Here is a 57,671-nt window from a genome sequence, read left to right on the forward strand (position 1 = left end):
GGTGCAGTATTTGTTATCGTAATGGTTTCAATTGCTTGACTAGTACCGCCATGACCATCGCTGATGGTGTATGGGAAGCTAACTTGACCCACAAATCCTGTATTTGGAGTAAAGGTGATGGTGCCATCAGCAGCAACAGTCACAACGCCATTGGTTACAGGAATGCTCTGTGCTGTACCTGGTGTCAGGGTGACGCCGTTAATGCTGGTAATGCTTAAGGCGTCATTTTCTGGATCGGTATCACCTTGTAGTGGATTGAGAACCACTGGGGTGTTGTGCGGCGTGGTGTAGTTATCATTCACCGCAGCAGGTGCAGTATTTGTTATCGTAATGGTTTCAATTGCTTGACTAGTACCGCCATGACCATCGCTGATGGTGTATGGGAAGCTAACTTGACCCACAAATCCTGTATTTGGAGTAAAGGTGATGGTGCCATCAGCAGCAACAGTCACAACGCCATTGGTTACAGGAATGCTCTGTGCTGTACCTGGTGTCAGGGTGACGCCGTTAATGCTGGTAATGCTTAAGGCGTCATTTTCTGGATCGGTATCACCTTGTAGTGGATTGAGAACCACTGGGGTGTTGTGCGGCGTGGTGTAGCTATCATTCACTGCAACAGGGGGGGTATTTCCTGTTAGTGTAGATACAGACAATGGCATCCAACTTCCACCGCCCAAACCATGTTCAAAAGGCTTAATAACTGATAAGGATGCTGGATATTCAATCCCTAAAGGTGGAATATTATCGACCACCCTATTCAGCATCAAAGGGTTAATGCCATCAGCTATAGAAGTTTCACCCACTCTAGCAATCTGGACAAAACGGTGGCCGCCTTGTGTTGCCTCAGGATCACCCTCAAAAGACTCTCCTGCAATTTCAACGTAATCTTTACCCTCTTTTTTGAATACGCGACCGTCGTCTAAGCGAACAACATCATTTTGTTGTTCAGATTCATTCATTTGCTGAAATGATTTTGCAAAATTTACAATTTTGTCGATATCTGAATTTGACTCGACCAGTAAGGAATTAAGACTGAAATTACCATCGTTATTGATTAAATCTTTGCCGTGTATTTCGACTACACGACCATTTGAAAGCTGCAATACGACATTGCTTTCTTCAGAAAGATGCAATACATCCTTTGCCTGAAGTTTCGCCCCTTTTTTTAGAATTAATTTTTTATTTGTATTGGAAAAGCGCCAAACATCACCGTCAACCGAGATTACTTTTACTGTTGTATTCATTTATAACTTTACCTCAATTTAAATGTTTAGCCATATCAATTATTTATGCCTATATGGCTAAATTTATTTAGCGCGGACACGAAATTATCCTAGTTTAGTTAATTAATATACAATATTAGTGTTACAGTCCATATACATTTACCTTCTTAAGTTGGCATTTTTTTAACTAAAATTATTACAAAGGCGCATTTATTTAACTTTATTTAAACTATTGGTTTTGTCATTTTGATAAATCGTTTTACCTTGGGATTAGCTACTATGTTGAGTCGTTTCTTAATTATTTGCTTGAGTAATATCTGTATTTTTTCAACTTATGCAAACGCACGAGAACCGCACAGTCTACTTAGTATTTCAACTAATGATCAGAACAATTTGGCATTGTTAAATCAACCCAGCACATGGTCTTTAGATAATCTAAATAAAGCTGAATGGTCAGACAATCTTGAAAAAGGCTATCTTCCTGTTTACGCAAAATTACAAGTGCTGTTAAGTCGTCATTATTCATCTCCAGGGGCAATTGATGGCACATTGGGATTAAATACCGTTAAAGCCATTTCGGCTTTTCAGATCATGAAGGGTTTAAGTGGTGACGGAGTGTTAGATGCAAATACTTGGCGGCTTTTAAATGAAGATACGACTCATCCGACGTTTATTGAGTACACCATTACCGCACAAGACTTGAAGGGGCCTTATGCTCAATCTATTCCTGTAGATTATGCTGAACAATCAAAGATGCGAGGTTTGTATTACACTCGCGTGACTGAAATGCTCGGTGAAAAATTTCACATGGATGAATTGTTTTTACAAAAAATAAATTCAGGCGCAAGTTTTAATAAAGTCGGTGAAAAGATTATTGTGGCAAATGTGAAAAACACGTTGCCAAAAAATATAAAAATGATTATCGCGCACAAAGGCTCAAAACAATTATATTTGCTTGATCAACAAAATAAGATGATTGCTTCTTTTCCTGCAACCATTGGTAGTGAAGATAATCCCTCACCATCTGGCACTCATGTGATTGGGAGCATTGTGCCAAATCCACACTACAGCTATAACCCTAAGAATTTTATTCAAGGCAAAAATCTTAAACCTCTTAGTTTACCGCCCGGACCGAATAATCCAGTTGGAAATATTTGGATTGGTTTATCTCGACCTTCTTTTGGAATTCATGGTACGCCAAACCCTGCTTTAATTTCTAAAACAGCTTCGCATGGGTGTATTCGATTGACCAATTGGGACGCAAATAATTTGTCTAAAATTGTTCGCAAAGGCATGACTGTCAGATTTTTGGAGTAGAAGCGGCTTTGTTGCACAAAGATTTTAAATGCAAAGCGCCCCTAATTGAGCCAAATTTAAGGCGTAACTTGGGTAAGTGGTCGACCTAATTCCGTAAATCTGTTAAGGACGACTACACGTGCATGGATCTCATTCACTTGGCTATCAAAACTCCTTGCACTGAGCTTATCTCCTAATAATTTGATGCAATGCATCTTAGTTTCAACCAAACTTCGCCGATGATAGCCTGACCATTTTTTCCAGAGTGTCCTGCCTAAACGTGTAACTGTTCGAAGTCATTCGTTTCGCTCTAGCGAGCTATTCTTTGTATCTTTCCATAGTTTCGCATTTTTTCTAGGTGGAATCACCGCATGCGCTTGCCGATCTGCAATGACCTGACGGCATTGCTTGGTGTCATAAGCTCCATCGGTATAAACAGAATCAATCCGCTCATCTTGTGGAATCTGATTAAGTAAATCACCAAGCACCTGTGAATCACTGACATTATTGGTTGTGAGCTGAATAGCGCGTATTTGTAGGGTTTTAGCATCTATACCAATATGTAGTTTACGCCATTGGCGACGATATTCAGGTCCATGTTTCTTTCGTTTCCATTCGCCCTCACCTAGAAAGTTCATGCCTGTAGAGTCCATGAGTAGATGCAGCCCATCGCTACTTTTTTGGTAGCTGATTACAATATCAATATGCTTTTGTCTTCTACAAAGCGTGGTGTAAGAATATCACTGATATTCGGGGCTGCTCATCCGCAAAGTTTAATCAGACTTTGCACAAAGCCAGTGACCATACGTAAAGACAGACGGAATAAGGATTTAATCATTAAGCAGCATTGGATGGCTGCGTCGGAGTAGGTTTGATTTCGCCCTTGTTTGCCTTTTGATGGCGCATACCATTGCGTAGCAGGATCAAACCAAATGGCAATATTTCCGCGACTCATGAGTGCTCGGTTGTATGCGGGCCAATTGGTTGTGCGGTAGATTTTGTGTGTAGGCTTCTTCATTTGAAAATTATATCGCTGAAAAAGCCTTTACAGATAGGTTTGTGCAACAAAGCCCTAAAAAGATTAAAAACACTATATATAGTGAAATTTACAATTTAATAACACAATATAGGGCGCACAACCCTTGACTCTCCTATAAAAAATACGTGAATATTATAGCTTATTTTTCAGCCACTTGGCATAAATATGGGGAGACATCAGCATATGTCTATAAAAAAAAAGCTATTGAAAGTCATCGTGTATCTTCAAAAAACTTACAATTAATGTGTTATCCAAAATGTATGCATGCCTACCAAATCTGGATTGCTCTATTTTTTCAGCTTAATGAGAAACAGCAAAACTATCATTTGGATTTTACTTTTCAACAAAAAGTCGACATTCCTGTTCTGACAACAGACAAACCTGATCACTATTTTTTTAGTAGTCATTTCAGCTGGATCTATGCCTATTCTTACAACAAGAATAAAAATGAATTTAAGTTCAGAGCTTATGAAAAAAATAATTCCTACGAATTCACCATCCAGGCTTTAAGCGAAGTAAAGGCCTTACTGTGTTCCGGATTACACCACTCCATTCATGGCTTAGACATCATTGCAAATTGGCTAAATGAAGAATACTTAGCTGCACATCTTCAGGAAGTTTTCGGTCAGAAAGTTTTAACTATCAATTATCTACGAGAATTATCAGGACTGTCTAAATCCAAAAGTCCAGTAAGTTCTATTTCAAATTATGCTGGTCCACTTTCATTAGAAAAAATTCTGGCTGGAATATCATCATGAACGGATATAGTTACTTAGAAGATACTCAAGAATTAAAGCTTGAGCCGTTTCGATACTTCTATCAAGCACTGGCGAAAGCAAAGCTGGAAAATTATCAGGATTCTATCAAACTCAATGACTTCATTAAACCTACTGAAATCGTTGAAATCAACAATATTATAAATCAAAAACTTGCAGACAAATCAATCAGTGACTACCCTCTGGTTCATTATCTTGTTGCAGTTATTAACACCCCATCAGCATATCAATCAACTGCACTGAAATGGGCTATTTTCAATACTCAATGTATCGAGTTACTGAATAGTAAAGAACATACAGCAACTGTAGCTAATCTATGTAGGCGTTTTCGTTTAGCAAGTACAAAGAAAGAATACTATTGGCTTTACAATTTTTTACCGTCTCTTCCAATTGAATTAGAAGAGCTAGTTAAATTTCTAAAAAATACTGAGACTGAAAATGGGGAATTATTTGACGAATCTAAAGAGAGTTTAGAGAAAAGGGAAATGGGCCAACTGGCAGAAATCCGCGTTATTTATACGTATACCCATACTCAATCAGAACGTCAAAAAAGAAATCGTCAAAGTAATCCAAACATCCCAAAACCGTCTCAAACTGACGTTAAAAAGACATTAAGAATTTCACTTGATGGAGAAAAAACATATCAAACTCATTTTGAGCGAGGTGTGGCAAAACAGCCCCTTGAGGATAAAACTGTAGAAAAAGTTGAAGATCATAACTTTGAATTTACTGGATTAGAGCAACATTCTGTCACTGCCCAAATCGTAAATCTGAAAAGTAAAATTCTGCATCAAAACAAGAATGAGCTAATGAGCAAGCCGAATCCTCGGGTCTTCGATTTGCCTACCGCACAGTACATTATGCAAATTTTATTAGAACAGGCAGAAAACTCTCCAATTCATACCCTGCTTTTATTTTCAGTCCTCAGTCTTACTCATTATAAAGATCTGCCGGTATTTCAAAAAAATTTACGAGTCAGTACAAAAAACAAAGAAGTATCACTGCAACCCCAAAAATGTTTCTTTAAGCAAAGCTTTGAAGTCTCTAAATTCAAGGATTTTGTTTTAAGAAAACATCGGTTGAATACCGTGAATTCTTTTACGATTCCTCTGCCTCAATATTATCTGGAAAATCTAAGTCAGTTGAAAAAAATGGATGGTGTTGAGATTGATTCCAAGATACAGGAGTATTTACAAAAAATTAATAAAGGGCTGACCTTCCAGTTAACAACACAAAATCTTCCGCGCTTACTCAGTGATATTGCATTGAATGAACTTGAGTATGAACTGGAAAGCAAATTGCTTAATGGAGAAAGTGTTCAGCACTATATTCCATGCCATTACTCTTCAACACAAATCGTGGATATTATTAATATTTATACTCAAATTCTAACTTTGACTGTTCCTCAGCTGGAAACTGAATATCTTGAAGAATTCAGTAACCCGCATTCTTTTGGTAGTCAGCAGACACCTAATCTACCATTTGTTAAATCATTTTTTCACCAGCTTGACCAACGAGTGCGGGAACATCCGAATCCATTTCAGACGTTAAATCATTATTCAATCTGGCTGTGGCATATTTGCATGCTGATAACGTCAGCACGACCAAGTGAGTCTTTCCCACCCAATCTAGATTATCTTGACCTCGACAATCAATTGATGGCTGTTGCAGATAAAGAGCAGCGTTATTCGGGCACCATTGGACGATATCTACCATTTAACGATTATCTTCGTGATGAAATACAGCATTACCTAAAATATTTAAAATACTTTCTCCACCTCACAAAGGCCTATCTGTCCAATGAACAAGTACAAGCAATCCATGAGGTCTTCGAGGGTGAACGCCCCTTTCTATTATTTTACGATCCACAAGGAGATATCCGAAATTTAGAACTTTCTGATATTCAAAAATTCTGTACAGAAATAGCCCTTCAGCGCAATTGGACCCGCCACTTTGCTCGTTATTTTTTTGCCCAATACTGCAATGAAGATATAGTTAAGGGCATCTTTGGTCATGACGAAGCAATGCAAGGACTGTTTGACCGCTATTCAGCTTTTCAGGCGACTGATTACGATCAAATCAGAACAGCACAAGATAAGCTAATTGAAATATTAGAGCTTAAAAGTATGTCGACATTCAACGGGTTCATGATTAAATGAGCAGACATCCACACTCGCTAAAACGATTAAAAAAGCATAGAGAGAGAAAAGTGTTTCTTTTGCAATTATTTAGCGAAAAATTCACAAAACTGACACCCGAAAACTATCCAGAAATTTTTCGACAAGTTGACGATCGACTTTTAGAGCACTATAAGTCAAATATCCGAAGCTACCAGATAGCACGTATAGAATTTGCTAAATATATTAAGCGCTTTAATCGTTCATCGAATCAAAACTATCCGGTGCCCGCCGCTCCCATTAAGCACGAAAGAACTCCTCCCGAGCAAAATATTGAAACCTTAAAACATGGTAAAAAAGTTACTCAATTTGCCCAAAATATGATTGCTTACTGGACAAAACATAATGACTTCAGTCTAACTCAATCACTTGGCTTCTGTTTGATCAGTTCAATATTATTTAATGGCATTTATAATGAGAACGAACTACAAAAGTTTTTAAAAATCATTTTAAAAACAAAGAAATTTCAAAGTTTTTTAAACCTGAATCATATTGTTTCACTTGATATCCCGAACCGGAATTTCGGTAATCAGCGTATATATGACCCTGATTTTTCAGTCAGCTATACCAAAACGTTTGTGCTACACGACATTGTGAAATGCTGGATCTACAGACTAAAACATCAAAAATTTGATTTATTTTCGGATATTGAAGATGCAGAACATCTGATTAACGCTTGTATTATTGAATGCTTCCCTGAGGAAAAGGTGCGTTGTAAAGACCTGTTAAAATACGGTTTTTACTATACACAGTTCCTGAAAAACAGCGGGCTGGATCAAATGTCCATTTGTATCTTAAAAAATGAAATTTATAGTTCCAGTCCTCTCGAAAAACAATTAGCAGCTTATTTTAGTCAGCCTGAACCCACGCCTACCCATACGATTCAGGAAGTTTATGAAAACCCTCAAGACCAGTCTAAAGTCACTATTGCATTAGATGTTGCCGATATTTTAGTAGAAATACGTCAAGCTATTCGTGCAAAAAACTATAGCGATCAACTCATAGAATTATATGCTAAAGAACAATCTCCAGCCTTGGAACGTTTGCTGCTGTGGAGCATACTACGCTCAAAATTAACGGAACCTCAACTGGACCTTCTAAATCATATTATTCAGCAGCAGCAACGATTTAAGCGCAAGCTTATACGTGCAGATTTTCAGCCGCTCAAGCAAAGTTCTCTGAAGACCATGTTTTCACAGTTTGCAGTCCATTGGCTGCAGGCAACGCAAGACAAAGATATTTCATCATTTTCAGATGCTGATTTTGAAGATCTGTATGGAGAAATGCTTCTATTAAAGAAAGAAACAACTAGAGCAACTCTACAAAAACGTCTACAGGAGTTTCATCACAAACAGACCTTATTTTTTAACGCACCCACTGTTGATCTGGATAATTTAATCCAGGTAAAAATCTGCAGAACCGCATTGATCTCGCCCCATATTTTTCACCACATGCTAGAGCAGCTCGAAAATACTCAAAATATTTCGATTCAGGATAAAAATATATTTAAACTGATTTTTATTTTGGGGTTCAGAGTCGGACTACGGATCAATGAAACATTGAATATCTTCGTACGTGATCTATTTATTAGTGAAGATGCTATGATAATCACTATTCGCAACAATCGCAATAAAAATCAAAAAAGCTACTCAGCTTACCGCAAGATTCCCCTGCATCATCTACTTAAAGCCGACGAATTACATGCATTTAAAACATATAGTCTGAATAGAAAACGTCTGCTAAAAGAACAAGGAAAATCAGTTGCACAACCGCTGTTTTTAAAACAGTCCTTAGAAGAAACTCATGAAAATGAAGTGAATTCCCTATTGAAACAATTGATCCAGCCAGTTTTTGGAGAACACAATTTTACTTACCATAGTCTGCGCCATTCTGCATTTAATCATCTTTACCTGATTTTAAAAAACTCAACACTTTCAGATGCATTTACTGACTATAGCCCACATGAGCAATTACGTATCCGTTATGCATTGTTGCGAAACAGAAATACTCAGCAAACCTGGTATGCACTTTCTCATTTTGCCGGGCACCTAACCCCTGACACGACCTGTTCAAGCTATCTGCATTTAATGCATCTGGCAATTAGCTACCAGCTGAATCAAATGCACAGCCCACTTCCTAAAGAAGCCTATTTTAATATTCTGAAACATGATGATGCTATTAAATATCCTGTTCAGCAACGGGCGATCAAACAGTTTTTATTTGATCAACTCACTAAAGACCGTTACAGGCAACATGATCATCAATATAAACCAGAACAACAGAAATCGCCTGATTCACTGATGCTAGGAGCTCATGACTCAGAGATGACTTTTGAATTATTGCATCACATTCTTGCAGTAGAAAAAGAGCAAGATCTTCTGTTACCTGAAGCCATTCCTTTGCAAATCGCGCAAAAATTACGTGCCAGAGCCCTACATTTGAAAACCTCCTGTGTAAACCAAAAAAAATCATCGAGGTTATTTACCACAGATTTTTTAAGGAAAACTCCGAATGCATTGGTCACCATGTTGCCAACCAATCAGGAGGAAAAAAAAGTCATTCAACATGTTCAGGAGCGTTATGCAAATGTACAAAGTAAATACAAAAAACAGCTTCATACGATCTACTCAATTTATCTTGAAAAAGTTCAGCCCAATTCAGCCCAGTTAATTTTTGAACTGAATGAAAAACGGCAACTGAAGAAACTTCTTTCTTTTATTCATAGTTTATTTCCGAAAAAATATCTTCATTTAGAACTCTCTCAACAGAGCAAGACAGAGCTCAAAAAGACATTACAGGATTTAACATTACGGGCAGAAAACTTCAGCTTGAATGAAAATGAAAGGCGAATTAAATTCTGCTTCAAAAGTAAAGATGCAAAAGTACTTGGGGTATTCAAGTTACTGATGTATCTCATGATAGTTTCTCATCTTTAAGCTGCTTGTAATAAAAATTTGAACTCTGAGCAACGATAATCAAATAGTATAAACTCTAGGGGCTTTGTTGCACAAAGATTTCCTAACTATATGATTTTATAGGATTTGATTGTTTTTCAGTCAGGATTTTAATTTAATAAAATCAATGGCTTATATATTTATGCAAGGCTTTGTTGCATAAATATTTTGCAAGATGCTGATTTTTAAGGGTTTTCCTAAAATTTTAATAAAAATAAATATAATAAAATCATAGTGTTAGCTATTTGTGCAACAAAGCCCTATGAAATTATTAGTTCGATTTGTAAGGTTGTAATCCGATTCAGGAATATCGCTCATGATCTATTACCTAGACAAATTCAAGCAGAGACTCTCCAAATGATCCAAAATAGGATTGAGCATAATATTCATTTATTGAATTGAATATAAAACATTTTCATGAGGATTAACAATCATTATATTAAATCATATACTGTTGTTATTTTTCATGAAAATCAGTATTAAAACATAGGTGACTTTTATAGACAAAAATTTCCAATATAAAGTGACCAAAATACCCTTAAATGATCTAAATTGCTAAAAATTTTGCCCCACTAAAAACTAATCACATTCAATTAAATCATATACTTAAAATTAACATCATTTAATGGTATAAATCTCGGTGACCTTGCCAAGGTTGGGGTCGCGAGTTCGAGTCTCGTTTCCCGCTCCAGATTCTAAAAGCCTCAGTTGAATGACTGGGGCTTTTTTATTGTTGTTTTATTCAATATTTTACTTCATAAGAAATTTTTATACTTAAAAAGTATGTTTACAAAAGTGCTCTTTCAAAACTGTGAACAAAAAACCGTGTAGATGATGCTCCAGAGTATCAATCATACAAGATAAAAAAAACTCCAAAACAAAAGATAGTATTAGCTACTACTAAGTGGCTTATGTTAAACAAGATCAGCTTGCCTAGATCCTAAATATTGATGCCGCGGAGCCTGTTAATAATTTCTGTCATTGCTTCTTAATAAAAAAGCAACTAATATGCTTCTTATACCACCAAAAAGCAATAAATATGTCTACACTAAATAAGTCTTTACTACAGCAAGTCAAAAAAAGACGAACCCTATTGGGTTTAAAGCAAGTTGATATGCAATCACGTACAGGCATTTCAAGACAGCAGTACCAAAAACTGGAAAGTCAAGGCAATCCTCGATTAGATACCTTAGAAATTATTGCGGCAGGACTAAATGCTCAACTGATGCTCATCCCAGATGATAAGGTTCATTTGATTAGACAATTATTGAATGATGAAATTAAAGTCACTATTGAAGATCAAGATGACTTAATGTCTAACCCATGGAAAGGTCTTCTCGGAGGAGAGGAACCATGAATACTGTTGCAGTCCTGAAATTAACATTACATCACGTTGTCGTTGGATACTTGGCAGGATTTCAGAGCGGAAAAAATATTCTGGTTTTCACAGATTCTTTTCACTTGGATCAGCAACGTTCGACCTTGAGCCTGCTGACTTCCCCTTTATATCCTCAAGCGGATAAGATTTTAGAAAAGACCTATGTTACACATCAGCGCTTACACCCCTTGCTATCAAATCTGCTACCAGAAGGTGCATTACGCGAACTCATAGCACAAAGCCTCAAAATACATATAGACAATGAATTTCAGTTATTGGCAGCTTTAGGTCATGACTTACCTGGGGCACTGATTGCAACCCCAGTAGATCCAGAAGAAATCCCAGATGGAATAAAATTTAAGCTTCAGATCTCGAATCCAGATCAGATATTAAAACAAGAGATTCGGACAAATAATAAGTTTTCCTTGGCTGGCGTCCAAATGAAGTTTTCCATGAAAGCCAAAGATGGGCGTTTTACATTAGCACAGGCAACGGAATCCAACCTACTCGGTGATTGGATTGTCAAAACTCCTTCTACCAGACATGCTTTTGTTCCGCTGAATGAATACTCTATGATGATCCTTGCCAAAATGGTCGGAATAGATATCCCAGAGATTCGTTTGGTAGATATGGCACTCTTACAAGACCTTCCACCATTAAATCTACCCCAAGAGCAATATGCTTTTGCAATTAAGAGATTCGATAGGCAGAGTACTGCTAATACTACAGAGCTTATTCATATTGAAGATTTTGCTCAGATCTTTGGTTCATATCCACACCAGAAATACAGCACCACAAATTATGAGCAGATCGGTAAGATCATTTATCACTATTCAGATAACAAAATTTTTGATATTCAGCAATTTGCCAGCCGTTTACTCGTCAATATTTTACTCGCCAATGGAGATGCACACTTAAAGAACTGGAGTATGATTTATCACGATAAAACAACGCCAAGATTATCCCCTGCATACGATATATTGATGACAAGTGTATATATTGAAAATGAGCGTCATTTCGCCTTAAATCTTGCCAAAAATAAAGATTGGTATTTAGCTGAGATGAAACACTTTGAACAATGGGCTGAAAAAGTCGGTGTTCCATGGCGTGTTATTGAAAAACAACTTCACGCGATCATGGACAAAGCACGGTCGGTATGGCCAGTGCTATTACTAGACTTACCTATGATTTCTGTTCATAAAGAAAAATTAAGAGAACATTGGAAAAAATTGCATCCAGACTTTCAGATACTTACAGATGATTAGGGTAATCTGAAACCAAACTAAAATTTCTCAAACAAGTTCATCACGTCATTTTCCGTCAGTTTCGCTTCGCCTTCATGATCTGTACTTAGAATAGAGTGTGCCAGTTCTGCTTTATTTTGCTGTAAGGCAAGAATTTTTTCTTCTATGCTTTTATTAGTAATCAGCTTATAGACAAATACCGGCTTGTCCTGTCCAATCCGCCATGCACGATCTGAAGCTTGATCTTCAGCAGCAGGGTTCCACCATGGATCATAGTGAATGACCGTATCTGCGGCAGTTAGATTCAAACCGACCCCTCCTGCTTTCAGACTGATTAAAAATACCGGCACTTGTCCAGACTGAAACGCTGTAATGACTTCATCTCGCTTTTTGGTCTTTCCAGTCAGCTTCACATAGCCAATTTCTGCGTGATGGAACTGTTGTTCAATCAGTTCCAACATTGAGGTAAACTGAGAGAAGATAAGAATTTTTCGCCCCTCTTCCACCATTGGAACGACCATATCCATCAACTGTTCAAGTTTGGCAGAATGCGCCTGCCCAATTTTCACTGAATCCAGCTTTAGTAAGCTAGGATGGCAGCACACCTGACGTAGCTTCAGTAAGGCATCTAAAATTTGAATTTGACTACGTTTAAAGCCTTTTTCTGCCACAATTTTCTGAATGCTTGCCTGCATCGTGGCACGAACAGCCTCATATAACTTGGATTGCTGGTCATTCATATCAATATTGACTTCAATCGTGGTTTTTTCTGGCAACTCTTTGGCTACGTCAGTTTTCAAGCGACGTAAAATGAAGGGCTTAATCCGGTTGACCAACTTTTGTCTTAACTGCTCATCACCGCGCTTTTCAATTGGATGACGGTACTTTTTATTAAAAATTTCTTGTGAATATAAAAATCCTGGCATCAGGAAATAAAATAGTGCCCACAGCTCACCCAAATGATTTTCCATAGGTGTACCGGTTAGACATAGACGATGTCGCGCTGTTAATTGCCGTACTACCTGTGCAGCTTTGGCGCGCGGATTTTTGATATTCTGCGCCTCATCCAAAATGAGTTGATGATATTCATATTGCTTTAGTTGCTCTTCATCTCTCGCCAGAAGCGGATAGGTGGTTAACACAATATCATAGTGCGGAATCTGCTCAAAATACTGATGGCGGTCGGGGCCTTGTAGCAGCAGTACCTTGAGCTCAGGAGTAAATTTTTCCGCTTCTTTGAACCAGTTATGCATCAGCGATGTGGGTGCAACAATTAAGGCGGGACTATCCTGCAAATATCCAGCCTGCTTTTCCATGAGTAAATGGGCTAAAGTTTGTGCTGTTTTCCCCAAGCCCATATCATCTGCCAGAATCCCGCCATGCTGGGTTTCCCTTAAAAACTGTAACCAGCCTAAGCCCTGCTGCTGGTATAGACGCAACTCCCCCTGAAAACCTTGTGGTGTCGGCAGTTGTTGCTGATAGCCTTGTTTGAATTTATGTACAAATTTCTGCAGGCGATCACTGACCTGCCATGTCATCCCAAGATTATGCTGCAATTCTAATAATTGACTCGCATCATAGCGATCAATACTGCGCTCTTCTTGCTGTAAAATGCTCTGCAGATGCAATAATACCGGCTTAATATCCCTAGCGGATAGCGCCAAATCAGGTTGATCAACTGCAGTTTTCACGGTGAAAATTTGACTGTCATGCAGATGAATAAAAGTCCGCGGATCAAGTAAATCAGGATTTACTCGCACCAAAGCTACGAGCGCATCAAGTAAATTATAAGAATTGCCTGCACTGTCTTGAACCGTCGCCCCGATATTGAACCAGTCCTGCTGGCCTTCAGATTCAGTGATAGAAATATTTAAATTTTCAACATATTGCAGGTTAAAGGGGCTGTTTTCCAGATGCTCTATCTGCCAGCCCATCAACTCAATTTGATTGATGGGCATCAGCTGTTTGATCCAGTCTCCATAGAAAGCAAAAACCATAGAATCGAGACGTTGTTTATCCAGTTTTAATTGCTGGTCATAACTAAGATCTTTCACCCACTTCAGTGATTCGACCAATAGCTGTAAACGCTGGATTGACTGTTGTTCCTGAACTAAGTCCCGAAGCTGTCGCACCATTTTGTCATGCTGCTCACCAATGAAACTGTCACCTGATGTACCTGCTTTAATTCGCCCGCCTGCATAGGAGAATTCAATTTCAGCACAAACAGACTCTTCCCATTTCCAATCAAATTTATCTAAAACACCGAAGCGTAAAATTGGCTGGGGACTACCCTCAAGGACATCAATATGCTGAATAGACTCGGGCTGAGGCAGATTTTTCACGTCTGAATATTGATGAGTCAGTTTCTCAAACTCTGGCAAGAGCATAGATGGAAGATCAGGCATCTGTAAAAAATGGTACAGAAGATTTGCCGTATATTCACCATATAACTGGCCCACCGTGTTCTGTTGAATATCCACATAACACGGTGGCTGGCTAGCGAGAATTTGGATATGTGGATTTGATTTTAAATCGAGTCGAATATCACCATTGACCAATTCAATATTTAAATGCTCTGTCTGTTTGTTTACACCTTGTTGCCAGATCAGTTCGATGTGATAGCCTTGTTCTGACCATTGAAGTGCAGTATGGCTCTTTTTTTGCCAGTACACATCGCCACTTTGAATAAAAGATTTGAAATGCTCCAATAAAATTCCGGAGATATCAAGATTGCTTTGATAAAAACGTTCGTCACTGTTTATTTTGGCATAATAATAAATCTGGTTAAATAATTGTCGTTTTTGTTCAGGTAAAGTCAGATGCTTTCTGGTGATATTTTCATATTGGGTATAATAACTTTCCCCCGCAATTGAGCCGTTTTTATTGCGTCTGGCCTTCTGAACATCAACTGTCAATTTCTTTAAGCTGACAGACTGATCTAACAGGTAAATTAAATAATTGTTTGTTTTGACAGATTGCTCTGGTTCAGTCTGTTGTAAATACCGTTTAAAATCATTCAACCAGCGCTGTGCCTGATCATCCCCCCGTAGGCGTTTTGCGATTCCCTGCGGGGATTGAGAGTCAGCATAACGCTGCTGAAATTCCTGGCGATATTCCTGAAAGAATAACCGCGCTAAAGCAGCAGCATGTTTACAGTTATATCCAACCGGACAAGTGCAGTCGTCATCAATTAAACGGTCCTTTTTAAGATTATAGGTAATTGCAGTATCGTAATAATCTGTCCCTTCAATTTGGGCATACATCGTAACCCCGTCTTTTTCCTCAAAGAACTCAATCGTTTCCCTATCAATGCGTTTAGCATAGCTAAGACTGCGCTGAAGAGTTGCTGTACTAAAGCGAGATAGAAAATTGATCAATGAGGACATAATTACCAGACACTAAAAATGTTTATACAATTATAACGGACAAAGGTGTCAATTCAGAATAGTAGCCGAACGGCCCAACCTGAGCATAACTTGGATTCACTCAAAAGGAATATTGTAAATAAAGACTACTTTTTGCATAAACATTCAAAGCCAAACCTCAATATGTCTACATCATCACAGCATGCATTTCCCACACATATTGACTGCGCATCAATTGCTTTAATTGTTTAAGGTCTTGATATTTTTCCAGTATCTCTTGCGCTCGAGCTAATTTTTGTTGAACATGTCGATAGTCTTGCTCATATTTTCGATACAAATCCTGCACTTTAATTTTACGGTTAGAATATAAAAACTGACTCCAATTAAAAGAGTAAATAATGTCATCTACTTGCATTTGCAAAGTTTCTAACTGTTCTTCTAAAAGCAGGTTATACGCTTTTAATTGTTGATTGGCGAAAGACAAATTATGCTGCTGACCCAACTGAATTTGCAAATTTAACAATGTCAATAAATCATTGGCTTCATAAGCCTGATTGGCTTGCTGCATCAATACGGTTTTTTCTTGTTTTTTCTGCTCATCTTGCTCACGATCTGGGTGAATCCACGCTGTAATTTTTAAGTAAATCGCTTTAATGGACTGATTTGCTAGTTTCTTGGCTTCTTCACGCTGTTGCTGTTTTTTTGCTGCTTTGGCTTTTTCACGGGCAATTTGCTGTTCGGCAAAAGCTTTTTGCGCACTACTCAACTGACTTAAAAAATCCAGCTCATCTTGTTCTTGCATTTTTTGTTCAAATTTTTTTATAAAGTCATCTAAATCTAATGGATCATGCTGAAAATCAAAAAAATCTAGATCTAGGTCATATTCTTCACAAAGAAAATGCTTCAAACTTTCTAGCTTGAGCTGTGCCAAGCGCTCTTGTTCAGACTCATCATGTTCAAAACTATTTTGTTCACATTGTTCAACATTTTCGTCTTCTGACTCTGTTGCTGTTTTAGCTTCAGATCTTAAATCCACATCATCTGTGTCTAGCAATTCAATATGATGCCCATAACTGTTCAGCAATTCTGTTAAAAACTGAACTTGTTCGGTAGACATCTGCTGCGAATCTAAGAGCTGTAAACTGAGTTGCTCAATTTTTTGAGCAAGTTTAGTTTGTTGGGCTGCCGTCATTTTTTGTTGTTTTTGCTGAAGCAATTGTTGAATTTGCTGAAATATAATTTCACGCAATTGCGTATAGGTTGGTAAAATTTCTCGGCTGGCTCGTGCCTGAATATCGGCTTGTGCGGTCTGCCATTCATTCAAACGTACTTGTTCCTGCTCAATTTTTTGACATAATTTCTGAAATTTTTTCTGTGGCGCAGAAAGTTTCTGCTCTGGCTCTAAAGTACTTTTCTGTAATTCCATCTTCAATCATATCGAACACATAAGTCTGAGCCGTATTTTAACCAACTTCTTACTCATTAAAAACACCTTTGCCCATCACCACGTCTTTTCTCATCCATAGTCTTTGACCTGAAACATCTTCAAGCAATTGATCTTCCATTCTATACAGCACATTACACACAGTTCGATTATCATAGGCAGCAATACGATTTTTCCAAATATTTAGGACAATACATGAGCACATTAACCTGTTTTAAAGCCTATGACATTCGCGGAAAATTGGGCACAGAACTCAATGAAGAGATTGCCTATAAAATTGGTCGTGCTTACGGACAAATTTACCAACCTAAAACCGTTGTAATTGGCTGCGATATTCGCCTTAGCAGCGAAGGCTTAAAGCAGGCCACCATTCGTGGTTTAAATGATGCAGGGGTCAATGTGCTCGACTTGGGAATGACAGGCACAGAAGAAGTCTATTTCGCAGCCTTTCATTTAGACGTGCAAGGTGGCATTGAAGTAACTGCCAGCCATAACCCCATGGACTACAACGGCATGAAACTGGTACGTGAAAATGCGCGCCCGATTAGTGCCGATACCGGCCTAAAAGACATTCAGGCTTTGGCAGAATCGGGCGAATTTACCCCAGTTGAGCACAAAGGTAGCACTCAAAGCTACAATATTTTGCCTCAATTTATTGACCATTTAATGACGTATATCGAGCCTAGCAAAATTCGCCCAATGAAACTGGTCATGAATGCAGGCAATGGCGCTGCAGGGCATGTGGTCGATGCAATTGAGCAAAAATTCAAAGCCCTGAATATCCCTGTTGAGTTTGTCAAAATTCATAATGATGCCGATGGCACCTTCCCAAATGGTATCCCCAACCCAATTTTAGTGGAAAACCGTGACAGTACCCGTAATGCCGTATTAGAACATCAAGCCGACATGGGCATTGCATGGGATGGTGACTTTGACCGCTGCTTCCTATTCGATGAAAAAGGTCAATTCATTGAAGGTTATTATATTGTTGGCTTATTGGCACAGGCATTTTTACTCAAACAAGCAGGCGAGAAAATCGTGCATGACCCACGTTTAGTCTGGAATACCTTTGATGTGGTCGCTCAATATCAGGGTGAAGCGATTCAATCTAAATCTGGGCATGCCTTTATTAAAGATGTGATGCGTGAACACAATGCTGTTTACGGCGGTGAAATGAGTGCACACCACTATTTTCGTGATTTTGCCTATTGTGACAGCGGCATGATTCCTTGGTTATTGGTGCTTTCTGTGTTGTCTGAAACAGGAGAATCGCTATCGAGTCTGGTCGAAGAAATGATTGCCAAGTTCCCATGTTCGGGCGAAATTAACTTTAAAGTAGCCGACACTCAAGCCACCATCAAAAAAATCTTTGAGCATTATGCCAGCCAAAACCCAGCGATTGATCAAACCGATGGCGTGAGTCTTGACTTTAGGGCATGGCGTTTGAATGTACGTGCGTCAAATACTGAGCCATTATTGCGCTTAAATATTGAAAGCCGTCGTGATCAAAACCCGCGCCCAATGCAGGACTATGTGGATGAGTTGACACAATTGATTCAAGCATAATCTGAAAATCAAAGCAATATAAAAAAGGGAGTCAAAACTGACTCCCGTTTTTATGCTCTAAACCTTGTGGCTGAGTGTATAGCTAGAATCATCCATCTTAACGATAACCATTCGGATTCTGCTTTTGCCAGTTCCAACTATCGGCCAACATATCTTCTAAGCCATATTGTGGAGTCCAACCCAGTTCTTGCACGGCACGACTGTTATCTGCAAAAGAGGTCGCCACATCACCTTCACGACGTGGTGCAAACTCAAATGGAATCTGCACACCATTGACCTGTTCAAAAGTATTCTTCACTTGCAGCACTGAAATTCCATTACCCGTACCAATATTCCAAGCACGGCAACCCTGGGCAGTCAAACGGTTATTCAAGGCACATAAATGCGCATTGGCCAAATCGACCACATGAATATAATCGCGCACGCCAGTGCCATCTGGCGTAGCATAATCCTGCCCAAAAATCGACAGTTTTTCACGACGTCCCACCGCCACTTGGGTGACATAAGGCATTAAATTATTTGGAATACCTTGTGGGTCTTCACCTATGCAGCCACTTTTATGCGCCCCCACAGGGTTAAAATAACGCAATAGCGCAATCGACCAACGTGCATCGGCAAGGGCTGCTTTTTGTAAAAGCTGTTCCACAATCAGTTTGGTATAACCATAGTTATTGCTTGGCATGCCCGTTGGCATCTCTTCATGTAACGGCGAAATATTGGCTTCGTCATATACTGTAGCCGACGAACTAAACACCAGTTTAAACACATGCGCGCGTTGCATCGCCTGCATCAAGCTAATTGAACCCGCAATATTGTTATCAAAATAACTCAGTGGAATTTGTTGGCTTTCTCCCACTGCTTTGAGTCCGGCAAAATGAATCACCGCATCAATTTGATGTTGCGCAAACACAGCATCCAAAGCAGCAGCATCACGAATATCACCCTGAATAAACTGTAAGGTTTTGCCAGTCAATTGTTGCACCCGCGCCAATGACTCGGCCGAGCTATTGGATAAATTATCCAGCACCACCACGCTGTGCCCTGCATTCAGCAACTCGACACAGGTATGTGAACCGATATAGCCGGCACCGCCTGTTACTAAAACATTAGCCATCTATTTTTCCTAATAAAATTTTTAATAAACCTTGGGTCGATGCATCGAGTGCCGATAAATCCTGTTGCTGCCCATTTAAAATCGGCAAGAGCTGATTGGCAATTTCCTTGCCTTTTTCTACGCCCCATTGGTCAAAGGGATTGATATTCCACAGCACCGATTGTACAAAGACTTTGTGTTCATACAAAGCAATCAACATGCCCAAACTATACGGATTGAGTTCTTGCAATAAAATACTGCTACTTGGCTGATTACCACTGTACTGCTTATACGCCGCTAAGCCATCTAATTCCTGCTGATCTAGAGCCTGATTGCCAAAGGCCAAAAGCCGCGACTGTGCCAAGCAGTTGGACAAGGCCAAATGGTGCTGCTCTACTAAAGCCTCAGCATTTTCCGCATAGGTAAATTGATTGGCATTATAACGCTGCACAGGGGCAATAAAATCGCAGCTAACCGCATGCGTCCCTTGATGCAACAATTGATAGAACGCATGCTGTGCATTCGGCCCAACCTCACCCCAAACAATCGGACAGGTATCCAAGTTAACCGCCTCACCATTGCGCTGAATGGATTTACCATTAGATTCCATCTCCAACTGCTGTAAATAAGAGGCGAAGTATTTTAAGCGTCCATCATAAGGCAAGACCGCATGAGTCTGAATATTCAGGAAGTTATTATTCCACACCCCCAGCAAACCCATCAGCACCGGGATGTTCTGATCAAATGCAGCAGTTTGAAAATGCTGATCAACCGCATGTGCACCTGCTAAAAACCGTTGAAAACCCGCAACGCCAATGGTCAGGGCAATCGGTAAGCCAATACACGACCATAACGAATAACGACCACCGACCCAATCCCAAAGCAAGAGCTGATTTTCAGGGCAAATGCCCCAATCGGTCATTTTATCGGCTTTGGTCGACACCCCAATAAAATGATGCTTTAGAATTTGGGTATGCACACCCAGCGCTTTTTCTAGCCACTGTTTAACAGTTTGTGCATTAGATAAGGTATCAATGGTGCCAAAAGACTTGGACGAAATAATAAATAAAGTGGTCTCAGGACGCAGACGATGCAGCAATTCAGATAGCTGGCTGCCATCCATGGTGGACACAAAATGTACATTCAGTGGTTTTTCAGTTGCCACTTTAAAATCAGATAAGGCTTGGGTCACCATCAACGGGCCTAAATCTGAGCCACCGACACCAATATTGACCACATCCTGAATCACTTCACCCGTGGCACCACGGTATTGGCCTGCATGAATTTTTTCCACCAAGGCATACATACGCTCAAGCTGGGTATGGACTTGCTCAGTCAATGCAGCGTAGGCATCAGTCTGATCGGAAGCACTTGCTGCTGTGCTGGTCGCAGGCAAACGTAAGGCCCAATGCATCGCATCGCGCTGTTCGGTATAGTTAATTTTCTCTGAGCCAGTTGCCGTTGAAAATAAACGTCCAATCCACTCAGCAAGCTGACTCTGCTGTGCAAACTGAACCAGAGTCTGCAACACCTTGGCGTCAATCCGATGCTTGCTATAGTCAAACAGCACACTGTCCAAAGCCACCGAGAAACGCTGAAAACGCTGCGGATCTTGAGCAAACAGCTGATTTAAATGCAGCTGCTGAAACTGCTGCTGCAATTGTTTTAACTGCGACAAGGCATTGTCATTTGGAGAAATCGAGCTTTGCGTCTGTGGCATTGTGCTACGAATCATTAGCGACCGACTCCCATATAAGCAAAACCTTGTGCCTTCACAAATTCAGGATCATAAATATTGCGACCATCCAAAATCAGCGGATGCTGCATCTGCTGCAACAAAGTTGGATAGTCCAGACTCCAATATTGTTTCCACGCGGTCAGCACACATAATGCCGATGCCCCCTCTACCGCTTGATATTGGTCTGTACATAAAATCAGATCATCGCGCTGACCATACTGGGCCACAATTTCAGGCAAGGCTTGTGGGTCATGCAATTTGACCGTCACACCCTGCGCCCACAACGCAGGCAACATCGCATGAATGGGAGAATGTTGCACCCGTGCAGTATTTTCTTTAAAAGCCGCGCCCCAAATCGCCACGGTTTTGCCGTTTAAATCGCCCTGATAATAATTCCACAACTTTCTAAACAAGAGTTCTTTTTGTTGTTCGTTAATGTCCCAGACCTGCGCCAACAGCTGACTTTTCACCCCTGTGGTGGAGACGGTACTGGCCAGAGTCTGAATATCATGGCTAAAGTTTTCACCGCCAAACCCCGCACCAGGATACATATATGATGCACCAATACGGCTATCTGCCGCCATACCCTGCCGCACATGCTCAATATCAATCCCGAGTTTTTCTGCCACCACCGCCAAATCGTTGATATAACTAATACGGGTCGCCAACATGCCGGAAATACTCAGTTTGGTAAATTCTGCATCCAACACGGGCATAAACAGATATTGCTGTGCACGTGGAAATAAAGGGCGGAGTAATTCTTTGAGTTTGATTTGCGCACGTTCATTTTCACAACCCACCGTGAGTTGCTGTGCACGGGTCAGACTTTGAATGGCATTGCCCTCTTGAATCATGTCAGGCAAATAAATCCAGTCATCTTGTGGCAAGATTTTTTGTAGGCGCTGTGTGCCATTTAAACCCAAAGTCGAGGCATTGATCATCAATTTAGGGTGAATGATCGGACGTTGTTGCAACTGCCCCAAAACGGTTAAGGCGTGTGCTTCTTCAGTCGGGTTCAAACTGAGTAGATAGACATCCACATCTAAAGGCAATGCAGCAAACTCACAATAGTGTAAAAAGCCCTTGCTGCATTGTTGTTGTAATAACAGGCTCAAGGCTTGGTCTTGAAAGCTGAGATGTTGCTGTTCTAGTGGATGGGCAGCATCCTGAAAGATATCGCACCAATAGACTTGATGCCCACATTCTGCCAAGAGTGCAGACATCACGCCTGCATAGAGGGTTTTCCCAAAGACTGCGACTTTCAAAATGTGGTTCCTGTGTATTGGTTGATGCTGTTTATTTCATGGGGTTACTCTCTTGATTCAAGAGAGATTAGGAAAGATTTTTACATTTCATCCTTTCCTACTGTTCCTCCCTTTTTAAAGGGAGGCTAGGAGGGATTTTCAACATTGAAAGTTTTCACCATATTTGGCTCTCCTTTTTTTAATCCCCCTCAATCCCCCTTTGAAAAGGGGGAAGTTCGCACAAGCAAGGGCTTTATAATGGATGTTCCACCATGAGCAAGAATTTAAGCACTGCTTTAAATTTTCGCACATAAAATCAATTTTATAATGAGCACCCCTCTCTTTTTTAAAGAGAGGTTGGGAGAGATTTTCAACATTGGAAGTTTTCACCATATTTGGCTCTCCTTTTTTTAATCCCCCTCAATCCCCCTTTTTCAAAGGGGGAAGTTCGCACTAGCAAAAGCTTTATAATAGATGTTCCTCCCTGAGCCAGAGTTTAAGCACTGCTTTAAATTCTTGCGTAAGAAGGGAGGCTAGGAGAGATTTTCTAATCTCCCCCCTTAATCACCTTTAAGATTCAATCTTTAATTCTTGAATCAAGGCTTTAAAATCATCGCCTAATTTTGGATGATCGAGTCCATAATGCAACACCGCCTTTAAGTAACCCAACTTACTGCCACAGTCAAAAGTCTGACCTTGCATACGGTAAGCTTCCACCACACTATTTTGCTGCAACATGGCAATGGCATCGGTCAATTGAATTTCATTACCCGCCCCTTTAGGGGTGTTTTCGAGCAAAGTCATAATTTCTGCAGGCAAAACGTAACGCCCCACCACCGATAAATTAGAAGGTGCAGTGCCTACTGCAGGTTTTTCGACAATGCCCTGCATCACGGTACTTTCACCTTCAGCAGGTGCTGTGGCTACATCCACAATACCGTATTGATCGACCAAATGATCTGGCACAGCTTCAACCATAATTTGTGCAGCCTGAGATTGCTCAAAACGCTGAATCATACGCGCCAAGTCATTTTGTGCAGCATCATCTTTAACCAATACATCGGGTAACAGCACTGCAAAGGCATCATTGCCCACTACAGATTTAGCACATAAAACCGCATGCCCTAAGCCTAAAGGTTGTGGTTGACGTACACTCACGACACTGACATGGGCAGGTAAAATTTCGGTAATTTCTTTGAGCAAATCCAATTTTTGTTTTTGTGCTAACGTGGTTTCTAGCTCAAAGTTACGGTCAAAGTAGTTTTCAATGGAGGCCTTGGATGAATGGGTCACCAATATAATTTGCTCAATCCCTGCTGCAACTGCCTCGCGCACCACATATTCAATCGCAGGACGATCGACCACGGTCACCATTTCTTTAGGGATAGATTTACTGGCAGGTAAAAAGCGGGTGCCTAAACCAGCAACGGGTAAAATGGCTTTTTTAATCATCTCAGATACCTAAATTTACACAAATTTTTTAGTTAAATTTTACTCATCAACAAGTTGAACTGACTTACTTCAACTTAGTTTTTGAAATTTAGTTCACCTTAATTTCTGTCCCACGGACATAACCATCCACATAGTGTTCAAGCTGTGCTAAAGCCCAGTCGATATCACTTTGAATTGCGGTTAAGTCATGCATACGCTCAAACACCATCAGCAATTCATCCAACGGATACATTTTTTCATAAGAACGCAAAATACGACTATGCTGGGTCACTTCGGTATTATCGGCATCAATCAACAATTCTTCGTAAAGTTTTTCGCCTGGGCGTAAGCCTGAATATTGAATTTCAATATCACCTTCCTGGCTGCCTGTTTCTCGTACTTTTAAACCACTCAGTGCAATCATTTGACGGGCCAAGTCCTGAATGCGTACAGGTTCCCCCATATCCAGCAGGAATACATCGCCCCCCTGACCTAAAGCACCCGCCTGAATCACCAATTGTGAGGCTTCTGGAATGGTCATAAAGTAACGGGTGACTTCAGGATGAGTCACGGTAATAGGCCCACCTTTGGCAATTTGCTGTTTAAACAACGGCACCACCGAACCCGATGAACCCAAGACATTCCCAAAGCGGACAATGCTAATTTGGGTCTGATCTTGCGCTTCTGCCATCGCCTGACAATACAATTCTGCCATACGTTTAGACGCCCCCATGACATTGGTTGGACGCACGGCTTTATCGGTAGAAATGAGTACAAAGGTTTCTACGCCTGTTTTGACCGCTGCATTTAAGCTAAATGCTGTACCAATGGCGTTGTTTTTCAAACCTGCCAATGGGTTACATTCTACCAAGGGCACGTGTTTGTAAGCAGCCGCATGGTACACGGTTTGAACCCTATACTGTTCCATCACCCGTTCCAGTTTGGCCTGATCTAGCACTGAACCTAAAATCGGGATAATCGTGACATCGCTATTTAAGCGTAATTCTTTGTCAATGCTATACAACGCAAATTCGGTCAGTTCATAAATTACCAAAGCTTTGGGTTTATTTTTGATAATTTGGCGACACAGTTCAGAACCAATTGAACCACCCGCACCTGTGACCAAGACCATTTTCTCTTGAATATTTTTAGCCAACAGTTCGGGTACAGGCGGCACAGGGTCACGCCCGAGCAAGTCAATAATATCGACTTCCTGAATATCCGATACGCGAATTTCACCATCGACCAGTTTGGTTAATCCTGGAATTTCGGTAATTTTAATATGTGCAGGTTCTAAAAATTTGACGATCTCGCTTTTACGCATACGTCCGACCGAAGGCAGCGCAATCAGAATTTCATCAATATGCTTTTTCGGCATGACTTTTAATGCTGTTTCTGCATCATAGACTTTTAAACGGCCCAACTGTTGCCCAGTGAGTGACGGATCATCATCAATAAACATCACGGGTAAGTGTTCATCGGAATTGTATAGTGCTGCTGCAATTTGCTGTCCTGCATTGCCTGCACCATAAATCGCCACACGTTTTTTTTGTACATCTGCCTGTAAATAAGAACGCACAATAAAGCGAATAAAGCCACGGCTAAACCAAACCCATGCGAACATGAGAAATCCGAACATGAGCGGAATAGAAGTGGGAATAAAGGCGTCGGTAAAGTAAGCCAACGCATACAACCCTGCCACAGTCAAAGAGGTACCTAACCCCAGTTTAACCATAAACAGTTCGCTGTAGGTGCGCACAATAAAGCGATATACCCCAAAAATAAACAGTGATACAACTGCAATCACACTTGCCCATACCGAACCAAAAGCCAAGTTGGGCACCACTTCTGCGCCTAAATCAAACTGGCGGATGGCATAACATAGCCAAAGCAAGACAGGAAATACACAGAAATCCAGCACAACTAAAAAGGCAAGTTTGACTAAGCGGGGGGATTCTACAGCAGGTTCGATAATGAATTTCACGGGATGAGGCTTCTCAATATTTTTTTTACTGAAAATTGTCTATAAACATTAAATAGACAATTTTCAGTTCACACTATTTTTATCAATGTAAAATATATCATTTGGCATATTTTACTCTATTTTCAGTTTAAAGATTAGATGACTCTATCGCACTTCAATAGCCGAATGATGTAAAGCTACAACAACCAACCTAATGCAGCCCTTTGCGCCCTATCGCAAGATGAAGATCATCACTTGAAGGCTGCATCATAAGTATGGCTTAGCCTGCCATCTTTTGTATCACCTGCTGAATTGCCGCAATGGTTTTTGTGATACTGTCATCGCTTAAGTTTGGATGTACCAAGAACATTAAACTGGTTTCGCCCAATTGCTGTGCATGCGCTAAACGCTGTGCAGGACGCCATGCTGTACCATCAAAAGCATGTTCTAAATACACTTCTGAACATGAGCCGCTAAAACAAGGTACATTCAGCGCATTGATTTCCTGCATGATACGATCACGTGACCAACCTGTAGGTAACTGTTCGCTATTGACCTGCACATAGCACTTGTAGTTGGCATGTACATAGTCACTGTCTGGGTAATGCACAGTAAAATATGGACTGTCCTGAAACGCTGCTAAAATGCGCTGTGCATGCTCGGTACGTTTTTGTGTCCATTCAGGCATGCGCTGTAATTGAATACGTCCAATCACGGCTTGCATTTCCATCATGCGCCAGTTGGTGCCAAAAGAGTCGTGTAACCAGCGAAACCCTGGTGGATGCTGTTTGTTATAAATGCTGTCGTAATTTTTACCATGGTCTTTGTAGGACCACATTTTTTTCCATAGCTGTTCATCATTGGTGGTGACCATACCGCCTTCGCCACCTGTGGTCATAATTTTGTCCTGACAGAACGACCATGCACCAATATGTCCAATGGAACCTGCAGATTTACCTTTGTACATCGCACCATGTGCCTGTGCACAGTCTTCAATCACATACAGACCCTTTTCTTTTGCCAGTTGCATAATCGGATCCATATCACACATCCACCCGGCTAGATGGACACAAATAATCGCTTTGGTATTTGGAGTGAGTACCGCTTCAATGGTACGAGCAGATATGTTTTGTGAATCGAGTTCTACATCTGCAAAAATGGGGTTGGCACCTGCTGTCACAATGGAGCTTGCCGATGCTAAAAAGGTGCGTGAAGTGACAATCACGTCATCACCCGTGCCAATGTTCAAGGCTTTGAGTGCAACATCCAAAGCGACAGTACCGTTGGCAAGTGCCACGGCATATTGGGTTTGCGCAAATTGCGCAAATTCTTTTTCAAATTCGCGGCATTCTTGCCCTGTCCAGTAGTTGACTTTGTTGGACAGTAGAACTTGAGATACGGCATCTGCCTCTTGTTGAGTAAAGCTTGGCCATGGTTCAAATGCTGTGTTTAGCATGCTTTATCCTAGAATATTAATTCGTATTCGTCTTAAAAATTAGTTTTTTTCAGCAGTCGCGCAGGGTTGCCGACAACAGTCACATCTGCAGGTACACTTTTAGTCACCACAGCACCCATACCAACCACCGCACCCCGACCAATAATTAAAGGTTGGTCTGGCGTACCTTGTTTTATCATCGCACCCGCACCAATGTAAGCATGGTCATGAATATGAATATTGCCATTACACTGAACACCTGGGGCAAAAGTCACAAAGTCACCAATCACACAATCATGTTCTACATAGCTATATAAGTTGGCATGAAAGCATTTACCAATTTTTATATTTGAGGTAATGCTCACAAAAGGGCTGAGTGCTGCGCCTGCGGCAATTTCAACCTCATCCATCAGTACGACATTATCTGCCTGAACACTCCAGAGCTCAATTGCATCTTGTTCAAGTTGTATTGAAATTTTTTCACGTACTTGACTATTGGCAATCGCAATCAGCACCTGTTTTTGAGTCGCTGGGTGTGCTTTAAATGCCGCATAATTCATAGCACGATGTGAATTGATTATGGTTTCTGCAACTAAGCTATCATCTATAAATACGATTTCAGCAGGATTTCCCAAACGTTTTAATTGGGCTCTTGCTACAGGCATCAAACCACGCCCACAACCTGAAGCACCATAGATACCAAATAATACAGACATTTTAGGCACCTATTTATAGCTTGTTACTTAATACTTTTTTTAAAGAAGTTTCCATTACTTCTAAACGTTCACTCAAGTCTGCTACTTTTTTTCTTAGCAGATTAATTTCGAGAGAATTTATATATCCTAATCTCATCCCTACTTTAGGTAACCAAGAATTATCTGTAGACCAACTAGTTACTCTAATACAATGATCAAGACATTGAATAATAAAATCATTTTGATTAACTTTTTGAATCGTCCCAACAACGCCATTATAAGGCGAATTAAATAATACTTCAGATTTCCAGATTTTTATTTCTAAGTCTTCAAAAAATGTAAAAGCTCCAGGATGAGGGAGTGTAGCGGCTTTAATTAACCGGTCAACTTTATATGCCTCATTTTCCCAATTTATACAACCATCAAAATGAGTACGCTTGCCATTAAATGTGGCCTGCTCTTCAGATTGTTGTGTTCCTTTTAATTTATTATTTTTTATTGCAAAAATTAACTCATCTAAAGCATCTTTTTCTGCAATCAGCAATTTTGCTTCAACACTTTCAGCATCATCGGACTCTTCAACCAGAAATGGTGTCTGAACAAAAATTTGTCCTTCATCAGCATTTTCTGTTAATTCAAAAAAAGTCGCTGCCCCATCCTCACATTTTTCAGTAATCCATGCTAAAGGTGCTCTGCCTCTGCCTTTTGGCAAAGCAGTAGGATGAAAACCGATAGAAAAATTTTTAGCAGCATCAATAATTTTTCTAGATACCAATTGAGACAGACCAACAACAAAAATATAATCTGGGTTTGCTTCTACAATTTCATTTTCAAGATCATTTATCTTTTGAAACGCTTTATAAATATATCCTTTCTTTTGACTATAAGATAAATCTGTCCATCCACTCACTAAAGAATGATCTTTAGGCTCATAACCATAAACGGTAACGTCAGCTATATTTGAATCAAGAAGTTTATCAATTAATAGTTTTGTACTTGTTACTCCACCAATAACTATAAATTTCATTTCACATCCTTTTTAAATTTATCTTCTCCAAAAATAACAACTAATATTGTTTTAAAAACAATTTTTATGTCATTTAAAATGGATAAAGTTTTTACATATTGAATATCGTATTTCCAACGCTCTTCCCAGCTCAAAAAAATATTCCCATTAATTTGAGCTAACCCAGTCATCCCAGGGCGAACTTTAAAACGCTCTTTTGCCCATTCAGGCATTTCTTTATAAGTTATGGTAAGACATGGTCTAGGGCCAACTAGTCCCATATCCCCTTTTACTACATTAATCAGTTGAGGTAATTCATCTATTTTGGTACGACGCATCACTCTCCCAATCCATGTTACCTCTGGATCGGTATTAAAAGTCTGGCTAATTTCTCTATTTTCATTTACGCTCATAGAGCGAAATTTTAAAATTTCGAAAAAACAGCCATTAAGCCCTACTCGTTGTTGTTTATAAAATATTGGCCCCTTGTCACCTAATTTTATAAACAGGGTACAAAGAATTAATATTGGTGATAGGAGTATTAATAAAAATAGAGAAATTATGAGATCTGTTAATCGTTTTAAAGCAACTGTGAATTTCATCGCTGATATTCACCTATAAGTACAAAACCTTCTGCTGCCATACTGCCTATATGTGTTCCTCGAATATGAGCTAGAGATTCCAATGATTTAAGTGAGCGTGGCATATTTGAGGGTTGAACTTGACTTTTATAAGCAGCCATTGCCAATAGTTTTTTTTCTAAAAAACTCTCTATATCAACAAAAATATTAGGTTGAAATGCAGCAACTAAATAAGGTGCCGCTAAATGGGTTTCTGAAAGAGTCTCATAACATAACACTCTCTTTAAATTTTTATTTTTTGATAAATAGGGTCTTAACGCTACCAATGCAGCGTAATTGATTACACCATGATCCTGATGTAAGTCATGCTGAAAGGGAATATATACTTCATCTGGATTAACTTCTTGAATTAGCTTATCCACTTCACCATTCACTTTCCATGTCGGGTAGTGATCTAAACAAGCAGCAGGTAAATTTTTAAATATAACTTGAGTTATACCTAAAATTTCTGCTGCATCTAAACACTCAGTACGAATGCCATCCCATAATGAACTTGGCCATATCGGATGAGTCTCATCACCAGGTCCTGTTAAAATAGCTAATACTACTTCATGTCCTTGGGATGTTAGTTTCGCAATCGTTCCTCCCATACCAATCACTTCATCATCTGCATGAGGGGCTAATATTAAAACTTTCATTACATATTCTCTCAAATTAAACTTTTCGACTAACTTTTTCAAAAATCGTTACAAAGTTTAAGACCCCACTTTCTAAAGATAATTCTTGTAAATAAAAGTTGTGCGCATTTAAGCCCATTTGCAGCTGTTCACTAGCAGACAAGTGATAAATTTTCAAAATAGCTTGCTGAATACTTTCTACATCCTCTGAAATAGCAATACAACCACATTGAGCTTTTTGCACAAGTTCAGCAGCATCTCCAGCTACCGCCATTAATATTGGTTTACCCATTGCCATATATGCTTGCGTTTTAGACGGTACGGTAATCTCAAACAATGGGTCTTTTTTTAAGTGTACTAGTAATAGATTAGATAGCTCTAATACACCTCCAACTTCAGCCATAGGCATACGAGGGATAAAAATCACGTTAGATATATTTTCAACAATTAAACGTTGTTTTAAACGCTCAGTTTCTGTACCACCACCAACAAATACAAATTGAATATCCTTAATATGTTGAACTTTTTTAGCAACCTCTAAAATAGTATCTAAAGCCTGAGCTTTCCCCATATTTCCTGCAAAAACAATATTAAATTTATTTTGCATCAGCTGCTGATATTCAATTTTTGCCGGCTGAGCCTGAGTCAGACCTTGTTCATCACACCAATTATAAATAATGCTAATTTTTTCTTCTGGTACACCACGTTCTGACAGCAGCTTTTTAAAGCCAGGACATAGCACGACAATATGATCAACAAATCTATAGACCAACTTACACACTAAACCAATAAGATTTAAAATTTTAATGTTATTCAGCATGCCTGTTGCTTTTAGGGTATCAGGCCACATATCCTGAATGTCATAGACAACCGGTGTACGTCGAAAAAACTTAATGAAAATAGCAGCTATTCCCACAGTTAATGGGGGATGATAAGCATAAATGACATCGGCTTTTTTGGTCGAAAAAATGCCAAAAAGTATTGCCATAAATGCAAAGCTAATATAGTTAAAAATTCTTTTTAACGCAGAGCTATCATGATTAGGATATAAAGCAACACGTAAAATGGATATTCCATCTACTTCTTCACGTTGATAAAGTTTTAATTTATACCCATCATAAATTTTCCCACCTGGGTAATTTGGAAACCCCGTGAGTACCTGAACATCATGACCTTGTCGTTTTAACTCTTTGGCAAAAGCCAGTCCTTTAAAAGTAGGTTCAGGATCAAACCACTGCGTTAAAAGAAGAATTTTCATATTTTAGTACTTCTTCCATACCACACGGTTAACATAGTCGGTATAGCTTAAAATTATACGTGCCACCTTTTCACTCACGTTTGGCATACTGTAGTCAGCAACTAAACGCAATAATCTTTCTTCGCCACGTGGTTGATGATCTAAAATTTCCAAACCTTGCAAAACACGCTCTGCGGTTAAGCCCACCATCATCACGGCAGCTTCTTCCATCCCTTCTGGACGTTCATGCGCCTGACGCAAGTTCAAAGCAGGGAAATTTAGAATTGAAGATTCTTCATTAATGGTGCCACTGTCTGATAATGTTGCTTTTGCAGAAAGTTGCAACTTATTGTAATCACTAAATCCAAGCGGCTTTAATAATTGAATCAGCGGATGAAACGCAATATTCAGCTCTTCAATACGCTTACGGGTACGTGGATGTGTGGAAACAATCACAGGATACTGATACTTTTCCGCAACTGAATTCAGCATTTGAACCAGGTCTAAAAAGTTTTGATCAGAGTTAATATTTTCCTCACGGTGTGCACTTACAATAAAGTATTGGTGCTCTTTTAAACCTAAACGCTCTAGCACATCTGAAGCTTCAATTTTAGCTTTGTAATGATGCAGCACTTCAAACATTGGACTACCTGTTTTAATTACCTGATCTGCGGGTAAGCCTTCTGACAACAAGTAATCTCGTGCAATCGTACTATAGGTCAAGTTAATGTCAGCGGTATGATCGACGATACGACGATTAATTTCTTCAGGTACACGCATATCAAAACAGCGGTTTCCTGCTTCCATATGGAATGTTGGAATTTTACGACGTTTTGCAGGTAATACGGCCATACAGCTATTGGTATCACCCAACACCAGTAAGGCTTCTGGTTGAACTTGCTCTAATATCTTATCTACAGCAATAATCACATTACCAATGGTTTCTGCACCCGTCGCACCTGCAGCATTTAAAAAATAATCAGGTTTACGGATACCTAAGTCGGTAAAAAAAATTTCATTGAGTTCATAATCATAATTTTGACCTGTATGAACCAAAATATGATCAAAATATTGATCACACACTGCCATTACACGCGATAAACGAATAATTTCAGGGCGTGTGCCCACTACCGTCATTAATTTTAATTTTTTCACAACTTTTACTCTTTAACGGGTTAATGGCATTACATAAGTATCAGGTTTTTCACGATCAAATATTTCATTTGCCCATAACATCACCACCAATTCATCTTCACCAATATTGGTAATGTCATGCGTCCAGCCTGGTACAGTTTCTACAATTCGTGGTTCATCCCCACAAGTTTCAAGCTCATAGAACTCGCCTGTCACTACATGCTTAAACTTAAATAATGCCTTACCTTTAATGACCAAAAATTTTTCTGTTTTGGTGTGGTGATAATGTCCACCACGGGTAATACCAGGGTGTGCGGTAAAGTAAGAAAATTGTCCTGCATCTGGTGTTTTCAGCATTTCGACAAACACACCGCGTTGGTCACCATATTTAGGTACGCTATAGTCAAATTGTTCAGGCTTCAAGAAACTTAGATAAGTCGAATAAAGCGCACGAGTTAAACCTGTACCAACTCGGTCTGTAATTAAGCTCTCACGGGACTGTTTAAAACCAGCCAAAGTTTTTGCTAAATCTCCAACGCTAATTTGATACTCAGGTTGGACTGCAAAAATTTGTTCTACTTGTGCTGTACCTTGAATAATGTCCCAAAATGATTTCACCACATCATCTACATAAACTAGACGAATCATGGCATTTTCATCATGAATTTGAATAGGTAAATCATGAGCGGTGTTGTAACAGAAGGTTGCCACAGCTGAGTTATAATTTGGGCGTGACCATTTACCAAATACATTGGCTAAACGGCAAATATAAACGGCATTGCCCCGTTGCTGATTCAACTCTAATAATACCTGCTCACCACCTAGCTTACTCTGTCCATAGGCACTGTCACGTTCTGCCTGAATTGAAGAAGAAAGAATAACTGGTGTTTGCTTATTAGTCTGTTTGAGAATATCTGCAATTTTTTGCGTAAGTGTGATATTTCCATCTATAAATTCTTGTTCATTTAAAGGGCGATTAATCCCTGCTAAATGCACAATCCAGTCTGCAGCAAGGACAGATTGCTCTAGTTCTGCTGAACTAGAATTACGGTTGAATGGTAAAACTCCTATTTCTGATTTTTCAGACAGAAATTGAATTAAGTTTTTTGCAATAAAGCCGTTAGACCCTGTGACTAAAATTTTCATGTTTAAGCCTCTGGATCTATATACTGACCTTGGGTTAAAGCACGTACGAATTCAAGTTTTAATAATAACTTTTTCATACCTTCAACATCTAAGCGGTCGGTATTATGTGAGTTATAATCTTCAAATTCAGAAATTTTTGAGTCGCCCTCTTCTACATATTTTTCATAGTTGAGGTCACGTTGATCTGCAGGCACTCGGAAGTAATAGCCTTGGTCTATCGCAACCACCATTTCTTCACGGCTAAGCAAGGCTTCATAGGCTTTTTCACCATGACGCGTACCCATAATAGAAACAGGATGTTCTTCTACTTTAAGTAGTTCTTTTAATGCTTGAGCCAAAACTTCAATGGTTGCTGCAGGTGCTTTTTGTACAAAAATATCACCATTTTCACCGTGTTCAAACGCATATAAGACTAGATCAACCGCGTCTTCCAAAGTCATCATGAAGCGGGTCATGTTAGGGTCTGTAATGGTAAGCGGTTTACCTTGGCGAATTTGATCTACAAACAATGGAATGACTGAACCACGAGATGCCATCACATTACCATAACGCGTACCGCAAATTACTGTTTCTAGTTCTTCTAGGTTACGTGATTTTGCTACCATGACTTTTTCCATCATGGCTTTGGAGATGCCCATAGCATTGATAGGATAAACAGCTTTGTCTGTACTTAAGCACACCACACGTTTTACGCGGTTTTGAATGGCTGCTTCCAACACATTTTCTGTACCTAAAACGTTGGTTTTTACCGCTTCCATAGGATGGAATTCGCATGATGGCACTTGCTTTAATGCAGCAGCATGGTAAATGTAGTCTACCCCTCGTGTCGCATTCAGCACGCTGTTATAGTCACGGACATCACCAATATAGAATTTAAGCTTAGATGATTGGTATTTTTTTCGCATATCATCTTGTTTTTTCTCATCACGACTAAAGATACGAATCTCTTTAATATCTGTTTCTAAAAAGCGTTTTAAAACAGCATTACCGAATGAACCTGTACCGCCTGTGATGAGAAGAATCTTGTTTGTAAAATACATATTTAGTCCACTAGAAGTTGCATAATCTTTGAAAGATCATTTTCGATTAATTTCTTTGCACAAGGTAATTCATTTTTTATAGCAGTTACTATGGCAGCTTGTATAGAATCTATACTAATAGGATCAAAAATTAGTGAAGGCTCACAAACTTCATAAGTATAGCTCAGGTCTGATGCTATTACTTTACAACCACCATCTATAGCTTCAGCCAACCCTAATCCAAAACTTTCAGCCAATGAGGGGAATATAAAATACTCATGACACAAATAAAGTACAGTTAATTTTTCTCTATCTATAAAACCAACATTTTTGATCGGATAGCCCACATCAATTTTCTTCTGAATAAATGCACATAGATTTAAATCGGTATCTGGCACAGTAACAGTCAAACTACCTTTATGTACTTCATCATAAGCCAAACAAAAAGATTCGATTAACCTATAATGATTTTTATGAGATGAACTGTTGCTCACATAGAGAAAACTATCCTTTGCTCTATTTATATTATAACAAGAGAAATTTAACTCAGGATAGAAGGGCAACTTGGCTATTTTTTCAGCTCTGCCACTTAAATATTTTTTAGAAAATTCCAACTTAACATTTTCACTTTGCACTAACCAAATATCAGCATTGTTTTTTATACAATTTAAAATATTCTGCTTTATAACGTATGTAAATTTATTTTTAAAAGAAAATCCTTTTGGAATTTCTAAAAAAAGTAGTTGATGAAAATAAACTAGAACTTTAGCTTTTAATCGAATAGTAGGCGGCAAGTTACCAAAACAAATAACTTTATCAAATTTATCTTTATTCTTTTGATAAAAAAAGTGTCGTTCCATTAAAGAATTGGAAATATACTTCTTACGTAAATCAGGAATTTTTTTGAAATAAACTTCGGCTCTACTATCGAACAAATAGAAAACATTTTGGAATATTGACTCTAAGTAATCTACTAAATGCCTGAGTAAGACCAATCCACCACCATTATTAATAAAAACGGAATCAACCAGCAACATTTTCAAGCAACCTTTTTAAATCAACGATAAATTCTTTATCCAAACTCTCAATTGTAAAAACTGGATTGGTATTTAAATTTAATTTTTTTATCGCATTTGAAAAACTTAAAGGATCTGCACTTTCAGAAAATGAAATTAAATCAGAAACTTTTGATTCTTCAATACATCTTATGGGTGTACTTACAACTGGCAGCCCTACACTTAAATATGCTAAAACCTTAGAAGGGAAAGTATAATCAGAGAGGTTATCAGATAGAAATCGGGGATTAATAGCAAAATCACAATTATTAAGGAAATTAATATAATCATCTCCCTTTAAAAATCCTTCATAAACCACATTATTACTTAAATCTTTTTCAACAATATATTGCTTAAGTTTGTTTAGTGCATAATCACTGCCATAGCCTAAAATTGATAAGCTGTATGAATCATCTAAATATTTCATTGCATTTAAAGCTAAATAAATATCTGAAGCGTCTTTCTCAGAAATTAAGCCAGCGTAAACAATTCTTTTTTTATTATTTCGTTTTTTAGTAGATAAGGAATCTTTAACTTCATAATTCCCATAACAAACAACATAGGGTTTAGTATTTTCAATAAAATTTGGCAATAAATCATTCACATATATATATGCATCAGCACCCTTGAGATTTTTAATTTCATTATTAATTTCAGAATCAGATTTACCCCAAGCAGCTTTATAACTCTCCTCTACTTCAATAATTAAATTATATTTTTTAAAAATTTTTATAAATTTAAATAAAAACAGAAGATAATAGCTATGGTAAAAAATCACAGTATCTGTTTTTTTCACTTTAAAAATTAAAATACTAATTATTTGCAGATATAAATATATTTTTGAAAATAATTTAAAACTAGTAGTTCCAACAAAAAAATTATTTTCTAATGAGTCAATTTTAATGCTTTGGCTTTTATGAGTGATATTTTCTTTAGACTCGCCAAGACATATTACATCGATAGCTATATTGTTAATTTTCATACAATTAATAATATAGCTCATTTTATTACTACAACCAGGAAATTCTAAGAAACCATTGGGGTTACTGTTTCCAGTATAATAGCCAAAATAAAATAATTTCATACGTTTCATCAAAAATCAAGTGTTCCTAAAAAAATAGCTTCTCATAATTACAAATGAGAGCAGCAGCAATAAAAAATTATGAAGCTCATTTGCAGAAAAAATAAGACCTTTGAAATAATAAGCAAGCAATGACAAAACTAATAAAATATAAATCAGCTTATTTAATTTCAATAACTTATTATTGAAAACATATAAAAAAACAAAAATCTGGAATACAACACCGACTAGACCGAACATAAATATATCGCGAACAAATCCTATATCAGATGAAAGAGAGTTCTTACCTAAAGTTTCATACCCTTGACCAAATAAAAAGTTTATTGTAGTGCTTGGAAAAACTAACATATCTTTTAAAGCTAAAAAAGTACCGCTTATTTCCCCATTTAATAACAATAACACCTCTTCCATACCAACATTAAAACGTCTCAAAAGTTCACTACCCATATAACCGTTTAAGAAATAAAATAAAATACTGATAAAAAAGGTTGCAAAAACAAAAAAGTAAAATTTATTTATTTTATAAAATTGAAAAATTAAACTTAAATAAAAAATTAAAAAAGATAATACTATTGGAATCGCACCAATTCTAGCATTTAAAACAACACTCAAACCGAACCCAACAGTTAAAATCAAGTAATATAACTTTATATTTATTTTTTTTTCATAAAAAAAGTAATAAAGAGTAAATATAGTATAAACACCCATTAACATAGGTAGACTTGATGTATAGTTCTGTGATAAACCAAACGAACGAACCCCAACTTCATTATTAGCAATATCTAATAACATAGTATCTTCTTGTCTTGCCGCACTTAAAATAAACTCTCTTAACTCTGGGGAAATAATTGTGAATATTACAATTACAATTTGAATAACACCAATATTTATTAAAAACTTAATAAATAAATTAAAATCAAATCCATAGGTTTTTTTATAAACACACACAATAGTAAAAGAAATTAGCAAAGCCATTAGTAACAAAAGCAGGGTATATGCCCTATACAAAGCATCCTCATTAAATAAGAAATACAAAATTAAACAATAAAAAATCATAAAAAAAATATAAGAGATTAGAATAAATACCCTTTTATTTGATATAAAAAAAACTAGCTTATTAAAATTAAACAAAAGATAGATTAATGACACAACAAAAAGAATGTATATTAAATTAAAATCAAAAAAAATGGTTGGATTAAAAATAAATAAAAAAGCAAAAACATATAGAAAAAAATTATTTAAATACTTAAAGTTTACCATAATATTTTTTCCAGTAAAAAACAATCCTAAATATTGCCTTAAAATAGTATATATCAAACTTACTTAGTGATTTAAAACCACCTTTAACAGCATACTTCTTCGTTTTACTATAAGAAGAAAAGTATATAAATCGCCTATAATTCCAACATAAAATAGCTTCATTATATAATTTATGGTGTTTAAACTTTTCAATAGTTACTCGATGAGAGTTAGACACATCTAAGCGCATTACTGGTCTACTTCTCTCCCCTCCTATTGCGGAAGGAGAGCGATAATAATACAACTTACAATCTAAAATCCCCACATTATAAAATTCTAACAGTCGCAAATAAAGATCATAATCTTCTGCTGTTATACTTTCATCAAACCCCCTTAGCTCATCTCGCAAGATTTTCAAATTATATAATCCAGTTACTGGTAAATGTACTTTAAATGTAAAAACATCATTAAATTGTATGTTCTCATTTAAACCTAAATTATACCGTAATGTTTGATCATTCAATACGTTATTCAAATCATCTACAACAAAAGACTTTGTTATACAAAATTTTTTATCATTATTATTTTGTAAGTAATTAGCTTGAAAAAAAATCTTATCTTTATGATAATAATCATCCGAAGCTAAAGGAGAAAAATATATCCCCTCACACCACTCCAATGCCTCATTTAATGTTGCGCTCAATCCTTTATTCGATCTATGTCGGAATTCAAACCGAATAAACCTTTCTTGGCAAGCTGGGATCATTTCTTTTATCTTTTCTACCGAACCATCCTTTGAACCATCGTCGATAATAATTAGCTCGATATTTTGATAAGTTTGATTAATTACACTTTGAATACTATCTTGTACAAAGCTTTCATGGTTATAACAAGGAATAACCACTGAAACCAATGGCTGATTACTCTGATTCAATTTAACCTCTTTGACTCTCTAAAGTCCCAAATATAAAATAGCTCATAACCAGCCAATACAAAGCATAATTTACTAAATGAGCAATTGAAACACCTTCAAAACCGAAGAGCTTAGTAAATAAATAAGTCAATCCTACAGAGGACAAAGCAAATAGTATTTCTGTAGTGACAAACAGCTTTGTCATTGCCTTAGCTAACATAAGATAAGCCAAAATCCAGCTGCCTATTTTAAGCGAATCGCCTATCATTTGCCATAAAAACAAATCTCGCATAGGCATAAATGCTTGACTAAACAACAGTGCAATAATCCAATCACGTAATAAATAGACACTCAAACCACCAACGACCGCCAAAGGAAAAATAAACTTATAACCTGAATACACTTCTTTTTTTATTTCATCCAAATGTGTCAGTTCGGCCAATCTAGGTAAATAATATACCCCCAATGTAGTGGTAACCAACATCAAATATGCTGCACTTAAGCGAATCATCGCTTCCCAATAGCCTGCGTAATTTAAACCAAACTCTTGAGATAAATAAGAACGGATTACCATTTGAGACAACGGCACACAAATTGCACCAACAAGTGCCATAACCGCAAAAGCCGCAAAATTCTTAGCAATTTGTGGCTCGATTCGTCCAAATAAATATGAAATTTTGAACCAATTGGCTTTATAGCATAAAAACAGCGTTACAAAAAAAGCAAGAGATTGATAAATGGATAATGCAACTAGAGCACCATATAAATGATATTGAACAGCTAAAACACTCGTTACTAATAAAGACAGTACACTACCTGCAATATTTGCAGTGACCAACTTTAAAATTTCCTTTTTCCCATTCAAAATTGCTAAAAAAAGTGCATTTAAGTTAAATAAAACTAAAAAAACCGCAAACCACGCAAAAACAGATTGATATTCAACAGTTTGAAAAATATAAATTGACAACTGTTTTTGATAAATTAGAATAATTATTGAAAAAAATAAACTAAAAATAAGAACTGAACTGCCTGCAGCTTTCCAAATTGCTCTTTGCTTAGTTTCATCCTCATGATATTCAGCAGTATATTTTATTACTGCTGTATTAATCGCGCTTCCTGCAAAAGTTGTGACCATTTGTATAAAGTTTTGAAACTGCCCAATTGCGGCATAGCCTGCAGGACCAACATATACAGCTAAAATTTTATTCAAAATAAACATTGTAGCTATTTTAATTAAAACAGCCACCCCGTTTAATGCGCTCGTCTTTAACAGATTCATTACTTTTAAGCTTGAAATTGATTACATAAAGTGATAATTCTTTCTGCATCTACTGCAGACAGTGTCGACCCCATAGGTAAACTTAGTACTTCAGTATGTATCTGCTCAGAAATAGGATAACTTAAATTATTCCATTCTTTATACGCTTGTTGTTTATGTGGTGGAATTGGATAATGGATTAATGTTTGAACACCATGATTTAATAGATACTTTTGTAAAGCTTCACGATGCTTTGTACAAATTACAAATAAATGCCAAACATGTTGAGTATAGGTTTCTGCATTAACTTCCTTCAATGGGAGTTGAATTAGAGGATTTTTGATTCCATTTAAATATAAGCCTGCAATGTGACGTCTATGCTGAGTTTCTTCCTCTAAGTATTTGAGCTTAACATCTAACATCGCCGCTTGAATTTCATCTAAACGGCTATTTACGCCTGGTACTAAATTTTTATACTTTTCATGCGAGCCATAGTTACGCAATGCTTTTAACATGGTCGCTAATTCTGCATCATTGGTCGTGACTGCTCCTGCATCACCTAGTGCACCTAAATTTTTTCCAGGATAAAAACTAAAACCTGAAGCATCGCCCCAGTTTCCTGCTTTTTTACCTTGTATTTGTGCCCCATGACTTTGTGCGGAGTCTTCTAAAACCAATAAATTGTGTTGTTCAGCAATTTGCATAATTTCTGGCATTTCTGCCAATTGCCCATACAAATGGACAGGTAAAATCACTTTGGTTTTAGCCGTTATTGCTTCTTTTATTTTTATAGGATCAATATTGTAGGTAGAAATATTTGGCTCAACTAAAACTGGCGTCAAGTTATTTGCTGTGATAGCGAGAATACTGGCGATATAGGTATTCGATGGAACAATAACTTCATCTCCATCTTTAAGTTTACCTAATTCTTTCCATGCGCGCAGGGTGAGAATCAGTGCATCAAGGCCATTGGCCACGCCAATACAATGCTTGGTGCCACAATAAGCTGCAAACTCTGACTCAAATGCCTTCAGTTCAGTACCTTGAATATACCACCCTGAGTCGATGACACGGGTAGCTGCTTCAATCAGTTCTTGGCGATATTCTCTATTGGCAGCTTTTAAGTTTAAGAATTCAATCATTTAGCAAAACCCATGTTTCTTTTACACTATTAATACAGCCAATGGACTGCTTATAGTCATTCAACCCAGAAGAAACAACACCGTCTTCACTAGAAGGTCCAATATCTAGATACTCATAGCCTAGATCCCTGTATACTTTTACGAGCTCAAATGGTAAATAATACATTGCTTTATATCTTTCACCATCACCTGTTGCACCCCAGTATATTACTTGAGCTACTTTCTTTGTTACATCAAACACAATTGCTGATGCGACAGGGTTATCATTTTTTTTGACCAAGAAGAATCTTGCTTTTGCTGGTCCTTCCGCTGTTCTTATCACTTGATCCCAACACATACGAAGAGGATAACCTTTTGACGCTCTGTTCTCAGCAATTACATCATAAACAGTTTTTTTTTCGGATAAACTTAAAGCTTCTGAAAAAACAAACATATTCTTTCGTGCGCTTCTTATTGCTTTTTTTGCAGATGAAAACAAGCTCTCCTCATCAAAATTAAGGAGATCAAAGTGAGAGTTTATATCCCTACTCTGAATTCTGGAACCTGAATCTTGGAGCGCAAAGGAAAATTTAGTTACCGATGACATATCATAAAAAAAAGGAGGCAAAACAAACTTTGCATATCTTAACTCTGATAACTTTAGTTTTTCTTTTAGGTTTTGCAACAAGCCTAGATATTCAGAATATTTAACATTACTTGTTGACATTCTACAAAAGGAAAATGGCGCACTGAATGGTGCCAGCAAACCGTCACCCACTTTCCCAAAGAACATATGTAGTTTACCATACCTGTGAACATAAACATATTCACATTTACTCAAATTAAATTTAGTGAAATCTTTAGAAGAGAACAGCATGTAGCTATCTTCAAATAGGTTTTCATCAATATCATTGCATGCTGTGGCAAAGTTGTTTTCTATCATAAAGTATCAAGCCTCATTACAACGCACTTATCTTCTATACCTGTTTCTGAGAAACCATATTTACGATACAGCATGTAGCTATCTTTAAATAGGTTTTCATCAATATCATTGCATGCTGTGGCAAAGTTGTTTTCTATCATAAAGTATCAAGCCTCATTACAACGCACTTATCTTCTATACCTGTTTCTGAGAAACCATATTTACGATATAGACGAATGGCTCTTTCATTGGATACAGCAACTTTTAAATTAATTTTTTTTAATCCTAAATCTTTTGCTTTTTGAATACAGAGATTGATAATTTCTTTACCATGACCATACCCCCAGTATTTTTTATCTCCAATGTAGCCCCAATACTCTCCTTCATTAGCAGAGATATTTTTTAAACCACACGCTCCAACTTTGACTCCATCAATCGAAACTCCATAAATAAAATATCCACTTCTGGATTTAATATTTTTAAAAAAATTCAACTGCTCTTTCTTTGTAAAGTCTGGAGTCATAGTTAGCTCTTTAATCTCAGGGTCACTCAGCCACAACCAAGATAACTCTAAAAATTCTTCGGTGTATTCAACTAACGATAGCATTTCTGAATCTCTTTTAAGAAAACATCATAATCACGAATATAGTCGCTTTCATCATAATGCTCACTTGCCAACACAAGCAAAACACAATCTTCTGAAAAATTATGCATTTCATGCCATACCATAGGTGGTATTTTTAAACCTTGATTCGGCTTGCACAATACAACCTCTTGCTTTTCCTTACCACTATCCATCAACATTTTACAACTTCCTTGAATACAAAAAGCAATTTGTTGTAGTTGTCTATGTGCATGAAATCCACGTGGAACATCAGGCTGAGCGCCAAAAATATAATAAAGCCTTTGAATATTGAATGGGATATTCTTATTAGCTTCAGCAACAACAAGGCTACCACGGTGATCACCTAAATCAGGTAATTCAACCCACTCTATAAGGTTCATATTTATTCACTCACCAAAGAAATGAGATATTGACCATAATCATTTTTACTCATGCTCTGACCAATTTCTAAAACCTGTTCTTTACTCAGCCAACCATTATTCAAGGCAATTTCTTCTAAACACGCCACTTTATAGCCCTGACGTTTTTCAATAGTCTCTACAAACTGCGCTGCCTCAAGTAAACTTGCATGTGTGCCTGTATCCAACCAGGCAAAACCACGTCCAAGCAATTCTACATTTAAATCACCACGCTCTAAATACATCTGATTAACTGTGGTAATTTCTAATTCTCCACGCTCAGAAGGCTTCACTTGTTTCGCAATTTGAATCACATTATTGTCATAAAAATACAAACCTGTAACTGCAAAGTGAGATTTAGGCTGCTTTGGTTTTTCTTCTAATGAAATGGCACGTTTTTGTTCATCAAATTCGACCACACCAAAACGCTCAGGATCTTTCACCTGATAACCAAATACCGTTGCACCTTTTTGACGGGTAACCGCCTGTCGAAGCATAGGTGTGAAGCCTTGACCATAAAAAATATTGTCGCCAAGCACTAAGCAAACATTACTGTCCCCAATAAAGCTTTCACCAATAATAAATGCTTGTGCCAAACCATCAGGGCTAGGTTGGACGGCATATTCAAGCTGAATTCCAAATTGAGCGCCATCACCTAATAAACGTTTAAAACCATCAATATCTTCAGGAGTACTAATAATGAGTACTTCTCGAATACCTGCAAGCATTAATACTGAAAGCGGGTAATACACCATTGGCTTGTCATAAATAGGCAACAATTGCTTAGATACCCCTTTGGTAATCGGATATAAACGTGTACCTGAACCGCCTGCTAAAATAATACCTTTTGTTGTATTTGACATTATGAATTTACACCCAATCTTTCGCGTTGGTAACTGCCATCTTGCACTCGATGGCACCAGTCTAAGTTATTTAAATACCACTCTACCGTTTTACGGATTCCAGTTTCAAAAGTTTCTGCAGGCGTCCAACCTAATTCATTTTGAATTTTTGTGGCATCAATCGCATAGCGTAAGTCATGACCAGGGCGGTCTTTTACAAATGTAATCAGTGATTCATAAGTTTGACCATTGGCTTGTGGCTTTAACTCATCCAAAATTTTACAAATGGTTTTAACCACTTCTATATTCTGCTTTTCGTTATGACCACCAATATTGTAGGTTTCACCCACTACACCTTCGGTTACCACTTTATATAAAGCACGTGCATGATCTTCTACAAATAACCAATCCCGAATTTGCTGACCATCCCCATATACAGGTAAAGGTTTAGCATCCAGTGCGTTTAGAATCACCAATGGAATTAGTTTTTCTGGGAAATGGTAAGGTCCATAATTATTTGAGCAGTTGGTCACAATGACAGGTAGACCATAAGTTCTGTGCCAAGCACGGACTAAATGATCTGAACTGGCCTTAGAGGCAGAATATGGAGAACTTGGCGCGTATGAAGTTGTTTCTGTAAACAGATCAGTCGTACCTTCTAAGTCGCCATAAACTTCATCCGTTGAAATATGATGAAAGCGAAAGTTTTGTTGTGCTTCTGGGTTAAGACCCATCCAATATTTTCGAGCGGCCTCTAATAAAGTATAAGTTCCCACAATATTAGTTTGAATAAATGCTGCAGGACCATCAATTGAGCGGTCTACATGCGACTCTGCAGCCAAATGCATAATTGCATGAGGTTGAAATGCATCTATTGCAGCTGCAATTTGTTCTGTATCACAAATATCAATTTGTTTGAACTCATAGTTCGAGTGTTGATCAATTTCTTTTAACGACTCTAAATTACCCGCATAAGTCAATTTATCTATATTCAGAACTTGGTTATTGGTGTTTTGAATAATATGGCGGATGACAGCTGAACCAATAAATCCTGCACCGCCAGTCACTAAAATTTTCATAATTTCCTTTTGTTATAAGCGAATATCTACATCTGTATGATTTAAAATATATTTTAAATCGTATAAAACATATTTTTCTTTTGCCACTGCTTTAAACTTATCTATAGACATCTGCTTAAATTGATCATGCGCAACTGCTAAAACAATGGCATCATATTTAGCGTTCGCCAAACTAGCAACAGGGTCTATACCATATTCCTTTGCTGCGTCTAACGGATCCACCCACGGGTCATAAATATCTAAATCTAAATCATATTCTTTTAAAGCTTTAACCATATCTACAATTTTAGTATTGCGAATATCAGGACAGTTCTCTTTAAAACTTAAGCCCATCACTAAAATTTTTGAGCCAACCACTTGTATACGTTGCTTCACCATCTCTTTAATCAATTGTGTTGCAACATATTCACCCATACGGTCATTTAAACGACGTGCCGCTAAAATAATTTCTGGATGCAAGCCTAAAGATTGGGCTTTATGGGTTAAATAATACGGGTCTACCCCAATACAGTGCCCACCGACTAAACCTGGACGGAAAGGTAGAAAATTCCACTTAGTTCCCGCAGCCTGTAAAACCGCTTCAGTATCAATACCCAACTTATTAAAGATCACGGCTAATTCATTAATTAAAGCGATGTTCACATCCCGTTGGGTATTTTCAATGACCTTAGCTGCTTCAGCCACTTTTATACTCGGTGCTTTATGTGTACCTGCAGTCACAATCAGTTGATAAACTGCATCGACAAAGTCTGCAACTTCTGGAGTAGAACCCGAAGTCACTTTTAAAATATTGGTCACACGGTGCAGCTTATCGCCCGGGTTAATCCGTTCTGGGCTATAGCCTGCAAAAAAATCCTGATTAAACTTTAATCCAGACACTTGTTCTAAAACTGGAATACAGGCTTCTTCGGTAGCACCTGGATATACCGTAGACTCATACACCACCACATCGCCTTTTTTAAGTACTTTCCCAATACTGGTAGAGGCTTTAATGAGCGGGGTCAAATCGGGTTGTTTAAACTCATCAATTGGGGTTGGGACAGTCACAATAAAAAAATTGCAGCTATTTAAGTCATCTAAATTGGCAGAATAAGTCAATTGCGTCGCTTGTTTAAGTTCTTCTGACGACACCTCTAAGGTATGATCTTGTCCGCTTTTTAATTCTTGTATACGTTTTTGCTGAATATCAAAACCCACCACAGGCAACTGCTTACCGAATTCAACCGCTAGGGGTAACCCGACATAGCCTAAACCAATAATGGCAATTTTTAGGTCTGAAAGCTGTAGCATTTGAGCGCCTTTAAATTTATATCTGTATTTTATAAAGAATGAATCTTTCGGCAGGAATACTAGCAGAAATTTATCAAATTTCTATTATGATTTGTGCTCAAATTCGTTGAAAGATGCATCAGTGTATAGTTTTTGTGACTATTCAATTTTTTTAATTTAGATTAAATTCACAATTTGGGATTTTTATCATTTTTTTCGCAAGGAATTTGACAGAATCTGCAAAATGATTACAAATTGCTATGTACCTATTTGACAAGTTCGGTAAGATGGTCGGAATTGATTTAAATATTTTAATAAATTAAAAATGGAATCTCGCGTGCGACACTTTCAACTGGCTGTTTTAATGGCATGTGGCATTGCCGCCACTGGCTGTGCTGTGACCTCTGGCTTACAAACCTATGACCTACCTACACAAGGTGCGTACAAAACAGACCAAGGGGCTCAAATAACGGTCGTTCAGCTAACACAGGACAATTTACCTAGCCACTTGCTCAATAATATTCAGAGTGTAAATTCTACCTATCATTTATTTAACAATAAGCAACACATTTACCGTTTAACTGCAGGTGATGTACTTTCAATTCAGCTTTGGGCTTATCCTGAGATTACACCACCTATCCAAGATATTAGTAATATCAAAGCGGCTGGCTATCCAATTGACCCAAATGGCAATGTATACTTACCTCTACTTGGACAAGTCAAAGTTGCGGGCAAAACGCTGGCTGAAACCAACCAATATTTACGCTCACAATTTTCGCGCTATTTAAAACACCCAGATGTAGTTGTGCGCGTTCTTTCTTATGAAGGACGCCGCTATTTTGTAAATGGTCAAGTCATGCGTAGCGGTCAGTACACATTAAACGACCAACCTATCAGTGTTTATACAGCTTTGGGACAAGCAGGTGGCGTAAATACTGAAACAGGTGATAACACCAATATTCAACTGATCCGACAAGGGCAAACCTATCACTTAAATGCTGTAGAACTAGAAAAGCAAGGGTTGTCTTTGCACAACTTACTTATTCAGCCCAATGACACAATTTTTGTAAATGCAAAACAAAATCAAAAGCTATACGTTATGGGTGAGTCAAATAAAAGCCAGGCACTTACTTTACGTGATCAAGGCATGACCTTAAGTGATGTATTGGGTGAAAGTGAAGGTGTTAACCCTTATTCTGCAAGTGCTGCACGTATTTTTGTGATGCGCACAGATTTAAGCACTAAAACCTCTACAATTTATCATTTGAACTTAAGCAGCTTAGGCAATTTGGCTTTAGCCAATCAATTTCAGATGCAAAAAAATGATATTGTATATATCGATGCAACGGGGCTCACACGCTGGCAACGTATCATGAATCAAATTGTGCCTTTCTCGAGTGCACTTTACACATTTGACCAGTTAGGTAAATAGCATGCAAATTCAAAATGTTTTGGTTGTATGCATTGGAAATATATGTCGTAGTCCAATGGCTGAATATTTTCTAAAAAACAATCATCCCAATTTAAATATTGAGTCTGCAGGTCTCTCTGCAATGTCTGGACATTCGGCAGATGCAAAAGCTATACACTGTATGGATCAACTGAATATTGATATGCGTCCACACATTGCCAGACAAATTACTGCCGAAATGATTAAAAAATCAGATTTAATTTTAGTCATGAGTAATAATCAAAAAAAACATCTTGAGCAAACTTGGTCTTTTGCCAAAGGAAAGGTTTTTCGTTTAGGGCATTGGCAAAATCAAAATGTGCCCGATCCTTATCAACATGATCAAGCTTTTTTTGATGAAACTTGTCGCAACATTCAAAAATACGTTTCTGATTGGCAATCCCATTTTTAATTTTTAGCAGTTTTATTTCATGAATTCGAATAGCACACCTCAAGACGATACCATTGACTTAAAAGAATTATTCTTTTCTTTGCTGTCGCAATGGAAGCTCATTGCTCTATGTACACTCCTTAGCCTCGTTTTCGCTCTCCTTTACTTAAAAGTAACGCCAAATGTTTACTCAACGGATGCTATGATTCAGGTTGAGGACGCTAAAGGTGCTGGTGCGGCAGCTCTTTTAGGGGATTTAGGAAGCGCACTACCTGGAGGAGTGGGTGGAAAGTCAGCTGCAGATGCGGAAATTGAAATCTTAAACTCGCGCAAAGTGCTCGGACAAACCATACAAGACTTAAAGCTAGATATTCGCATCACCGATGAACAAAATAGCTTGACGCATCGTTTGCTCAACACAGTTCAAAGTAAAGTTATCTATAAAAATAATGTTGTGACTTGGCAAGATAAAAAAAATGTATTTGTTATTCAATCTTTTGATGTGCCTAATTTTTATCTAGATAAAAAACTCACATTAAACTTTACCAATGGACAAGATTTTAGCCTGTCTTATAAAAAAGATGTTGTATTTAAAGGAAAATTAAATACGATCAATCAAAGCCTAGATCAGAAAGGTTTATGGAAAATTCAAATTTATGCGAAAAACCCTATATCGCATGATTTTTCAGTCACTAAATTATCTATGCCTTCAGCCGTACAATGGATTAAAAAAGATTACGGCGTAGCGGAAAGAGGTAAAAACTCTGGTGTGATTGGTCTTAACTACAATGGTGAAGATAAAGAACATATCACACAAGTACTTAACCACATCTTAAATATTTACCAAGCACAAAATATTGAACGTAAATCACTGGAATCGGCTCAAACATTGAGCTTCCTTGAAAAGCAACTGCCTGAGTTAAAACAACAACTCGAAGACTCTGAAATTAAATTTAACCGTTTCCGAGAACAATACAACACAATTGATGTAACACAAGAAGCGGAGTTAATGCTAAAGCAGAATGTTGAGCTGGAAAAATTAAAAATCCAACTACAACAGCAACAAGCAGAACTCTCTTCAAAATATACGCCTGACCACCCATTAATGTCAGCAATTAACGCTCAACTTTCTGAAATTAACAAAAAAACTTCGGAAATGACTCAATCCATTAAGCGTTTACCTGAAACCCAGCGACTGTACTTACAACTGTACCGCGATGTTAAAGTAAATACTGAGTTATACACCGCGTTATTGAATAGCTATCAACAACTCAAAATTGCCAAAGCAGGTGAAATTGGTAATGTCCGCATTATTGATACTGCAATTGAACCTGTAAATCCAATTAAACCTAAAAAGCTCATCACATTAGTACTTGCTATTTTTGTAGGTGGCTTCTTGGGCACATTATTAGCCTTACTACGTAACATGTTGCGCTCAGGTATTAAAGACTCGAATCAAATTGAAAATGAACTGGATTTACCTGTTTATGCCACTGTACCACATTCACCTGTGCAAGAAAGCAATATTAAAATTCTGAAAAAGAAAAAGAATATTCCTATTCTTGCGGTTAAAAATAGTGATGATATTGCCATTGAAAGCTTGCGCAGCATGCGTACTGCCATTCACTTTGCCTTAAGCAGTGCCAAAAACAATATCATTATGATTTCTGGCCCTGCACCAGAGTTGGGTAAATCTTTTATTTCAAGTAACTTAGCGACTATTTTGGCGCAAAGTGATAAGCGCGTATTATTGATTGATGCCGATTTACGTCGTGGTTATATGCACAAATACTTTAATTACGACCCTAAGCCTGGCTTAACCGAATACCTGAATGGTCAACAAGAGTTAGGCAGTGTTGTGCGCAATACTGAAGTTGAAAATTTAAGCTTCATCAGTCGCGGCAAAAGCCCTGCTAATCCGTCAGAATTGTTAAGCACGCAAAAATTTGCAGACATGCTCACGCACTTGTCGAGTCAGTTTGACCATATTCTGATTGATACCCCGCCAGTTCTTGCCGTCACTGATGGGATTATTATTTCACAATATGCGGGTGTGAATTTGGTTGTGGCACGTTATGCCAAGACGCAAATGAAAGAGCTTGAAATGACTGTTAACCGCTTTGAACAAGCTGGCGTGAAAGTCAACGGCTTTATTTTGAATGATATTCAACGTGAAGCGGGTGGCAGTTATGGTTATAACTATGCTTATGCCTATAAAGCCAATAAGAATGAGGATTGATTTATTCAATCTAACCTTTTTGCTGGTGCTAGGCTTCCTCCACTGTCAAAGATGAGCTATAAGGCAAAAGCCACCAACGTTAAAATCCCTCCTAACCTCCCTTTAAAAAAGGGAGGAATGTTTCATTACAAAGCCTCTGCTTGTGCTAGCCTCCCCTTTGAAAAAGGTGAGCTATATGCTCGTGCTAGCTTCCCCCTTTGAAAAAGGGGGATGGAGGGGGATTAAAAAAATCTAAAAAGATGAGCTATGTATGTCACAAGAAAGCTAATTAAAAATAAACCACTTTTTAAAACAAAGAATAAAAAACCATGCAACCCTATAACAAAAATTTAAAATATAACGCACGACAGTTAAGAAACAATATGACCGAAGCAGAACAAAAACTCTGGTTACGACTGCGTCAAAAACAACTCTTGGGCTTACAGTTTTACCGGCAAAAGCCTATTCTGAATTTTATTGTAGATTTTTACTGTCCTGCGGCAAGTTTAATTATTGAATGCGATGGCAGCCAACATTTGAACGAAAAAGGCTTAAAGTATGATTTATTACGTGATCAGGCTTTAACACAGTTAAATTTAACGGTGTTAAGATTTAACAATTTACAAATTTTGCATGAACTCGATGCAGTCGTCCAAACGATTGAAAATGTGATTTTAAGTCAACACGCTGATAATCCCTCCTAGCCTCCCTTTAAAAAGGGAGGAACATTCATTACAAAGCCCTTACTTGTGCTAGCCACCACCTTTTACAGAAGAGTTTTCTGTTGAAATTTACAACAATACTCAACAATTCACATTGCAAAAATCCACTCAAAAACCTATCTTGGTTACAGTTATAAACGCTGAGAATATATAAGCATGTTTGCACCCAAAGCGCTGCTGGCGACACTGGCATTAAGCTCCTCCTTAACCTTTGCCCAAGGCATTGTCTTAAATGACCAAAACTTACGTACCGATTTAAACTGGCTAAATCAGCAAGGCGTGATTCAAATTAGTACGTCAACTTGGCCTATGAGTGGTGATGAAATTCAACGTGCACTTTCTCAAGCCAAAGTCAGCAACAACAATCATCAAAAAGTCATCGATGCAGTGGTGGCACACTTAAATGCCAATAACCAACTGCTCAAAGCCTCACTTTTTGCAGAAACAGATCAAAAAAATATTCCACAAGCCTTTGGCGACCAACAAAAAGCGCAATATCAAGCAGGTTTGGAACTCAATGCAGGCAATCAAAACTGGGATGCTAAAATTAGGGTCAATGCAGAAAAAGATCCACAAATTGACAACGATCAAGATGTCAATGTTGAAGGTTCGTATATTGCAGCCAAACTTTGGAATCAATGGCTCATTGCAGGGCAAATTCCAACCTACTGGGGGCCTGCACATGACGGCAGTTTAATTCGTGGCGATGCTAGCCGCCCAGTATACGGCGTAACTATGCAACGTGCTGAACAACAAGCTTTCAGCAACAAATGGTTGTCATGGATTGGTCCATGGCAATATCAAGCCTTTGCAGGTCAGTTACATGATTATGATGCTGTACCCGATGCCAAATTGATTGGTTTACGTGTCACTGCACAACCGCTACCCTATTTGGAATTGGGTGCATCACGTGCCTTTCAATGGGGGGGTGAAAATCGTCCAGAAAGTTTTGACTCATTTTGGGATGCGGTGATTGGTAAAGATAATGTGTATGGAGATACTCCTAACCCATCTAACCAAGTGGCAGGCTTTGATGCACGCTTAAACCTACAGCCCTTGCTAGAAGTGCCAATGGGTGTTTATGCACAATATGCAGGTGAAGATGAAGCAGGCGGCTTACCTTCAAAAAAAATGTATTTGGCTGGGATAGATTATTCATCAAGCTATCAGAATATGCCGTTCCAACTCTATACCGAATGGGCTGACACCCGTACCAACGGTAATGCACAAGGTATCACTTATAATCACAGCACCTATACCGATGGTTTCTACCAACATGGCTATCCTTTAGCGCATGCTATTGGCGGTGATGGACAAATGATTTCAGTCGGTGGTGATATCCGTCTAGACCGCCTAAACCGAGTCAATGCACGTATGCTGTTTGCCAAATTTGATCAGGCGGCTAATCGACGTGCGAGAGGTGAAACCAACCAAGCTTTCCCAGAAAAAGATCAGTTAAAAGCTTTGGATTTGACTTGGACACACTATTTACGCCCAGATATTCCACTTAAACTGAATGGCTGGATTAGCGATTCAGATATCCATGGCAATGATGGTGGTGCATCGATTGGCATTGAATTTCCTTTAGAAAAAGGGCTGTTTTCTTATTAAGTCTACCCGCTAGACCGAAATACTTCGTGGATGAGATCGACACCGATTTCATCCATTTTTCTGAGATTAAAAATTCAGCGCCACTCAATTATTTAACGCAAAATTTCAGGCAACGCCTTATAACTACCGCTTTTGCTTAATTCAATTTTCATTTTTTGCAGCATTTGATACGGTTGCTGCTGCACAAACATATTCACAAAACTTAAAGGAATCGAGCCCTCAGGGTTAGCATAGCCATAGGTACTGACTTTGACTTTTTGATTGCCCAGTTTTTGAAAGGTCCAGTCGCCTTCGTAATCTTGAATACGCACATAATCTGGGTTCAAGGGATAGCCCCCCTCAATAGCTTTATTTTGAATACTAACCATACCTTGCACATCTTTACTCATTTTGCCTTTGACCACCAAATCACGATCTTTTAGTGGAAAAGGAAAATCCAGCACCATATACAGTAAGAACTCACCTTTTTGGTCATCGCGTGACAAAACTTTGACACTGCCAACATAAGGCACCCATTTCACGGCATGATCAACATCTAAAATTAAGGCAGCAGCTTTTTCTAAAGGTACATTGAAGGTGGTTTCGGCCTTATACACAAACACAGGGCTAGACTGCTGTTGGAAGGTCCAGACTTTAATATTGTTTTTATGAATACTCAGTTTGGCATGTTCAATATTTTGTGCAGAGGCCGCACAAATACAGGTGCTTAACCCAAGCATCAGCAGAGATTTTTTCATTTTATTTTGCATCTTATTTTAGTTTTAAATCGGGTCTGATGCGTCATCATCCATGACATCAGACCCTAGTTTTAGCGGTAGATTGAAAATTGTTCAAGTAGTTTTTATCTATTTCGGATTCCTGCGCAGTTTTTAAACCTGAATATCGTTAAATCCAAGAACATCTTTCATATCGTATTTACGCGCTTCGCGTCCCACCACCCACGCTGCAGCACGCACGGCACCTGCAGCAAAGTTCATGCGGTTGGTGGCTTTGTGTGTAATTTCCACACGCTCGCCATCGGCAATAAACATCGCGGTATGTTCACCCACAATGTCGCCACCACGAATGGTCTGGAAACCTATACTTTTACGCTCACGTGGCCCTGTGTGTCCTTCGCGGCAGTAAACAGCGTCTTGTTTTAAATCACGACCTAAGGTTGCTGCAATGGCCTCGCCCATCATCAATGCCGTGCCTGATGGTGCATCGACTTTATGACGATGATGCGCTTCAATCACTTCAATATCTACACTATCACCAAAGACTTTGGCTGCCAATTCCAGCAGTTTAATAGATACGTTTACCCCAACTGAATAGTTGGCGGCATACACCACTGGCGTCTGTTGAGCCGATTCTTCTAAGAGTGCTTTTTGTTCATCATTCATGCCTGTGGTGCCAATCACAATCGCCACGCCTGCTTCACGACAAAGTTTTAAGTGCTGTGCTGTGGCGGCGGGTGCGGTAAAGTCGATTACGACATCACAGTCAGCTAATACTTGTTCTAGGCTGCCCACGACTTTCACACCGAGTGTACCCACACCTGCCAGCTCTCCCGCATCTGTCCCCAAGAGACTGCTTTCTGGGCGTTCGACTGCGGCTGCCAATTGGTAGCCTGCTTCTTGAACGGCTTGAATTAAGATGCGCCCCATACGGCCGCCTGCACCTAATACACCAATGCGTGGAGTTGCTGACATAGCATATTCCTAAAATAGATTCTAAATTGTGCTTACTATAGCAAAACTCGCTGCCTAGACTAAGTTTGTCAGCCAAGTTTCTGGGTTTATTTTTATCGGAAAGCAACTGTGACAGTATGCTAAAGGTCACTTTAAATGCCACTGGCAAACTTTTATCAAAGCGATGCTAAAAATTTATCTGAAAATGCTCATTTTTTGTTTTTATTTCACAAATTTGCAAACTTGTATGCGCAGACTAGCCTGCACGAATGATAACAACTGCAAAAATTAAAGGGGATTTACATGCATTCGAAGAAAATTGTATTGGCATTATTGTTGGGCATGAGCACAGCATCCGTATTTGCAGAGCCTGCACTTCAAGAAGGGGATACGCTTGAAAGCCTGTCTAAAGTCCGTATTAGCGTGACGCTACAAGAACCTCTTGCTGTTGAAGTCGATGCACCTGAACTAGAAGAAACAGCACCAACGGAAAATGTGGTTGTTGCAACCGTTCAACCACAAACTACCGTTGAAACAGCAACGACTGAAATGGTGGATGTTTTAGAGATTGATGTACCTGAAGTCGAATAAGAGTACAGCAGATACAACAAAGGCGATCTTCAAGATCGCCTTTATTTTTGAGTTTAGATGAGGTCGTGCTTTGACATACCTAACCTAGGTTTCCTTAATCAAACAAACGATCAAAGAAAGACTTTTTCTTTGGTGATGACTGACTGCCCTCACCCTCCATCGTCGTCTGTAATTCTTTTAACAATTCACGCTGACGTGCCGTTAAATTCACAGGTGTTTCCACCACAATACGGCAGAGTAAATCGCCCTGCATACTGGTACGCACAGGTTTTACCCCTTTACCACGCAAACGGAACAATTTACCCGTCTGTGTTCCCTCAGGTACTTTCAGGCTCACGCGACCATCTAGAGTCGGAATTTCAATTTCCTTACCTAAAGCAGCATCGGCAATGCTAACAGGCACATCCATATACAGATCAGCACCATCACGCTGGAAGATTTCGTGCTCACGCACCACCACTTCTACATATAGGTCGCCCGATTGACCATCACGAATGGCTTCACCTTTACCTGTTAAGCGTACGCGGTCGCCATTGTCCACGCCAGCAGGAATGGTCACCTCAAGGGTTTGCTGACGATCTGACACCCCCGAACCATGACATTTTTTACATGGGTTCTTGATGATTTTGCCCTGACCACGACAGGTACTACAGGTTTGCTGTACCGAGAAGAAACCTTGTTGCATGCGTACTTGACCCGCACCATGACAGGTTGGACAAGTTTCAACATCATTTGGATTTTCTGAGCCTTTACCATCACAAGCGTCACAAGGTGCAGGTGCTGTAAAGGTGATGGTTTTCTTGACGCCTTTGACTGCTTCTTCAAGCGTCAATTCCATCACATAGCGTAAGTCTGAACCACGGCGTTGACGTTGCTGGCCACGCCCCCCCCCTCCAAAGGCTCCACCGAAAATATCCCCAAACTGGCTGAAAATATCTTCCGCACTGAAACCACCGAAGCCGCCAGCACCACCGCCCATACCACCTTCAAAGGCTTGATGGCCCATACGGTCGTACATGCTGCGTTTTTCGCTGTCTGACAGAACTTCATACGCTTCTGAAGCTTCTTTAAACTTCTCTTCAGCTTCAGGATTGTCCGGGTTACGGTCTGGATGATATTTCATCGCCAACTTACGGTAGGCTTTTTTTATTTCATCATCACTAGCGGTTTTAGCGACACCCAAAACCTCATAATAATCACGTTTAGCCATGTCTGGCGATGCTCCTCACGGAATTCTAATTAAAACTGAACTGATGTGTGAAATTGGGGTAAAACTGAGTTTTACAAGGGAAGACTGCTAAAAATTTTAGCTGCCTGCTGAATACACGCGAAAAGTCCTTAGAATACGGCTTTATTTTTCAAAAATTTGGATAGCCCTTTAATCCAAGCATTGATTAAAAATAAGAAGGCAATCACGGCAAAGACGACACCTGCTACGGTGCAGGCTTTGACCCATAAAAAGGCATCCCAAGGAAAGAAGGCCAATGGAATAAACCACAATGCAGCAAACAATGCCAATACACTGTAAATCACCACATTACGCATGATCCATAAAGCCTGTGCCTGTAACCAGACTTCAGTGCTATCGACCACAATCACTTTTCGTGCATACCAATACGCCAATGCACCACTCACCACAGTAAATAAAGCAAAAAACATAAACACGTAAGAGATCGCGACAGACCGGCGAAACTTTACCAAGTTATCTTGCTTCATAATGTGATTTAACCCCATCTGTGCCATGCTTTATTTTTTAATCTGGCGCATGCTGTAACGTATGCAAAGGCTGAAAAATATAAGGTGCTACTATATTGAAATTTTCCAAGTTTCGCACCCGTTATTATGTCACTTTTACAGATTATGTGGATTTTTTTTCACTTTAAACCACTGTGCATATAATGCAGGTAAAAAGAACAGGGTTAATAGGGTCGCGACAATTAATCCGCCCATAATCGCCACAGCCATCGGGCCAAAGAAAATACTGCGAGAAAGTGGAATCATGGCCAATACTGCCGCCAAAGCGGTCAGTACAATTGGACGACAACGGCGCACCGTAGCGTTAATAATCGCGTCCCACTGCGATTCCCCAGCCCGAATATCCTGCTCAATCTGATCAATTAAAATCAAAGAATTGCGCATGATCATGCCCGATAAGGCAATGGTGCCGAGCATCGCCACAAAACCAAAGGGTTTGTTAAACAGCAACAGGAACAATACCACACCAATAATGCCAAGCGGTGCAGTTAAAAACACGATGAATGCACGGGACATGCTACGCAGCTGAATCATCAACAAAGTCATCACCACGGCAAGGAAAAATGGCATGCCTGCATTGACTGACTTTTGCCCACGTGC

At 38.5% G+C, this 57,671-nt stretch carries 47 protein-coding genes and 2 pseudogenes (1 of these 49 running past the window's edge); 14 read left to right on the forward strand and 35 right to left on the reverse strand.

The annotated features are described in order from the left end of the window. A partial coding sequence (locus tag HX743_RS08345) for an Ig-like domain-containing protein (protein ID WP_178318963.1) occupies positions 1-1,244 on the reverse strand: 1,244 nt, incomplete at its 3' end. 258 nt (positions 1,245-1,502) lie between these two features. On the opposite strand from HX743_RS08345, the gene HX743_RS08350 reads away from it, so the two are divergent. Continuing rightward, on the forward strand, positions 1,503-2,540 hold the full coding sequence (locus HX743_RS08350) for a L,D-transpeptidase (RefSeq protein ID WP_136695037.1): 1,038 nt from the start codon (positions 1,503-1,505) through the stop codon (positions 2,538-2,540). Positions 2,541-2,596: 56 nt separating this feature from the next. Here the strand turns inward: HX743_RS08350 and HX743_RS08355 are convergent. Further along, a pseudogene (locus HX743_RS08355) lies at positions 2,597-3,537 on the reverse strand (IS5 family transposase). Positions 3,538-3,683: 146 nt separating this feature from the next. On the opposite strand from HX743_RS08355, the gene HX743_RS08360 reads away from it, so the two are divergent. From HX743_RS08360 to HX743_RS08385, 6 genes and pseudogenes are all read left to right on the forward strand, one after another. Further along, a complete protein-coding gene (locus HX743_RS08360; RefSeq protein ID WP_227515211.1) occupies positions 3,684-4,316 on the forward strand; it encodes a hypothetical protein in 633 nt (210 codons plus the stop codon). Further along, positions 4,313-6,493, forward strand: coding sequence for a hypothetical protein (locus HX743_RS08365; RefSeq protein ID WP_070153700.1), 2,181 nt, complete (start codon positions 4,313-4,315; stop codon positions 6,491-6,493). The genes HX743_RS08360 and HX743_RS08365 overlap by 4 nt, the downstream gene beginning before the upstream one ends. Further along, positions 6,490-9,447, forward strand: a complete 2,958-nt coding sequence (locus HX743_RS08370; RefSeq protein ID WP_178318964.1) for a tyrosine-type recombinase/integrase — start codon at positions 6,490-6,492, stop codon at positions 9,445-9,447. The genes HX743_RS08365 and HX743_RS08370 overlap by 4 nt, the downstream gene beginning before the upstream one ends. A gap of 282 nt (positions 9,448-9,729) precedes the next feature. Next, positions 9,730-9,867, forward strand: a pseudogene (locus tag HX743_RS08375) (type II toxin-antitoxin system HipA family toxin); the annotation flags it as partial. Between the two features lie 637 nt (positions 9,868-10,504). After that, positions 10,505-10,822: a helix-turn-helix domain-containing protein gene (locus HX743_RS08380; protein ID WP_004883943.1), complete on the forward strand. Its 318-nt coding sequence runs from the start codon at positions 10,505-10,507 to the stop codon at positions 10,820-10,822. Next, positions 10,819-12,108: a type II toxin-antitoxin system HipA family toxin gene (locus HX743_RS08385; RefSeq protein ID WP_178318965.1), complete on the forward strand. Its 1,290-nt coding sequence runs from the start codon at positions 10,819-10,821 to the stop codon at positions 12,106-12,108. The genes HX743_RS08380 and HX743_RS08385 overlap by 4 nt, the downstream gene beginning before the upstream one ends. A gap of 17 nt (positions 12,109-12,125) precedes the next feature. Here HX743_RS08385 and HX743_RS08390 read toward each other — a convergent pair whose 3' ends face one another. Then, on the reverse strand, positions 12,126-15,473 hold the full coding sequence (locus HX743_RS08390; RefSeq protein WP_178318966.1) for a DEAD/DEAH box helicase: 3,348 nt from the start codon (positions 15,471-15,473) through the stop codon (positions 12,126-12,128). A gap of 166 nt (positions 15,474-15,639) precedes the next feature. Then, positions 15,640-16,878: a hypothetical protein gene (locus HX743_RS08395; RefSeq protein WP_178318967.1), complete on the reverse strand. Its 1,239-nt coding sequence runs from the start codon at positions 16,876-16,878 to the stop codon at positions 15,640-15,642. 213 nt (positions 16,879-17,091) lie between these two features. On the opposite strand from HX743_RS08395, the gene HX743_RS08400 reads away from it, so the two are divergent. Next, positions 17,092-18,462, forward strand: coding sequence for a phosphomannomutase CpsG (locus tag HX743_RS08400; protein ID WP_178318968.1), 1,371 nt, complete (start codon positions 17,092-17,094; stop codon positions 18,460-18,462). 97 nt (positions 18,463-18,559) lie between these two features. Here HX743_RS08400 and galE read toward each other — a convergent pair whose 3' ends face one another. The 26 genes from galE to tviB form a co-directional block, all read right to left on the reverse strand. Continuing rightward, on the reverse strand, positions 18,560-19,576 hold the full coding sequence (galE, locus tag HX743_RS08405) for a UDP-glucose 4-epimerase GalE (RefSeq protein WP_178318969.1): 1,017 nt from the start codon (positions 19,574-19,576) through the stop codon (positions 18,560-18,562). Further along, the gene (gene pgi / locus HX743_RS08410) at positions 19,569-21,290 is read right to left on the reverse strand and encodes a glucose-6-phosphate isomerase (RefSeq protein WP_372238844.1); all 1,722 of its coding nucleotides are present in this window, start codon (positions 21,288-21,290) and stop codon (positions 19,569-19,571) included. The genes galE and pgi overlap by 8 nt, the downstream gene beginning before the upstream one ends. After that, a complete protein-coding gene (locus HX743_RS08415) occupies positions 21,290-22,558 on the reverse strand; it encodes a nucleotide sugar dehydrogenase (RefSeq protein WP_178318970.1) in 1,269 nt (422 codons plus the stop codon). Before HX743_RS08415 ends, pgi begins: the two co-directional genes overlap by 1 nt. Before the next feature lie 549 nt (positions 22,559-23,107). After that, positions 23,108-23,989 (reverse strand): UTP--glucose-1-phosphate uridylyltransferase GalU, encoded by an 882-nt coding sequence (galU, locus tag HX743_RS08420; protein WP_178318971.1) that lies wholly within the window; start codon positions 23,987-23,989, stop codon positions 23,108-23,110. Between the two features lie 88 nt (positions 23,990-24,077). Then, positions 24,078-25,952 carry a polysaccharide biosynthesis protein gene (locus HX743_RS08425; RefSeq protein ID WP_178318972.1) on the reverse strand — a complete coding sequence of 625 codons (1,875 nt, stop codon included), beginning with the start codon at positions 25,950-25,952 and terminating at the stop codon, positions 24,078-24,080. 259 nt (positions 25,953-26,211) lie between these two features. Beyond that, positions 26,212-27,387, reverse strand: a complete 1,176-nt coding sequence (locus HX743_RS08430) for a DegT/DnrJ/EryC1/StrS aminotransferase family protein (protein ID WP_178318973.1) — start codon at positions 27,385-27,387, stop codon at positions 26,212-26,214. 32 nt (positions 27,388-27,419) lie between these two features. Beyond that, positions 27,420-28,082, reverse strand: coding sequence for an acetyltransferase (locus HX743_RS08435; protein WP_178318974.1), 663 nt, complete (start codon positions 28,080-28,082; stop codon positions 27,420-27,422). Positions 28,083-28,095: 13 nt separating this feature from the next. Beyond that, positions 28,096-29,088 (reverse strand): methionyl-tRNA formyltransferase, encoded by a 993-nt coding sequence (locus HX743_RS08440; protein WP_178318975.1) that lies wholly within the window; start codon positions 29,086-29,088, stop codon positions 28,096-28,098. Continuing rightward, positions 29,085-29,669 (reverse strand): sugar transferase, encoded by a 585-nt coding sequence (locus HX743_RS08445; protein WP_178318976.1) that lies wholly within the window; start codon positions 29,667-29,669, stop codon positions 29,085-29,087. Before HX743_RS08445 ends, HX743_RS08440 begins: the two co-directional genes overlap by 4 nt. Further along, positions 29,666-30,388, reverse strand: a complete 723-nt coding sequence (locus HX743_RS08450) for a PIG-L deacetylase family protein (protein ID WP_250316211.1) — start codon at positions 30,386-30,388, stop codon at positions 29,666-29,668. Before HX743_RS08450 ends, HX743_RS08445 begins: the two co-directional genes overlap by 4 nt. Further along, on the reverse strand, positions 30,363-31,583 hold the full coding sequence (locus tag HX743_RS08455) for a glycosyltransferase family 4 protein (RefSeq protein ID WP_178318978.1): 1,221 nt from the start codon (positions 31,581-31,583) through the stop codon (positions 30,363-30,365). The genes HX743_RS08450 and HX743_RS08455 overlap by 26 nt, the downstream gene beginning before the upstream one ends. A 3-nt stretch (positions 31,584-31,586) precedes the next feature. Next, positions 31,587-32,717: a non-hydrolyzing UDP-N-acetylglucosamine 2-epimerase gene (gene wecB / locus HX743_RS08460; protein ID WP_178318979.1), complete on the reverse strand. Its 1,131-nt coding sequence runs from the start codon at positions 32,715-32,717 to the stop codon at positions 31,587-31,589. A 12-nt stretch (positions 32,718-32,729) separates the two neighbouring features. Beyond that, on the reverse strand, positions 32,730-33,842 hold the full coding sequence (locus HX743_RS08465) for an NAD-dependent epimerase/dehydratase family protein (RefSeq protein ID WP_178318980.1): 1,113 nt from the start codon (positions 33,840-33,842) through the stop codon (positions 32,730-32,732). Positions 33,843-33,844: 2 nt separating this feature from the next. Further along, positions 33,845-34,882 (reverse strand): polysaccharide biosynthesis protein, encoded by a 1,038-nt coding sequence (locus HX743_RS08470; RefSeq protein WP_178318981.1) that lies wholly within the window; start codon positions 34,880-34,882, stop codon positions 33,845-33,847. A 2-nt stretch (positions 34,883-34,884) separates the two neighbouring features. Continuing rightward, positions 34,885-35,898 (reverse strand): glycosyltransferase, encoded by a 1,014-nt coding sequence (locus HX743_RS08475; protein ID WP_178318982.1) that lies wholly within the window; start codon positions 35,896-35,898, stop codon positions 34,885-34,887. Continuing rightward, the gene (locus HX743_RS08480) at positions 35,885-37,009 is read right to left on the reverse strand and encodes a glycosyltransferase (RefSeq protein ID WP_178318983.1); all 1,125 of its coding nucleotides are present in this window, start codon (positions 37,007-37,009) and stop codon (positions 35,885-35,887) included. The genes HX743_RS08475 and HX743_RS08480 overlap by 14 nt, the downstream gene beginning before the upstream one ends. 6 nt (positions 37,010-37,015) lie before the next feature. After that, positions 37,016-37,972: a hypothetical protein gene (locus HX743_RS08485; protein WP_178318984.1), complete on the reverse strand. Its 957-nt coding sequence runs from the start codon at positions 37,970-37,972 to the stop codon at positions 37,016-37,018. 271 nt (positions 37,973-38,243) lie between these two features. Then, positions 38,244-39,170, reverse strand: coding sequence for a glycosyltransferase family 2 protein (locus tag HX743_RS16360; protein ID WP_236094316.1), 927 nt, complete (start codon positions 39,168-39,170; stop codon positions 38,244-38,246). A 1-nt stretch (position 39,171) separates the two neighbouring features. Then, positions 39,172-40,428, reverse strand: coding sequence for an O-antigen translocase (locus HX743_RS08495; RefSeq protein WP_178318985.1), 1,257 nt, complete (start codon positions 40,426-40,428; stop codon positions 39,172-39,174). A gap of 5 nt (positions 40,429-40,433) precedes the next feature. Beyond that, positions 40,434-41,549: a DegT/DnrJ/EryC1/StrS aminotransferase family protein gene (locus HX743_RS08500; RefSeq protein ID WP_178318986.1), complete on the reverse strand. Its 1,116-nt coding sequence runs from the start codon at positions 41,547-41,549 to the stop codon at positions 40,434-40,436. After that, positions 41,542-42,471, reverse strand: a complete 930-nt coding sequence (locus HX743_RS08505; RefSeq protein WP_178318987.1) for a hypothetical protein — start codon at positions 42,469-42,471, stop codon at positions 41,542-41,544. The genes HX743_RS08500 and HX743_RS08505 overlap by 8 nt, the downstream gene beginning before the upstream one ends. Before the next feature lie 136 nt (positions 42,472-42,607). Continuing rightward, positions 42,608-43,057: a GNAT family N-acetyltransferase gene (locus HX743_RS08510; RefSeq protein ID WP_178318988.1), complete on the reverse strand. Its 450-nt coding sequence runs from the start codon at positions 43,055-43,057 to the stop codon at positions 42,608-42,610. Next, positions 43,045-43,455 (reverse strand): FdtA/QdtA family cupin domain-containing protein, encoded by a 411-nt coding sequence (locus HX743_RS08515; RefSeq protein WP_178318989.1) that lies wholly within the window; start codon positions 43,453-43,455, stop codon positions 43,045-43,047. The genes HX743_RS08510 and HX743_RS08515 overlap by 13 nt, the downstream gene beginning before the upstream one ends. 2 nt (positions 43,456-43,457) lie before the next feature. Beyond that, positions 43,458-44,336: a glucose-1-phosphate thymidylyltransferase RfbA gene (rfbA, locus tag HX743_RS08520; RefSeq protein ID WP_178318990.1), complete on the reverse strand. Its 879-nt coding sequence runs from the start codon at positions 44,334-44,336 to the stop codon at positions 43,458-43,460. Continuing rightward, positions 44,336-45,394: a dTDP-glucose 4,6-dehydratase gene (gene rfbB, locus HX743_RS08525; RefSeq protein WP_178318991.1), complete on the reverse strand. Its 1,059-nt coding sequence runs from the start codon at positions 45,392-45,394 to the stop codon at positions 44,336-44,338. Before rfbB ends, rfbA begins: the two co-directional genes overlap by 1 nt. Before the next feature lie 12 nt (positions 45,395-45,406). Next, positions 45,407-46,684 (reverse strand): Vi polysaccharide biosynthesis UDP-N-acetylglucosamine C-6 dehydrogenase TviB, encoded by a 1,278-nt coding sequence (gene tviB, locus HX743_RS08530; RefSeq protein ID WP_178318992.1) that lies wholly within the window; start codon positions 46,682-46,684, stop codon positions 45,407-45,409. Between the two features lie 343 nt (positions 46,685-47,027). Here tviB and HX743_RS08535 point away from each other — a divergent pair, with 343 nt between their 5' ends. The 5 genes from HX743_RS08535 (at position 47,028) to HX743_RS08555 (ending at position 53,055) form a co-directional block, all read left to right on the forward strand. Beyond that, entirely contained in the window at positions 47,028-48,095 is a 1,068-nt protein-coding gene (locus HX743_RS08535; RefSeq protein WP_372238845.1) for a polysaccharide biosynthesis/export family protein, read from the forward strand. 1 nt (position 48,096) lies between these two features. Further along, positions 48,097-48,525 (forward strand): low molecular weight protein-tyrosine-phosphatase, encoded by a 429-nt coding sequence (locus HX743_RS08540; protein WP_004680161.1) that lies wholly within the window; start codon positions 48,097-48,099, stop codon positions 48,523-48,525. A gap of 19 nt (positions 48,526-48,544) precedes the next feature. Then, positions 48,545-50,743, forward strand: coding sequence for a polysaccharide biosynthesis tyrosine autokinase (locus HX743_RS08545; protein ID WP_178318994.1), 2,199 nt, complete (start codon positions 48,545-48,547; stop codon positions 50,741-50,743). 308 nt (positions 50,744-51,051) lie between these two features. Beyond that, on the forward strand, positions 51,052-51,426 hold the full coding sequence (locus HX743_RS08550) for an endonuclease domain-containing protein (protein ID WP_136143550.1): 375 nt from the start codon (positions 51,052-51,054) through the stop codon (positions 51,424-51,426). 174 nt (positions 51,427-51,600) lie between these two features. Continuing rightward, positions 51,601-53,055 (forward strand): capsule assembly Wzi family protein, encoded by a 1,455-nt coding sequence (locus HX743_RS08555; RefSeq protein ID WP_178318995.1) that lies wholly within the window; start codon positions 51,601-51,603, stop codon positions 53,053-53,055. Positions 53,056-53,147: 92 nt separating this feature from the next. On the opposite strand, the gene HX743_RS08560 is transcribed toward HX743_RS08555, so the two are convergent. Next, the gene (locus HX743_RS08560) at positions 53,148-53,792 is read right to left on the reverse strand and encodes an START domain-containing protein (protein WP_178318996.1); all 645 of its coding nucleotides are present in this window, start codon (positions 53,790-53,792) and stop codon (positions 53,148-53,150) included. A gap of 132 nt (positions 53,793-53,924) precedes the next feature. Then, positions 53,925-54,746: a 4-hydroxy-tetrahydrodipicolinate reductase gene (dapB, locus tag HX743_RS08565; RefSeq protein ID WP_178318997.1), complete on the reverse strand. Its 822-nt coding sequence runs from the start codon at positions 54,744-54,746 to the stop codon at positions 53,925-53,927. A 282-nt stretch (positions 54,747-55,028) separates the two neighbouring features. Here dapB and HX743_RS08570 point away from each other — a divergent pair, with 282 nt between their 5' ends. Then, positions 55,029-55,316 (forward strand): hypothetical protein, encoded by a 288-nt coding sequence (locus tag HX743_RS08570; RefSeq protein ID WP_178318998.1) that lies wholly within the window; start codon positions 55,029-55,031, stop codon positions 55,314-55,316. A gap of 94 nt (positions 55,317-55,410) precedes the next feature. Here the strand turns inward: HX743_RS08570 and dnaJ are convergent, their stop codons facing one another. The 3 genes from dnaJ to HX743_RS08585 all read right to left on the reverse strand — a co-directional run. Further along, positions 55,411-56,526 carry a molecular chaperone DnaJ gene (gene dnaJ / locus HX743_RS08575; RefSeq protein WP_178318999.1) on the reverse strand — a complete coding sequence of 372 codons (1,116 nt, stop codon included), beginning with the start codon at positions 56,524-56,526 and terminating at the stop codon, positions 55,411-55,413. A gap of 128 nt (positions 56,527-56,654) precedes the next feature. After that, positions 56,655-57,032, reverse strand: coding sequence for a hypothetical protein (locus HX743_RS08580; protein ID WP_026438412.1), 378 nt, complete (start codon positions 57,030-57,032; stop codon positions 56,655-56,657). Between the two features lie 135 nt (positions 57,033-57,167). Then, positions 57,168-57,671: the 3' portion of an efflux RND transporter permease subunit gene (locus HX743_RS08585; protein ID WP_178319000.1), read on the reverse strand. It continues 2,631 nt past the right edge of the window; 504 of the gene's 3,135 nt are visible here — the last part of the coding sequence; the start codon falls outside the window, past its right edge; it ends in the stop codon at positions 57,168-57,170.

The sequence above is a fragment of the Acinetobacter sp. Swhac1 genome (assembly GCF_013390985.1).
Lineage (GTDB): Bacteria > Pseudomonadota > Gammaproteobacteria > Pseudomonadales > Moraxellaceae > Acinetobacter > Acinetobacter towneri.

Excerpts from the sequence above, each read along its gene's own strand:
- HX743_RS08350 (WP_136695037.1), top strand. The coding sequence starts at position 1,503 with ATGTTGAGTCGTTTCTTAATTATTTGCTTGAGTAATATCTGTATTTTT.
- HX743_RS08365 (WP_070153700.1), top strand. The coding sequence starts at position 4,313 with ATGAACGGATATAGTTACTTAGAAGATACTCAAGAATTAAAGCTTGAG.
- HX743_RS08370 (WP_178318964.1), top strand. The coding sequence starts at position 6,490 with ATGAGCAGACATCCACACTCGCTAAAACGATTAAAAAAGCATAGAGAG.
- HX743_RS08380 (WP_004883943.1), top strand. The coding sequence starts at position 10,505 with ATGTCTACACTAAATAAGTCTTTACTACAGCAAGTCAAAAAAAGACGA.
- HX743_RS08385 (WP_178318965.1), top strand. The coding sequence starts at position 10,819 with ATGAATACTGTTGCAGTCCTGAAATTAACATTACATCACGTTGTCGTT.
- HX743_RS08390 (WP_178318966.1), bottom strand. The coding sequence starts at position 15,473 with ATGTCCTCATTGATCAATTTTCTATCTCGCTTTAGTACAGCAACTCTT.
- HX743_RS08395 (WP_178318967.1), bottom strand. The coding sequence starts at position 16,878 with ATGGAATTACAGAAAAGTACTTTAGAGCCAGAGCAGAAACTTTCTGCG.
- HX743_RS08400 (WP_178318968.1), top strand. The coding sequence starts at position 17,092 with ATGAGCACATTAACCTGTTTTAAAGCCTATGACATTCGCGGAAAATTG.
- galE (WP_178318969.1), bottom strand. The coding sequence starts at position 19,576 with ATGGCTAATGTTTTAGTAACAGGCGGTGCCGGCTATATCGGTTCACAT.
- pgi (WP_372238844.1), bottom strand. The coding sequence starts at position 21,290 with ATGATTCGTAGCACAATGCCACAGACGCAAAGCTCGATTTCTCCAAAT.
- galU (WP_178318971.1), bottom strand. The coding sequence starts at position 23,989 with ATGATTAAAAAAGCCATTTTACCCGTTGCTGGTTTAGGCACCCGCTTT.
- HX743_RS08430 (WP_178318973.1), bottom strand. The coding sequence starts at position 27,387 with ATGCTAAACACAGCATTTGAACCATGGCCAAGCTTTACTCAACAAGAG.
- HX743_RS08435 (WP_178318974.1), bottom strand. The coding sequence starts at position 28,082 with ATGTCTGTATTATTTGGTATCTATGGTGCTTCAGGTTGTGGGCGTGGT.
- HX743_RS08440 (WP_178318975.1), bottom strand. The coding sequence starts at position 29,088 with ATGAAATTTATAGTTATTGGTGGAGTAACAAGTACAAAACTATTAATT.
- HX743_RS08445 (WP_178318976.1), bottom strand. The coding sequence starts at position 29,669 with ATGAAATTCACAGTTGCTTTAAAACGATTAACAGATCTCATAATTTCT.
- HX743_RS08455 (WP_178318978.1), bottom strand. The coding sequence starts at position 31,583 with ATGAAAATTCTTCTTTTAACGCAGTGGTTTGATCCTGAACCTACTTTT.
- HX743_RS08465 (WP_178318980.1), bottom strand. The coding sequence starts at position 33,842 with ATGAAAATTTTAGTCACAGGGTCTAACGGCTTTATTGCAAAAAACTTA.
- HX743_RS08470 (WP_178318981.1), bottom strand. The coding sequence starts at position 34,882 with ATGTATTTTACAAACAAGATTCTTCTCATCACAGGCGGTACAGGTTCA.
- HX743_RS08475 (WP_178318982.1), bottom strand. The coding sequence starts at position 35,898 with ATGTTGCTGGTTGATTCCGTTTTTATTAATAATGGTGGTGGATTGGTC.
- HX743_RS08480 (WP_178318983.1), bottom strand. The coding sequence starts at position 37,009 with ATGAAACGTATGAAATTATTTTATTTTGGCTATTATACTGGAAACAGT.
- HX743_RS08485 (WP_178318984.1), bottom strand. The coding sequence starts at position 37,972 with ATGGCTTTGCTAATTTCTTTTACTATTGTGTGTGTTTATAAAAAAACC.
- HX743_RS08495 (WP_178318985.1), bottom strand. The coding sequence starts at position 40,428 with ATGAATCTGTTAAAGACGAGCGCATTAAACGGGGTGGCTGTTTTAATT.
- HX743_RS08500 (WP_178318986.1), bottom strand. The coding sequence starts at position 41,549 with ATGATTGAATTCTTAAACTTAAAAGCTGCCAATAGAGAATATCGCCAA.
- HX743_RS08505 (WP_178318987.1), bottom strand. The coding sequence starts at position 42,471 with ATGATAGAAAACAACTTTGCCACAGCATGCAATGATATTGATGAAAAC.
- HX743_RS08510 (WP_178318988.1), bottom strand. The coding sequence starts at position 43,057 with ATGCTATCGTTAGTTGAATACACCGAAGAATTTTTAGAGTTATCTTGG.
- HX743_RS08515 (WP_178318989.1), bottom strand. The coding sequence starts at position 43,455 with ATGAACCTTATAGAGTGGGTTGAATTACCTGATTTAGGTGATCACCGT.
- rfbA (WP_178318990.1), bottom strand. The coding sequence starts at position 44,336 with ATGTCAAATACAACAAAAGGTATTATTTTAGCAGGCGGTTCAGGTACA.
- rfbB (WP_178318991.1), bottom strand. The coding sequence starts at position 45,394 with ATGAAAATTTTAGTGACTGGCGGTGCAGGATTTATTGGTTCAGCTGTC.
- tviB (WP_178318992.1), bottom strand. The coding sequence starts at position 46,684 with ATGCTACAGCTTTCAGACCTAAAAATTGCCATTATTGGTTTAGGCTAT.
- HX743_RS08535 (WP_372238845.1), top strand. The coding sequence starts at position 47,028 with ATGGCATGTGGCATTGCCGCCACTGGCTGTGCTGTGACCTCTGGCTTA.
- HX743_RS08540 (WP_004680161.1), top strand. The coding sequence starts at position 48,097 with ATGCAAATTCAAAATGTTTTGGTTGTATGCATTGGAAATATATGTCGT.
- HX743_RS08545 (WP_178318994.1), top strand. The coding sequence starts at position 48,545 with ATGAATTCGAATAGCACACCTCAAGACGATACCATTGACTTAAAAGAA.
- HX743_RS08550 (WP_136143550.1), top strand. The coding sequence starts at position 51,052 with ATGCAACCCTATAACAAAAATTTAAAATATAACGCACGACAGTTAAGA.
- HX743_RS08555 (WP_178318995.1), top strand. The coding sequence starts at position 51,601 with ATGTTTGCACCCAAAGCGCTGCTGGCGACACTGGCATTAAGCTCCTCC.
- HX743_RS08560 (WP_178318996.1), bottom strand. The coding sequence starts at position 53,792 with ATGAAAAAATCTCTGCTGATGCTTGGGTTAAGCACCTGTATTTGTGCG.
- dapB (WP_178318997.1), bottom strand. The coding sequence starts at position 54,746 with ATGTCAGCAACTCCACGCATTGGTGTATTAGGTGCAGGCGGCCGTATG.
- HX743_RS08570 (WP_178318998.1), top strand. The coding sequence starts at position 55,029 with ATGCATTCGAAGAAAATTGTATTGGCATTATTGTTGGGCATGAGCACA.
- dnaJ (WP_178318999.1), bottom strand. The coding sequence starts at position 56,526 with ATGGCTAAACGTGATTATTATGAGGTTTTGGGTGTCGCTAAAACCGCT.
- HX743_RS08580 (WP_026438412.1), bottom strand. The coding sequence starts at position 57,032 with ATGAAGCAAGATAACTTGGTAAAGTTTCGCCGGTCTGTCGCGATCTCT.